43 protein-coding genes and 2 pseudogenes (1 of these 45 only partly in view) are annotated in these 57,671 nt (G+C 70.9%); 29 read left to right on the top strand and 16 right to left on the bottom strand.

The window, feature by feature from the left end:
- On the top strand, window positions 1-409 hold the 3' portion of the coding sequence (locus QSK30_RS36955) for an ANTAR domain-containing protein (RefSeq protein WP_352231600.1). It extends 176 nt beyond the left edge of the window; 409 of the gene's 585 nt are visible here — the last part of the coding sequence; its start codon lies off the left edge, out of view; the stop codon is at window positions 407-409.
- A 96-nt stretch (window positions 410-505) separates the two neighbouring features.
- Window positions 506-694, top strand: a complete 189-nt coding sequence (locus QSK30_RS20695) for a hypothetical protein (protein ID WP_285505010.1) — start codon at window positions 506-508, stop codon at window positions 692-694.
- A 282-nt stretch (window positions 695-976) separates the two neighbouring features.
- Here the strand turns inward: QSK30_RS20695 and QSK30_RS20700 are convergent, their stop codons facing one another.
- Window positions 977-1,126, bottom strand: coding sequence for a hypothetical protein (locus QSK30_RS20700; protein ID WP_502871857.1), 150 nt, complete (start codon window positions 1,124-1,126; stop codon window positions 977-979).
- A gap of 350 nt (window positions 1,127-1,476) precedes the next feature.
- On the opposite strand from QSK30_RS20700, the gene QSK30_RS20705 reads away from it, so the two are divergent.
- From QSK30_RS20705 to QSK30_RS20785, 17 genes are all read left to right on the top strand, one after another.
- The gene (locus QSK30_RS20705; RefSeq protein WP_285505011.1) at window positions 1,477-1,686 is read left to right on the top strand and encodes an Hsp20 family protein; all 210 of its coding nucleotides are present in this window, start codon (window positions 1,477-1,479) and stop codon (window positions 1,684-1,686) included.
- Window positions 1,687-1,757: 71 nt separating this feature from the next.
- Window positions 1,758-2,288 (top strand): YflT domain-containing protein, encoded by a 531-nt coding sequence (locus QSK30_RS20710; RefSeq protein ID WP_285505012.1) that lies wholly within the window; start codon window positions 1,758-1,760, stop codon window positions 2,286-2,288.
- The gene (gene dnaK, locus QSK30_RS20715; protein ID WP_285505013.1) at window positions 2,288-4,168 is read left to right on the top strand and encodes a molecular chaperone DnaK; all 1,881 of its coding nucleotides are present in this window, start codon (window positions 2,288-2,290) and stop codon (window positions 4,166-4,168) included. Before QSK30_RS20710 ends, dnaK begins: the two co-directional genes overlap by 1 nt.
- A 5-nt stretch (window positions 4,169-4,173) precedes the next feature.
- The gene (locus tag QSK30_RS20720) at window positions 4,174-4,662 is read left to right on the top strand and encodes a nucleotide exchange factor GrpE (RefSeq protein WP_285505014.1); all 489 of its coding nucleotides are present in this window, start codon (window positions 4,174-4,176) and stop codon (window positions 4,660-4,662) included.
- A gap of 6 nt (window positions 4,663-4,668) precedes the next feature.
- Window positions 4,669-5,550 carry a DnaJ C-terminal domain-containing protein gene (locus QSK30_RS20725; RefSeq protein WP_285505016.1) on the top strand — a complete coding sequence of 294 codons (882 nt, stop codon included), beginning with the start codon at window positions 4,669-4,671 and terminating at the stop codon, window positions 5,548-5,550.
- Window positions 5,550-5,843, top strand: coding sequence for a chaperone modulator CbpM (locus tag QSK30_RS20730; RefSeq protein WP_285505017.1), 294 nt, complete (start codon window positions 5,550-5,552; stop codon window positions 5,841-5,843). Before QSK30_RS20725 ends, QSK30_RS20730 begins: the two co-directional genes overlap by 1 nt.
- A gap of 7 nt (window positions 5,844-5,850) precedes the next feature.
- On the top strand, window positions 5,851-8,478 hold the full coding sequence (gene clpB / locus QSK30_RS20735; protein WP_285505018.1) for an ATP-dependent chaperone ClpB: 2,628 nt from the start codon (window positions 5,851-5,853) through the stop codon (window positions 8,476-8,478).
- The gene (trxA, locus tag QSK30_RS20740) at window positions 8,475-8,915 is read left to right on the top strand and encodes a thioredoxin (RefSeq protein ID WP_285505020.1); all 441 of its coding nucleotides are present in this window, start codon (window positions 8,475-8,477) and stop codon (window positions 8,913-8,915) included. The genes clpB and trxA overlap by 4 nt, the downstream gene beginning before the upstream one ends.
- Window positions 8,912-9,337 carry a hypothetical protein gene (locus QSK30_RS20745; RefSeq protein WP_285505021.1) on the top strand — a complete coding sequence of 142 codons (426 nt, stop codon included), beginning with the start codon at window positions 8,912-8,914 and terminating at the stop codon, window positions 9,335-9,337. The genes trxA and QSK30_RS20745 overlap by 4 nt, the downstream gene beginning before the upstream one ends.
- On the top strand, window positions 9,334-9,597 hold the full coding sequence (locus QSK30_RS20750; protein ID WP_285505023.1) for a ubiquitin carboxyl-terminal hydrolase 14: 264 nt from the start codon (window positions 9,334-9,336) through the stop codon (window positions 9,595-9,597). The genes QSK30_RS20745 and QSK30_RS20750 overlap by 4 nt, the downstream gene beginning before the upstream one ends.
- A complete protein-coding gene (locus tag QSK30_RS20755; RefSeq protein ID WP_285505024.1) occupies window positions 9,575-11,254 on the top strand; it encodes an FAD-dependent oxidoreductase in 1,680 nt (559 codons plus the stop codon). The genes QSK30_RS20750 and QSK30_RS20755 overlap by 23 nt, the downstream gene beginning before the upstream one ends.
- A 190-nt stretch (window positions 11,255-11,444) precedes the next feature.
- Window positions 11,445-12,092, top strand: a complete 648-nt coding sequence (locus QSK30_RS20760) for an IS3 family transposase (RefSeq protein ID WP_285505025.1) — start codon at window positions 11,445-11,447, stop codon at window positions 12,090-12,092.
- Entirely contained in the window at window positions 12,061-13,350 is a 1,290-nt protein-coding gene (locus QSK30_RS20765) for a cutinase family protein (protein WP_285505026.1), read from the top strand. The genes QSK30_RS20760 and QSK30_RS20765 overlap by 32 nt, the downstream gene beginning before the upstream one ends.
- Window positions 13,351-14,084: 734 nt before the next feature.
- Window positions 14,085-16,718, top strand: a complete 2,634-nt coding sequence (locus QSK30_RS20770) for a fibronectin type III domain-containing protein (RefSeq protein ID WP_285505027.1) — start codon at window positions 14,085-14,087, stop codon at window positions 16,716-16,718.
- A gap of 9 nt (window positions 16,719-16,727) precedes the next feature.
- Window positions 16,728-17,735, top strand: a complete 1,008-nt coding sequence (locus QSK30_RS20775; protein ID WP_285505028.1) for an AAA family ATPase — start codon at window positions 16,728-16,730, stop codon at window positions 17,733-17,735.
- Window positions 17,732-18,904 carry a DUF58 domain-containing protein gene (locus QSK30_RS20780; protein ID WP_285505030.1) on the top strand — a complete coding sequence of 391 codons (1,173 nt, stop codon included), beginning with the start codon at window positions 17,732-17,734 and terminating at the stop codon, window positions 18,902-18,904. The genes QSK30_RS20775 and QSK30_RS20780 overlap by 4 nt, the downstream gene beginning before the upstream one ends.
- Window positions 18,901-21,006: a transglutaminase TgpA family protein gene (locus QSK30_RS20785; RefSeq protein WP_285505031.1), complete on the top strand. Its 2,106-nt coding sequence runs from the start codon at window positions 18,901-18,903 to the stop codon at window positions 21,004-21,006. The genes QSK30_RS20780 and QSK30_RS20785 overlap by 4 nt, the downstream gene beginning before the upstream one ends.
- A gap of 20 nt (window positions 21,007-21,026) precedes the next feature.
- Here QSK30_RS20785 and QSK30_RS20790 read toward each other — a convergent pair whose 3' ends face one another.
- Window positions 21,027-22,421 carry a serine/threonine-protein kinase gene (locus QSK30_RS20790; protein WP_285505033.1) on the bottom strand — a complete coding sequence of 465 codons (1,395 nt, stop codon included), beginning with the start codon at window positions 22,419-22,421 and terminating at the stop codon, window positions 21,027-21,029.
- A gap of 68 nt (window positions 22,422-22,489) precedes the next feature.
- Between QSK30_RS20790 and QSK30_RS20795 the strand changes: the two genes are divergently transcribed.
- Complete coding sequence (locus tag QSK30_RS20795; RefSeq protein ID WP_285505034.1) at window positions 22,490-26,686, top strand: type VII secretion EssC family protein; 4,197 nt, start codon at window positions 22,490-22,492, stop codon at window positions 26,684-26,686.
- On the opposite strand, the gene QSK30_RS20800 is transcribed toward QSK30_RS20795, so the two are convergent.
- From QSK30_RS20800 to QSK30_RS20815, 4 genes and pseudogenes are all read right to left on the bottom strand, one after another.
- Window positions 26,665-27,285 carry a hypothetical protein gene (locus QSK30_RS20800; protein WP_285505035.1) on the bottom strand — a complete coding sequence of 207 codons (621 nt, stop codon included), beginning with the start codon at window positions 27,283-27,285 and terminating at the stop codon, window positions 26,665-26,667. The genes QSK30_RS20795 and QSK30_RS20800 overlap by 22 nt on opposite strands.
- A complete protein-coding gene (locus tag QSK30_RS20805; RefSeq protein WP_285505036.1) occupies window positions 27,282-28,736 on the bottom strand; it encodes a hypothetical protein in 1,455 nt (484 codons plus the stop codon). Before QSK30_RS20805 ends, QSK30_RS20800 begins: the two co-directional genes overlap by 4 nt.
- Window positions 28,733-29,029 carry a hypothetical protein gene (locus tag QSK30_RS20810; protein WP_285505037.1) on the bottom strand — a complete coding sequence of 99 codons (297 nt, stop codon included), beginning with the start codon at window positions 29,027-29,029 and terminating at the stop codon, window positions 28,733-28,735. Before QSK30_RS20810 ends, QSK30_RS20805 begins: the two co-directional genes overlap by 4 nt.
- 190 nt (window positions 29,030-29,219) lie before the next feature.
- Window positions 29,220-29,839 (bottom strand): annotated as a pseudogene (locus QSK30_RS20815) (IS30 family transposase); the annotation flags it as partial.
- 73 nt (window positions 29,840-29,912) lie between these two features.
- Here QSK30_RS20815 and QSK30_RS20820 point away from each other — a divergent pair.
- Together QSK30_RS20820 and QSK30_RS20825 are read left to right on the top strand one after the other, a co-directional pair.
- Window positions 29,913-31,190: pseudogene (locus QSK30_RS20820) on the top strand (IS256 family transposase).
- 30 nt (window positions 31,191-31,220) lie between these two features.
- The gene (locus QSK30_RS20825) at window positions 31,221-31,364 is read left to right on the top strand and encodes a hypothetical protein (protein ID WP_285505039.1); all 144 of its coding nucleotides are present in this window, start codon (window positions 31,221-31,223) and stop codon (window positions 31,362-31,364) included.
- A gap of 985 nt (window positions 31,365-32,349) precedes the next feature.
- On the opposite strand, the gene QSK30_RS20830 is transcribed toward QSK30_RS20825, so the two are convergent.
- From QSK30_RS20830 to QSK30_RS20860, 7 genes are all read right to left on the bottom strand, one after another.
- Window positions 32,350-34,476, bottom strand: coding sequence for a transglutaminase TgpA family protein (locus QSK30_RS20830; RefSeq protein WP_285505040.1), 2,127 nt, complete (start codon window positions 34,474-34,476; stop codon window positions 32,350-32,352).
- On the bottom strand, window positions 34,473-35,609 hold the full coding sequence (locus QSK30_RS20835; protein ID WP_285505042.1) for a DUF58 domain-containing protein: 1,137 nt from the start codon (window positions 35,607-35,609) through the stop codon (window positions 34,473-34,475). The genes QSK30_RS20830 and QSK30_RS20835 overlap by 4 nt, the downstream gene beginning before the upstream one ends.
- Window positions 35,606-36,595, bottom strand: a complete 990-nt coding sequence (locus QSK30_RS20840) for an AAA family ATPase (RefSeq protein ID WP_285505043.1) — start codon at window positions 36,593-36,595, stop codon at window positions 35,606-35,608. Before QSK30_RS20840 ends, QSK30_RS20835 begins: the two co-directional genes overlap by 4 nt.
- Before the next feature lie 25 nt (window positions 36,596-36,620).
- Window positions 36,621-38,819 carry a serine/threonine-protein kinase gene (locus QSK30_RS20845; protein ID WP_285505044.1) on the bottom strand — a complete coding sequence of 733 codons (2,199 nt, stop codon included), beginning with the start codon at window positions 38,817-38,819 and terminating at the stop codon, window positions 36,621-36,623.
- Between the two features lie 101 nt (window positions 38,820-38,920).
- On the bottom strand, window positions 38,921-43,276 hold the full coding sequence (locus tag QSK30_RS20850) for a type VII secretion EssC family protein (protein ID WP_285505047.1): 4,356 nt from the start codon (window positions 43,274-43,276) through the stop codon (window positions 38,921-38,923).
- A gap of 29 nt (window positions 43,277-43,305) precedes the next feature.
- Window positions 43,306-43,563, bottom strand: coding sequence for a WXG100 family type VII secretion target (locus tag QSK30_RS20855; RefSeq protein WP_285505048.1), 258 nt, complete (start codon window positions 43,561-43,563; stop codon window positions 43,306-43,308).
- A 93-nt stretch (window positions 43,564-43,656) separates the two neighbouring features.
- Window positions 43,657-44,340, bottom strand: a complete 684-nt coding sequence (locus QSK30_RS20860; protein WP_285505049.1) for an FHA domain-containing protein — start codon at window positions 44,338-44,340, stop codon at window positions 43,657-43,659.
- A 125-nt stretch (window positions 44,341-44,465) separates the two neighbouring features.
- Between QSK30_RS20860 and QSK30_RS20865 the strand changes: the two genes are divergently transcribed.
- A complete protein-coding gene (locus QSK30_RS20865; protein WP_285505051.1) occupies window positions 44,466-47,183 on the top strand; it encodes a PASTA domain-containing protein in 2,718 nt (905 codons plus the stop codon).
- Between the two features lie 83 nt (window positions 47,184-47,266).
- On the opposite strand, the gene QSK30_RS20870 is transcribed toward QSK30_RS20865, so the two are convergent.
- From QSK30_RS20870 to QSK30_RS20880, 3 genes are read right to left on the bottom strand one after another with little or no spacing between them, the layout of a single operon-like run.
- A complete protein-coding gene (locus QSK30_RS20870; protein ID WP_285505052.1) occupies window positions 47,267-48,178 on the bottom strand; it encodes a hypothetical protein in 912 nt (303 codons plus the stop codon).
- Complete coding sequence (locus QSK30_RS20875; protein ID WP_285505053.1) at window positions 48,175-48,912, bottom strand: hypothetical protein; 738 nt, start codon at window positions 48,910-48,912, stop codon at window positions 48,175-48,177. The genes QSK30_RS20870 and QSK30_RS20875 overlap by 4 nt, the downstream gene beginning before the upstream one ends.
- Window positions 48,909-49,217, bottom strand: coding sequence for a hypothetical protein (locus tag QSK30_RS20880; protein ID WP_285505054.1), 309 nt, complete (start codon window positions 49,215-49,217; stop codon window positions 48,909-48,911). Before QSK30_RS20880 ends, QSK30_RS20875 begins: the two co-directional genes overlap by 4 nt.
- A 394-nt stretch (window positions 49,218-49,611) precedes the next feature.
- On the opposite strand from QSK30_RS20880, the gene QSK30_RS20885 reads away from it, so the two are divergent.
- The 6 genes from QSK30_RS20885 to QSK30_RS20910 all read left to right on the top strand — a co-directional run bounded on the left by QSK30_RS20885 (window position 49,612) and on the right by QSK30_RS20910 (window position 55,835).
- Complete coding sequence (locus tag QSK30_RS20885; RefSeq protein ID WP_285505055.1) at window positions 49,612-49,872, top strand: DEAD/DEAH box helicase family protein; 261 nt, start codon at window positions 49,612-49,614, stop codon at window positions 49,870-49,872.
- 240 nt (window positions 49,873-50,112) lie between these two features.
- Window positions 50,113-50,241 carry a hypothetical protein gene (locus QSK30_RS20890; RefSeq protein ID WP_285505056.1) on the top strand — a complete coding sequence of 43 codons (129 nt, stop codon included), beginning with the start codon at window positions 50,113-50,115 and terminating at the stop codon, window positions 50,239-50,241.
- A gap of 553 nt (window positions 50,242-50,794) precedes the next feature.
- A complete protein-coding gene (locus tag QSK30_RS20895) occupies window positions 50,795-51,673 on the top strand; it encodes a hypothetical protein (RefSeq protein WP_285505058.1) in 879 nt (292 codons plus the stop codon).
- The gene (locus QSK30_RS20900) at window positions 51,670-53,814 is read left to right on the top strand and encodes a type VII secretion system-associated protein (RefSeq protein ID WP_285505059.1); all 2,145 of its coding nucleotides are present in this window, start codon (window positions 51,670-51,672) and stop codon (window positions 53,812-53,814) included. The genes QSK30_RS20895 and QSK30_RS20900 overlap by 4 nt, the downstream gene beginning before the upstream one ends.
- 202 nt (window positions 53,815-54,016) lie before the next feature.
- A complete protein-coding gene (locus tag QSK30_RS20905; protein ID WP_285505061.1) occupies window positions 54,017-55,015 on the top strand; it encodes a phosphotransferase family protein in 999 nt (332 codons plus the stop codon).
- Between the two features lie 514 nt (window positions 55,016-55,529).
- On the top strand, window positions 55,530-55,835 hold the full coding sequence (locus tag QSK30_RS20910; protein WP_285505062.1) for a hypothetical protein: 306 nt from the start codon (window positions 55,530-55,532) through the stop codon (window positions 55,833-55,835).
- The last annotated feature ends 1,836 nt before the right edge of the window (window positions 55,836-57,671 follow it).

The raw sequence follows: 57,671 nt of genomic DNA on the forward strand, positions 1-57,671 counted from the left end.
GGTGCGACCAACGCTGGCCCGAGCTGTCCCTGGCCCGGGCTCGAGCACCCGACCGGGCCACGGCCCTGGGCCAGGTGACGGGGGCGGCCGCCCTGCCCGGCCTGCGGGACAACGGGAGCAGGGTGGTGCTCACGGTGTACCTGGGGCAACCACCCCCGCCGACGTCGCGGTCGTGCTGCGCGGGCACGAGCGACTCGCCGCGCCCGGTGTCGCGGCGCTGGCCACGACTTCCGGCCAGCCGCACCGGCTCAACCGGACGCTGGATGTACTGCACGGGCGCGATCTGGTCGAACAGGCGAAGGGCCTGCTGATGGCTCGGCACGGCACCGATAGTTCTACGGCGTGGACGAGCTGGCCGAGATCAACACGGCCGCAGGTACGACGGTGGAAGCACTCGCGGCCCGGCTGACCGATGGCACCGGCCGCTGATCACCTGCTCCGAATGAGGTCAGGTTCGCCAGGGCGCGACAGACTGGACCGGGAGTCCACAGTGGAGGAGGAGCTCATGAGCTCATCTCGGCGCAAGACCCTCGTCTCAGTGCTGTTCGTCGTGGTCATGCTGGCCTCGGCCAAGCGCACGGCCAACCCGGCCGACCCGCCGGACCCGACGGCCGAGGCCGTCATCGGCGTACTCGACGCTCCATTGCTGTGGCGCGTCGCGGCCGAGGCGCTGCGTCTGCGATCAGGTCGATAGGTTCACGGCAGGACCGTGTCGGTCCGTTCGGCACCGGCATCGGGACAGCCGCGCCCGCGGCCTGGACCTCCTCGCCGGACACACCTGGCCCTCGGGCGACCGAGGGCGCCACGGTGCGGCTGGGGTCAGTGGACGGCCGAACCGGTCGGCGAGCGTGGTGGCCCCGTGGTCGGAGTGGCCAGCACACCGAGGTCGATGCGCCCGCGGTCTTCGACGTTGGGGCCCGATCTCGGGCGTCGCCCGCCACGCGCCTGGGCACGGCTCGGGCGAGCGGACCGTTGGTCAGAGCCATTCGTTGATCGCGGCGAGGTGGACGGTGGTCTCCCGGCGGATGGCGAGCTGGTCACATCGGGTAGCCGCGGCGCGGTGGCGTTTGAGCCGGTTGATGCCGCACTCCACCGCATGACGCTGCTGGTAGATCTCGGGGTCCAAGGCCGGTGGCCGCCCCCGGCCGCGACGGTTCAGGCAGCAACGGCCCCAGCGCCGCCCACTGCTCGTCGGTCAGGTCGGAACCGACTTCGATACCGGCCCCGAGGCGGAGGGCGGGTTTCGTCCTCACCGGGTGAGGCGCCGCACACGTGCCTTCGTCAGGCTGGGAGGAGGTGCATGTCCCCCGGAACACAAGATCCAGGAGGGGAAGGGCCCAGATGACAGTGAGGCGTTTCGACCCGATCCGAGTACTCGACCGACTTCCCGAGCTGACAGGCCGCACACCACGCGCACCGCGGGTGGAGGCGTTCCGCCGCTGTGATCGCTGCATCGTCGCACTCGAGTTGCCGGGCGTGGACCGCAAGGACGTCGACGTGACCGTGGAACGCAACGTTGTCAGGGTCAAGGCAAGGCGAGACCCGCTGCGGCACGAGAACGACGAGGTGCTGATCGATCAACGGCCACATGGAGAGTTCAGCCGTCAGCTCTTCCTCGGCGACCTGCCGGCCGCCGGTGACCTGACCGCGAGTTCGACCGCGGCGTGCTCGTGCCGGCCATGCTGATCGCCGAGTCGAGCAAGCCTCGCAAGATCGAGGTTTCCGAGCAGACGACCGTCAATGCCTGAGAGGTAGCCATGACCACTCATCACCCGAATTCGCATACCCGCGCTGACACCAGCTGGGACATCGCGCCGAGCGCGCCGCAGCGGCGCGCGATCGCGTCGTTCACCAACTACCGCGACGCCGAAAGTGCCGTGGACCACCTCGCGGACAACAAGTTCCCGGTCGACCGCACCGCGATCATCGGCGTTGACGTCCACTTGGTCGAGCAGGTCGTCGGCCGGATGAACTGGGGCCGCGCGCTGCTGAACGGCGCCACCGCGGGCGCGGTTCCCGGCCTGCTGCTCGGCTGGATCTTCGGCCTGTTCGACCTTGTCAACCCGCTCGTCGCCGCGTTCACGCTCGCCTTGTACGGCCTGGTGTTCGGCGCGGTCATCGGCGCCGTCATGGGCGTGGTCTGCTACGCGTCGCAGCGTGGCAGGCGCGACTTCAGCTCCGTGACCATGATGGTGCCGAGCCGGTACGACCTCGTGGTCGACGCGGAGATCGCGGACGGGGCACAGCGGCTGCTCTCCGGCATGCCCCCCGCGGGGGGTGCGTCGTAGTGGCCACGGCAGTGGGAATCGACCTGGGCACGACGAACTCCGCGATCGCGGTCGTGGAGGGCGGCCGGCCCACGGTGATCGCGAGCGCCGAGGGATCCAGGACCACCCCGTCCGTCGTGGCGTTCACCGAGAGCGGCGAACGGCTGGTGGGCCAGCTGGCGAAGCGCCAGGCCGTGCTGAACCCCCGGGGAACGATCTACTCGGCCAAGCGCTTCATCGGCCGCCGCTTCGAGGAGGTCGACGAGGAGGTGAGGACGGTCACGTTCGACGTCGTCGACGGACCGAACGGATCGGTGCGCTTCAAGGTGCACGACAAGCTCTACGCGCCGGAGGAGATCAGCGCGCAGGTGTTGCGCAAGCTCGTCGACGACGCGGGCAAGTACCTCGGCGAGAAGGTGCGCGAGGCGGTGATCACCGTACCCGCGTACTTCAACGACTCGCAGCGCCAGGCGACCAAGGACGCCGGCAAGATCGCGGGTCTCGAGGTCCTGCGGATCGTCAACGAGCCGACGGCGGCCGCGCTGGCGTACGGGTTGGACAGGAAGGGACACGAGACGGTGCTCGTGTTCGACCTGGGCGGTGGCACGTTCGACGTGTCCTTGCTCGACGTCGGCGACGGCGTGGTCGAGGTGCGGTCCACCTCCGGCGACACCCACCTCGGCGGCGACGACTTCGACCGCAGGCTCGTCGACCACTTGGCCGACAAGTTCAAGAACGACACGGGGATCGACCTGCGCAACGACGCCCAGGCGCTGCAGCGGCTGTCCGAGGCGGCGGAGAAGACGAAGGTCGAGCTCAGCTCGGTCACCCAGACCCAGGTGAGCCTGCCGTTCATCACCGCCGACTCCAGCGGCCCGAAGCACCTGACCGAGACCGTCACGCGGTCGACGTTCGAGCAGATCACGGCCGATCTGGTGGAGCGCTGCCTGGGCCCGGTCGAGCAGGCCATGGCCGACGGCAAGGTGTCCGCGAACGACATCGACGAGGTCATCCTCGTCGGTGGCTCGACCAGGATCCCGGCCGTGCAGAAGCTCGTCCGCCGTCTGACCGGCGGCAAGGACCCGAACATGAGCGTCAACCCGGACGAGGTCGTGGCACTCGGTGCCGCCGTCCAGGCGGGTGTGCTCAAGGGCGAGGTCAAGGACGTGCTGCTGCTGGACGTGACCCCGCTGTCGCTGGGCGTGGAGACCCGCGGCGGCGTGATGACCAGGATCATCGAGCGCAACACGACGATCCCGGCCCGCCGCTCCGAGGTGTTCTCCACCGCCGAGGACGACCAGCCCGCGGTGGACGTCGTGGTGCTGCAGGGCGAACGGGAACGCGCGGCCGACAACCGGGTGCTGGGCCGGTTCCAGCTAACCGGGATCAGGCCCGCACCGCGTGGTGAACCGCAGGTCGAGGTCATCTTCGACATCGACGCCAACGGCATCCTCAACGTGACCGCCCGTGACAAGGACACGGGCGCGGAGCAGGGCATCACCATCAGCGAGAGCTCGAACCTGGACACCTCCGAGGTCGAGCGGATGGTGACCGACGCCGAGGCGAACCAGGCGCAGGACAGGCGGCTGCGCGAGGCCGTGGACGCCCGCAACACCCTCGACTCGATCGCCCACCAGGTCGAGAAGACCCTGTCCGACCTCGGCGACAACGCTCCGGCGCACGAGAGGGCCCGCGCCGAGATGCTGGTCTCCGAGACGCGCGAGGCGGTGTCGGACGAGGCGCCGGTGGAGCGTGTGCGGGAGCTGACCGACGAGCTCACCCAGGTGCTGAACGGCCTGATGGCGGCACAGTCGTCCGCGCCTGCGCCGCCTCCCGGCGGGAGCTCGGCCACAGCCTCGGACGACGACGACGTCGTCGACGCCGACTTCGACCGGGTTTGATCACGATGACCGCCCAGGGGGACGCCGCGAACCCCGCGGCCGGGACCGGGGCAGGCGCGACCCCTCCCGCGTCGGCCCCGGACCGGGACATCGCCGAGTTGGAAGACCGCTGGCTGCGCGCCATGGCGGAGCTCGACAACGTGCGCAAACGCCACAGCCGCGAGCTGGAACGCCAGCGCGCCGCCGAACGCGCGCGGGTGGCGTCGGTCTGGCTGCCGGTGCTCGACAACCTGGAGCTCGCGCTCGGGCACGCCTCCGACGACCCGTTCGCCGAAGGCGTGCGGGCGACCCTCGACCAGGCCGTCGAGGTGCTCGCCCGGCTCGGCTACCCGCGCCACGACGCCACCGGCGTGCCGTTCGACCCAGCCGTGCACGAGGTCGTGACGGTGCAGGACGACCCGGACGCGCCACCGAACGCGGTCGTGCGCGTGCTGCGGCCGGGCTACGGCGATCTGCGTCCCGCCGCCGTCGCGGTGTCGCGCCAGCGGGAGTGAGCTGACGTGGCCACGGACTTCTACGACGCGCTCGGCGTGCCACGCGGGGCGGGCGACGACGAGATCGGGCGGGCGTACCGCGAGCTCGCGCGGCAGTACCACCCGGACGTCAACCGCGACCCCGGTGCTGAGGACCGGTTCAAGGAGGTCAGCGAGGCCTACGAGGTCCTCTCCGACCCGGCGCGACGCAAGCGGTACGACCAGTTCGGCGCGGACTTCCGCCGCGTCCCGGAGGACTACGGCGAACGCGCTCCTCGGGGACGCACGGTGTACACGAGCGGGCCGGGCCACGGCGGGTTCGAGGACTTCGACTTCGAGGACCTGTTCGGCGGGGTCTTCCGCCGCGGTGGTCGCGGCGGCCCGATCCCGGGCGCCGACCAGGAGGCCGAGCTGACGCTCTCGGTCGAGGACGCCTACGGGGGCGGCCACCGCAGGCTCACGATCGGCGACCGCGAGCTGGATGTGACGATCCCACCCGGCGTGGTGGACGGCTGGCGCATCCGCCTGTCGGGCCAGGGTGGACACGGATCGGGCGGCGGCGCGTCCGGGGACCTCTTCCTGGTGGTCCGGATCGCGCCGCACCCCCGGTACCGGCTGGAAGGCCACGACATCGTCGTGGATCTGCCGGTCGCGCCGTGGGAAGCGGCGCTCGGCGCCACTGTGCCGATCATGACGCCGGGCGGCGAGGCGAAGGTCCGCGTGGTGGCGGGCTCGTCGAGCGGACGACGGCTGCGGCTGCGCGGTGAGGGCATGCCTAATCCGCGCGGCAAGGCCGGTGACCTCCACGCCGTCGTGAAAGTCATGGTGCCGAAGTCGCTCGGCAAGCGGGAACGGGGGCTTTTCGAAGAGCTCGCCGCGATCTCCGACTTCAACCCGAGAGGCCCGTGATGTACGTCCTGACGAAACCAGCCAGGCTCAGCGCCGACCGCGTGTCCATCCACACAGGACTCCACCCGGAACTGGTGCGCCGGTTCGCGGCGCTCGGGCTGATCGAGTGCGCGGTGGACGACAGCGGACGGTTCTGGTTCCCGCCGGGCACCGTGGCCCGCCTCGCGCGGATCCAGCGGCTGCGTGGCGGGCTCTCGCTCAACTACAACGCGGTCGGGCTCGTGCTGGACCTGCTCGACCGGATCCGAGTCCTGGAAGCACAAGCGCGCGGGAGTGAACCACCATGGAGGTGAACCGGCTGTGGACGTGAACCGGCTGACGCGGAAGTCGCAGGAGGCGCTGCGGTCCGCTCAGGAGGTCGCCCAGCGGCTCGGGCACACCGAGACCGACGGCGAACACCTCCTGCTGGCCCTGGTCGAGCAGCCCGATGGCCTGGTGCCGCGCCTGCTCACCCAGGCGGACGTGGACGTGCGGGCGGTGGCCGGAGATGTGCGGACCGCACTCTCCGGCCGCCCCCGGGTGACCGGACCGGGTGTCCAACCCGGACAGGTCAACCTCACCCGCCGGCTGCTCGGCCTGCTCGACACCGCGGCACGAGAAGCCAAGCGGCTCAGGGACGAGTACGTCAGCGTCGAGCACCTGCTGCTCGCGCTGGCGGAGGAGGGCGACACCACCAAGGCGGGCCAGGTCCTGGCGCGGCACGGCATCACGCGAGACCGGTTCCTGGAGAGCCTGACCAGGATCCGCGGCAACCAGCGCGTGCGCAGTGCCACGCCGGAGGGGACCTACGAGGCCCTCGAGAAGTACGGCCGCGACCTCGTGAACGACGCCCGGACCGGCGACCTCGACCCGGTGATCGGCCGGGACGCGGAGATCCGCCGGGTGGTCCAGATCCTGTCCCGCAAGACGAAGAACAACCCGGTGCTGATCGGCGAGCCCGGCGTCGGCAAGACCGCGATCGTCGAAGGGCTCGCGCAGCGGATCGTGCGCGGCGACGTGCCGGAAGGCCTCAGGGACAAGACGGTCTTCTCCCTCGACATGGGCTCTCTGGTGGCAGGCGCCAAGTACCGCGGCGAGTTCGAGGAGCGGCTCAAGGCCGTGCTCGCCGAGGTGCGGGCCGCCGAGGGCCGGATCCTGCTGTTCGTCGACGAGCTGCACACCGTCGTGGGCGCGGGCGCCGCCGAGGGATCGGTGGACGCGGGCAACATGCTCAAGCCCATGCTCGCGCGCGGTGAGCTGCACATGATCGGCGCCACCACGCTCGACGAGTACCGCGAGCACATCGAGTCCGACGCCGCGCTGGAACGACGGTTCCAGACCGTGGTCGTGGCCGAGCCGTCGCCCCAGGACGCGATCTCGATCCTGCGCGGGCTGCGGGAACGCCTCGAGGTCTACCACGGTGTCAAGATCCAGGACGCCGCGCTCGTCTCGGCCGTCGTGCTGTCCCAGCGCTACATCACCGACAGGTTCCTGCCGGACAAGGCGATCGACCTGGTGGACGAGGCGTGCGCGCGGCTGCGCACCGAGATCGACTCGATGCCCGCCGAACTGGACGAGATCTCGCGGCGCGTGACCCGGCTGGAGATCGAGGAAGCCGCACTGGCCGAGGAAACCGATCAGGCCAGCGAACAACGACTGGCCGCGCTGCGCAGGGAGCTCGCCGACCTCCGCGCCGAGCTCGATGCCACGACCGCGCAGTGGGAGGCGGAGCGGCAGGCCATCCGGCGCGTGCAGGACCTGCGCGGCGAGCTGGAACGCGTGCGCCGCGAAGCGGAAGAGGCGGAACGCGCCTACGACCTCAACCGAGCCGCGGAACTGCGCTACGGCAGGCTCGCCGAGCTGGGGAGCCAGCTCGCGTCCGAGGAGGACCGCCTCGCTGGCAAACAGGGTGCGCACCGACTTCTCAAGGAAGTGGTGACCGAGGACGAGATCGCCGAGATCGTCGCGGCCTGGACCGGCATCCCGGTGTCGAGACTCCAGGAGGGCGAGCGGGAGAAGCTGCTGAAGCTGGACCAGATCCTGCACGAGCGGGTGATCGGCCAGGACGAGGCCGTGCGGTTGGTCGCCGACGCGATCATCCGTGCGCGGGCGGGCGTGAAGGACCCGCGCAAGCCGATCGGGTCGTTCATCTTCATGGGCCCCACCGGGGTCGGCAAGACCGAGCTGGCGAAGACACTGGCGGCGGCCCTGTTCGACAGCGAGGACAACATGGTGCGCCTCGACATGAGCGAGTACCAGGAGAAGCACACGGTCTCGCGGCTCGTCGGCGCGCCGCCCGGCTACGTCGGCTACGACGAGGGCGGCCAGCTCACGGAAGCGGTGCGGCGCAAGCCCTACTCCGTCGTGCTGCTCGACGAGATGGAGAAGGCGCACCCGGACGTGTTCAACACGTTCCTGCAGGTGCTCGACGACGGCCGGATCACCGACGCGCAGGGCCGCACGGTCGACTTCCGCAACACCGTGATCATCATGACGTCCAACATCGGCTCTGAGTACCTGCTGGACGGCGTCACCTCCGACGGAGAGATCAAACCGGACGCGCGCGGGGCCGTGCTGGCGTCGCTGCGCGACCACTTCCGGCCCGAGTTCCTCAACCGCGTCGACGACATCGTGCTGTTCACACCGCTGCGGCTGGCGCAGATCGAACGCATCGTGGACCTGCAGTTCGCCGAGCTGCGCGCCCGGCTCGCCGAACGCCGGGTCAACGTCGAGCTCACTCCACCGGCCCGCGAGTTCATCGCCAAGCGTGGCTTCGACCCCGTCTACGGCGCGCGGCCGCTGCGCCGCTACGTCGCGCACGAGGTCGAGACGCGCGTGGCACGGGCGCTGATCGCGGGTGAGGTGCCGCAGGGCGCGACGATCCGCGTGGACGTGGCGGAGGGCGAGCTGTCGGTCATCACGTCCGGGGAGAGCGGGGTTGTCGCATGAGGACGACGAACATCGACTGCCCGAACTGCGGCAAGAACAACCGCATACCCGTGGCCGCACAGGGCAAGCCGAGGTGCGGCAACTGCGGCAGGCCACTGCCGTGGATCGTCGACGCGCTGGACGAGGATTTCGCCGAGGTGGCCGAGCAGGCGGGTGTTCCCGTGCTGGTGGACATGTGGGCGACGTGGTGCGGGCCGTGCCGGATGGTCAGCCCCGTGCTGGACCGGCTCGCACACGAGCGGGCCGGCGACATCAAGCTCGTGCGGGTGGACGTGGACCGCGCATCCCATCTGTCACAACGGTTCGACGTGCGTTCGATACCCACGCTGATGATCCTGCGCGATGGTGAGGTGATCGCGCGGCAACCCGGCGCGGTGCCCGCGCCCCAGCTGCGCGCCTGGCTCGACGACGCTCTCTTTCCCGAGGTGAGGACATGATCAGCCGATCCCTGCTGCGACAACTGCCCGCGCGCGTCACCACCGGCGCGTACGTGCTCAACTCCGGACTCGGCAAGCCGCACGCCGACCAGCAGACCGCCGAGTCGTTGCGGGGCTTCGCCTCGACCACGTATCCGGTGCTGGGCGAGCTCGACGCCCAGCGGTTCACGACACTGCTCGCGGCCGGGGAAATCGCGACCGGCGTGGCGCTGCTGGTGCCACTGGTGCCTGCGGTCATCGCCGGTGCCGCGCTCACGGGGTTCGCCTGCGCGTTGCTCGGTCTCTACCTGAGGACGCCCGGGACGCCGCAGCGGGGCGGCCTGCGTCCCACCGAGCAGGGCAGCTCGCTGGCGAAGGACGTGTGGTTGCCGGGGGTCGGCCGCTCACTGGTGCTCGACGACGTGTCGCGGGAGGGGCGATGACCGCGTTCGTGGACGAACACCTCGCACTCGTGCGCGACGTCGTGGCGCAGACCCCACAGGGATGCCGGGAGTGCCTCATCGCGGGCACCCCGTGGGTCCATCTGCGACTGTGCCTCACCTGTGGACACGTCGGCTGCTGCGACTCCTCACCGATGAAGCACGCGCGCGGCCACGCTTTCGGCACCGGCCACCCGATCGTGCGGTCCTTCGAACCCGGCGAGAACTGGCGGTGGTGCTATGTCGACCAAGCGCTCGTCTGACCGGCTTTCGTCAGGGCCGCAGGAGACACCGGACGAGCACGGTGCTTTCCCCCGTCTCGACGGCGACCAGATCGACCAGGTCGCGCTGTACGGCACACGGCGTCCGACACGGGAGGCGGAGGTGCTGTACGCCGAGGGCGACCGCGGCCACGACTTCTTCGTGATCGTCAGCGGCGTCGTGCGGGCCCTGGAGCACGGCGAGGTCGTGCGGGTGCACGGGCCCGGCCGGTTCCTCGGCGAACTCGGTCTGCTGGAAGGGCAACCGTCGTTCGTGACGACCGTCGTCGCACAGCCGGGCGAGGTCGTCCAGCTGACCGCGGACCGGCTGAGCGAGCTGGTGCGCGACGACCCGGTGCTGGGCGACCTCGTCCTGCGCGCGTACCTGATGCGCCGGGCGGTGCTGATCGGCAGGGGCAACGGGCTGCAGATCGTCGGCTCGTGCTTCTCACCGGACACCAAACGGCTGCTGGAGTTCACCGCGCGCAACCGGATCCCGCACCGGCTGGTCGACACGGACAAGGACACCGACGCCGAGGAACTGCTGCGCCGGTTCGGCGTCGGCGTCGACGAGAGCCCCGTGGTGGTGGTGCCCGGCGGTGAGACGCTGCGCGACCCGAGCAACCGGAGACTGGCTCAGGTGCTGGGTCTGCACGCGTCGTCTCCGCCGAGCGAGATGACCGACCTGCTCGTGGTCGGTGCGGGCCCCGGCGGCCTCGCGGCCGTCGTGTACGGCGCGGCGGACGGGCTCGACGTGGTGGCCGTCGACTCGATGGCGGCCGGTGGCCAGGCAGGCACGACGTCGCGGATCGAGAACTACCTGGGTTTCCCGGCCGGCATCTCCGGCCCGGAGCTGGCCGAACGCGCGGTGCTGCAGGCGGAGAAGTTCGGCGTGCCGGTGAACGTGTCGCTGGAGGCGGTCACGTTCTCCCCTCGCGACGGGCACTACGTGGTGGGCTTCGACGACTCGTCACAGGTCCGGACGCGATCGCTGGTGATCGCGACGGGCGCGCGCTACCGCAAGCTCGACCTGCCCCGGCTCGCCGACTTCGAGGCGACCGGCGTGCACTACGCCGCCACGATCCACGAGGCCCTCGCGTGCCAGGCGAACCCGGTCGCGATCGTGGGCGGTGGCAACTCGGGGGGCCAGGCGGCTGTGTTCCTCGCCGACCGGGTACCCAGCGTCCACCTGGTGGTGCGCGCCGCCGACCTGAACACGAACATGTCCCGCTACCTGGTCGACCGCGTGATGTGCCATCCACGGATCGAGGTGCTGCTGCACCACCAGGTCGTGGAGCTGCTGGGCGACAACCAGATCGAGGGCGTGGTTGTAGCGGACGACCAGACCCGCCACCGGCGCACGCTGTCGGCGCGGGCGTTGTTCGTGTTCATCGGCGCGACCCCGCGCACGGCCTGGCTCTCCTCACTGGTCGCACTCGACGAGGACGGCTTCGTCCGCACCGGCGAGCACGTCACGACCGACGACACCTGGTGGCACAAAGGCAGAAGACCGTTCCCGCTGGAGACGAACCGACCCGGCGTGTTCGCGATCGGCGACGCACGCAGCGGTTCGATCAAACGAGTCGGCTCCGCGGTCGGCGAGGGCGCGATGGTGGTCCGGCTCGTCCACGAACACCTCTCGTTCGGAGCGAGGACCTGACTCGGCGGCGGGTGTTCCTGGCAGGCCTGGTGCCGTGGTTGCCCACCGTGGGCGTCACCCACTCGACCGGCAACCCCATCCTTGGTTCGGATCTCGATAGTTGGCTCAGTTGCCCTGCGGAGCCAGCGATCTGTGGGCTGCCTCGGCGTACTCCGCCTCTCCTGGAACAGCTTGTCCCGCAGGCCTGGGCTTGACCCGGTTTGACGGACATCCGAGATCAGGGGACGCGTGTCCCTGGAGGGAGGCGGAGCGAGCGGGCGGCGGCAACGTCCAGCGGGCGTGCACGCTGCTAAAGGTCTCCCGGTCCGCCTACTACGCCCACCGCACCGCCACGCCCACCGACCACGCACGACAGGACGCCGACCTGGCCGCGCGGGTCGTCGCGATCCACGACGAATCCAAGGGCACCTACGGCGCGCCCAGAGTGCACGCCGAGCTGCGAGCCCGGGGGCATCGGCATTCCCGCAAACGCGTCGCCCGGCTCCTACGGCAGGCCGGACGTGCGGGGCGCGCACCGAGGCGGTGGCGCACCACCACCGTCCCCGACCCCGCCGCGACCGTCCCACCGGACCTGATCCGCCGCGACTTCACCTGCGCCGCAACAGATACAGACACACGGTCGTGCGGGGACATCACCTACATCCACACCTGGGAAGGGTGGCTCTACCTGGCCACCGTGATCGACATCGCCTCACGGCGTGTGGTCGGCTGGGCCACCGCCGACCACCTGCGCACCGACCTCGTCGCCCAAGCCCTCGACAACGCCGTACGCCGACGGCGCGCCCTTCGGCGCCCCGTGCGCGCCGGTGATCGTGCTCGCGATCCCCGGCAGCAATGAGAGCTGGGTCGGGCGCGACACCACCGAGGCCTGCGGCATGCTGGCCAACATCACCCCCGCCGTGCGCGGCCAACTCGGACACGACACGGTCCGCGCGCACTGCCTCGACAACCCCGCCTGGCTCGACGCCTGTTACTTCCAGAGCAAGGACGCCGGTTACCGGGCCGCCTGGTCCGCCCTCGACACCTACGCCCGCGACTGCCCCACCAGCAAGCTGGTCCTGCTCGGCTACTCCCAGGGCGCCCACATCGCCGGTGACCTGGTTGCCACGATCGCCACCGAGGCCAGCCCGGTCTCGCCCGCGCGGATCTCCACGTTCGTGCTGCTGGCCGACCCGGCGCGCAGCCCTACCCACCACACCCTGGGCGCCGCGTTCCCTGGCATCGGCGCCGCAGGGGCTCGCGGCGGATTCGGTGACCTCACCGACCGGGTCGTCGAGCTGTGCGTCGACATCGACCCCGGCTGCAACGCCTGGAGCATCGACCACGGCCTGCTCATCGCGGGGCTCGGCACCGCCGCACACCAGAACTGCAACAACCTCCCCCTCGACGGCCGCCGCACCTTCACCACCTGGATCACCGACCACGTGGTCAAGACTCTCGCCTTATCCCGGCGAAGAACGCCCGCCCAGGCGAGCCTCCGACTGGTAGGCGGCTACGACCGGAGGGGGAGGAGAACGTGCTCCTCCTCCGGTCTACTGGAGATTGTTCTACCCCTGCCGTGTCGTCGCAGGTATAGAGCCACCGGCTTCGCCACCCGCTTGGCGAGGTTGCTGCGGATCTCAGCCTCGCTCGGTGGACGGCAGGAGCTCGCCGGCCCGGTCGGGTCTCAGCGGTTTGTGGACTTGGTCCAGGCTTCGCCTCCGGTGCGGCTTCCAGCACGATTCCCGGTACGACCTCCGGTGGTTTCTCGGGAGAGGGATCTGGCGCGGGCTGCGGCGGTATCTCGGGCCACGTCTGCGGTGGCGAGCCGAACGCGCGTCGGGCGGCCCCGGTGGCCAAGGTGGCTGGCCAGTGTGCTCGGCGACCTTGTTGATGGTCGTGGAGCCGGACCGGCCCAGGGGGATCCCCATGACGAGCGCCCGGCGGCGTTCGACCTCGTCGAGTCGGACCCCGTGGACCTCGGCCACCGAAAGCACGAACAGGGTGCTCAGCTCGAGAGAGGAGATCGCCTCGCCCGCCGAGAGCGCCAGCGCGATGCCGGTGCCGACGGCGGGCGCGGGCGCGGCGCCTCCGACCGCGGCTCCCGTACCCGCTAGGGCGTCGATGTACATTCGTTCCAGGGTGCGGACAAGCTGCGCCGGTGTCGCCTCAGGGTCGCGCTGGCGGGCCCGGGCAACGTTTCTTGCTGACCAGCGGTGCCCGCGCGCCGATGGCCTTGTCCAGCAGGTCCGGTATCGGCTGGCCCCGCTCGCTCGACACCGGAACTGGACCTTCAAAGGCGTCAACGGCCACACCGACCTCCCACGAGTCGTCACGTCCTCGACCAGTCTCCCGCCCGACATCACCGACAACACTGTCGACGACCGCGTCGAACTCAGCCGAGCCAACGCCTCAGCCCGCTGTCGCCGTGCCGGATGTCGAGCCGGGCAGGAGGTGCAGCAGTGTCAGTAGCCCCACCGAGTGGATACGCCCCGCGGCGCGGACCACGCGTGATCAACATTTGCGGCCACGCCACGACCTGAGCCGGAGAGCGGTAGGACGTGCCGCTACAGCGAAGCCGCCCTCCCGACTGCGCGCAGCGTGTGGAGGGGCCATCGGGTTTGGGCATGAGGATGCCGCACCCAAGCCCGTTGGGATTCCACAGTAGTTCTTCGATCCATCTTCATGTCTCGCGCGCTTCGCGACGAGGTGAGGCTTTTGTTGGGGAACCATTCACGGCCGGTGTTCCGGCTCGGACAGTAAAGAGACAAGTGCTGCGAATCCGGTAACAAGATCGGCGCTACGGCCATATACACGGCGACGACAGTTCCCGGCGACCTGGAGTTCGGCAGTGGATGATCGGTGGCGCAAGCGGCTCGCCGTCGGCGCGTGGACCGCGGTGTTCGCGGTCGCGGCGGGGGTGGTCACGGTGGCGGCCACCGGGGACAAGCAGCCCGAACTGGATTTTCAGCAGCCGGGGCACTGGGTCTACGGCGCCGACGGCAAGGCCGTCTACCACGTCGACGGGGGGACCAAGAAGGTCGACTCGCGCACCGGGGAGATAGAGCTCGGTCCCGATCACACGATCGTGCAGAGCGAGAACCAGGTGCTGGTGGCGGAGAACGGGAAGGTCACCGAGTTCGGGAAGTCCACGTTGGCCGTGCAGGACCACGTGGACGTCGGCATCAACGAGGTGCCGGTGGGGCTTGAGGTGGTCGGTGGTCCGTACCTGGTCTACCGGCAGGCGGGCACAATCGTCCGCTTCGGCCAGGGGAAGCCCACGATCGTGTCGGTCAAGGGCCCGCTGGGTGACCCGGCGGTCACCGACGATGGCACGGTGTGGGTGCAGCGACAGGACAGCGCGGCGCTGTGCAGCATCGATCGGGTGGCCACTGAGGCGCAGTGTCCGGCGACCGCCCCGGGCAACCGGCGCGGGACGATGGCGGCGATCGGCACCCAGGCCCTCTTCGTCGACGCCGCGGCCGGGACGGTCTCCGCCGTGGGCAGCGGCGGACTGGGGCTCACCACGTCGCTCGGGGAGCGTGTCGCTGACGCCAGGGTGGCGTCGTCGACCACCGGCGGCAGGCTCGCGATCGTGGACCAGCAGGCGCAGCGCCTGGTGCTCGCCGACGTCAGCACGGTTGCCGGCGGTGCTACAGCCGCCCGGCCGGTGAGCGTCCCACTGGGTGACGGCGACTACGCCACCCCGGTGCCGACCGACGGTGCGGTAGTGGTGCTCGACCGCAAGGCCAACCGCGTCCTCACCTTCGACAGCTCCGGGGGCAGGCGCTCGACGACACCGCTGCCGGAGGGCTTGGGGAAGCCGAGGATCTCCCGCGGTGAGGACGGCCGGGTCTACGTGGACGGTCAGTCCGGGAAGCACACGCTGGTGGTCGACAAGGACGGCTCGGTCGCCTCCGTCCTACTCGGGAAGCCCGACCTGCCCGCGCCGAGCACCCGCAAGCCCGCTCCGCCGTCCCCGCAGCCGGCACCGCCGGTGAAACCGCCCGCCACGACACAACCGAAGCCGCCGCCGCCCGCGAAGGCGACCCCGCCCGGCCCGCCGACGTCCATCAGCGCCCAGCCCGGCAACGCCCTGGTGACGTTGTCCTGGGCCGCGGCGGACCCGCACGGAGCCGCGGTGTCGGCGTACCAGATCACCTGGCGCGTCACCGATGGCGACGGGTCCGGCGGGTCGAGCACGGTCGGCGGGTCGCAGTTGTCCACCGCGATCCCCGACCTGCGCAACGGGACCACGTACGTCTTCAGCATCGCCGCGGCCAACGCCGCCGGCCCCGGCCCGTCAGCGGACTCCCCGCCCGCCAGACCGAGTTCCCAGGTCCCCGGGACACCGGGCAAACCCACCGCTACCGCCCCCTCCGGCGGGACGGTCGAGCTGACCTGGCGGGCGGCATCCGGCGAGGGCAGGCAGGTTACCGCCTACACGGTCACGGCCACGGGTGACGACGGCAGCTCGGTCAACGCGGCTCGGGCCTCCGGCACCACCGCGACCCTGGACAAGGACATCCTCGTCCTGGGGACCACTTACACGTTCACCGTCACGGCCACCAACGACGCGAACATCACCGGTAGCCCCTCCGAGGCGAGCAACCCGGTGACGCCGTACCAGCCCGCCTCGGCACCGGGGGGTGCCCAGGCCGCGGGTGGCGACCGCACAGTGACCCTCACCTGGCAGCCGTCCGAACTCAACGGCGGTGAACTGGTGGGCTACCGGGTCACCGCACCCGGGGTGGCGGCCCAGACCGTGACCGACACCCGGGCGGCGTTCTCCGGTCTCACCAACGGGAAGCAGTACGACTTCGCGATCGCCGCGCAGACCCGCCAGAAGGGACAGTCCGGGACTCCCGTCACCGGCGAGCCCGCCCAGGCCATCGGCACACCGGGGCGCACACCCGAGGTCGGTGTTGTCGCCGCGAGGCAGAACGGTGACCGGCAGATCGTGGTGACGGTGTCCGTGGACGACCACTCCAGCGGTCCGGTCACCTGTCACATCTCTTTGGACGGCCTGGGGGAGCGCTGGACCGGCGGCTGCGGCAACGGCCAGGAGATCAACCTCGGCGGCCTCGACTACTCGACCACCTACACCGCCCGCGCCTCGGGCAGCAACTCCTTCGGTGGCGGCCCCCAAGGCGGCTCAACCGCTCAGGCCAGGACCAACGACCCACCCCCGCCGCCGCGCACGGTGATCGTGAGCAAGGGGCCCTACAAGACCACGACTGTCGGGTCGTGCAAGACCGCGCCACCCTGCGCCTTGATCAATGTCTCGATGCGCAACTTCGCGCCCAACACCAACTTCACCGTCGAGTGCCATGACGACAACCCCGATGGCGGCCGCTCCTACTACGAGTACGGGGTGAAGACCAATGGTGCTGGCAGCAACGACAGTGCCACCTGCATCTACGGCTTCAACGGCAACGTCTGGGCTGTGGTCGCAGGTGTCGAATCCAACCATGTTCATTGGTAGAGGAAAAGGATGATGAACTCCGCCACCCCGCACGTCTCCGCTCCCAGCCCTGGTGCGGCGTTCGACATGATCGCGGCGAACGTCCAGCAGGTCGTCAAGGGCAAGCCCGAGGTGGTCCGGCTCGCCGTGGCCGCATTGCTGGCCCAGGGACACCTGTTGATCGAAGATGTCCCCGGGCTGGGCAAGACCACCCTCGCCCGGTCGATCGCCGCGAGCGTCAACGGCCGCTTCAGCAGGATCCAGTTCACCCCGGACCTGCTGCCCGGTGAGATCACCGGTGGCCAGATCCTGCACCGCGACCCGCAAACCGGCAGCGAGGGGTTCACCTTCCACCCCGGCCCGATTTTCGGCAACATCGTGATGGCCGACGAGATCAACCGGGGCACTCCCAAGACCCAGTCGGCCCTGCTCGAGGTCATGGCAGAGGGCAGCGTCACCGTCGACTCGGAGCGGTACCTCGTGCCGCAGCCCTTCATGGTGTTCGCCACCCAGAACCCGATCGAGCTGGAGGGCACCTACCGGCTCCCCGAGGCCCAGCTCGACCGCTTCCTCATGCGGATCGCGGTCGGCTACCCCGACCGCGACGCCGAGGTCAACGTGGTCCTCCACGACTCGGTCGGTGTCCGGCCGGAGGGATTGCGCCCCGTCCTCGACATCCAGCAGCTGGACGCGATCATCTCGGTAGTGCGGACGATCCGCGTCGACCCAGTGTTGGCTGGCTACGCGGTCGATCTCGCGGCGGCCACCCGCCGCGACGAGCGCGTGTCCGTCGGGGCCAGCCCGCGCGGGAGCATCGCCCTGGTGCGCGCTGCCCGCGGTTGGGCGGCGACGTGGGGGCGGGACTTCGTGACGGCAGACGACATCCGCGACGTCACCCACGCGGTGCTCGACCACCGGGTCATCCTGACGCCCGAGGCCGAGTTCGCGAAGGTCACCGGCGCATCCGTGGTCGACAAGCTCCTCAACGACTCCGCCGAGTACGCCAGGACGCTCGCCGCCGCCGTCGGGGCCCGATGATCAACCGTCCGGTCGTCAGGCTGACGCCCCGGGGGATCGGGTTGCTGGCCGCCTCGGCGGTGTGCTTCGCCGCGGGTGAGGCGCTCGGTCACGAGGTGCCCCGGATCCTCGCGGGTGCTGCGCTGGCCGCCGTCGTGGCGGGTGTGCTCCTCTGCGTGCGCCCCCTGAGCGTCGACGTCGAGCGCACCGTCTGGCCCGACCGCGTGGAACGCGGCAAGCCCGCCGTGGCCACGCTGGTCGCCACCAACCCCACCGGCCGGGCCACCGCTGCGTTCTCCGCGCTCGACCCGCCCGCCCAGCACCCGGTCGGCATCGACAGACTACGGCCTCAGGCGCGGGGGAACGCGACGTACGCCCTGCCGAGCGAACGGCGCGGCCGGATCGCCGTGGGCCCGCTCACCCTGCACCGGCGTGACCTCCTCGGTCTCGTCACCGGCAGGGTCACCACCGGGTCCGTGTCGACGCTGTGGGTGTACCCGAGGACACACGACGTGCTGGTCGTGGCAGGTGCACACCTGCGGCACCACCACGACGGCGTCTACGGCGATCCGCCGGTGCGCGGCTCGATTGATCTGCGGGCGGTCCGCGAGTACATGCCCGGCGACGAGCCCCGGCACATCCACTGGTGGGCCACCGCCCGGACCGGGACGGTGATGGTCCGCGACTACGTCGATCCCGCGCGCCCCCGGTTCACCGTCCTACTGGACACCCGTGACGCGACTCTGCGACCCGCCGAGTTCGAGAACGCGGTGGAGATCGCCGCATCGCTGGTCAAGGCGGCCTGTGCCCAGGGCTGTCGGACCCGCCTGGGCACCACCGGCGGGCTCGACCTCGACGTCGAACCCGGTCTGGTCGGGCAGCACGCGCTGCTCGACGCGCTGTGCGAGGTGGCGCAGCACGCCGCCGGACCAGCCGAACCGGTGCGCCTGCCCGCCGGCCGCGACCCCGGTGCCCGCAGCGCCTTCATCACCGGGGGAGTGGGCGCCACCGATCCCGCGACCCTGGCCGCCGTCGTGCGCCACGCGCGGCGGGTGACGGTGTTCGACGTCTCGGCGTCTCCCCCGGTCGGGCCGGTGGCCTCGTCGGTGGTGACGATCCGCGAAACGGACCCCGCCACCGCGCTCACCGTCTGGGCGGGCGGTCTCGCCGCGATGGGGAGGGTGTCGTGAACCGGGTACTCGCCGGTGTCGGGGTCGTGGTCGCCGCCGCGATCGCCGGGTTCTCCTTCAGCCCCGTGTTCGGCTACGCGGGCCTGCTCGTCCCGGTGGCGGTGGTCGCCGCCGCCACCTTCGCCGCCGACCTGGTGACCCGCACCCGGGGCGGTGCGGTGCGGGCACCACTCGCGCTGCTCTTGGCCGTGCTCGCCCTGGTGCCCACCGTGCTGCGCGCGACCACCCAGTCCGGGGTGCTGCCCACCGCCGCGACCTGGTCGACCCTCTACGAGGGCACGGTCCACGGCTGGGTGCGGGTGCTGGACAGCACGTGGCCCGCCCGCCCGGACCCGGACACCGTGCTGTTCGTGCCCGTGTTGGTCCTCGCGGCGGCCGTGTTGGGTCTGGAGTTCCTGCGCCGTGAGGTCAGCGCGCTGGCGGCGTTGCTGCCCGCGACCCTGGTGCTCGGACTGGGCCAGTGTTTCCGCGTCGCCGAGGGTGGGGCCGCGATCGTCTTGGTCGCCGCCTTCAGCGTCGCGGCCGGGGTGGTGCTGGCGACCTCCCGACCGGAACGGACATCGACGACCGCGAGCCGGGTGCGGGTGCTGCCCGTGCTCGCCACCGTGGTCTCCCTCGTCGCGGGCCTGGCCGTGTTCGGCGCGGTCGACCCGGTGGGCAGGCCGCCGTACTCAGTGGCGAGTGATCACCAGACGCCGCAGGTGGTGTCGAGCGTGGTGAACCCGCTGACCGAGGTCGGGGCCCGACTGTCCACACCCGACACGGTGGCCTTCACCGCCCGCACCGGCGCGTCCGCCGACCGCTGGACACTGGCCGTGCTCGACCGCTTCGACGGCAGCACGTGGAGCACGTCCGCGCGCTTCCGCGACCTCGGCAGCGACCTCGCACCCGCGTCCGGGACCACCGTGCCCGTCCAACGACGGCACGCCGACATCGAGGTCGATTCCGTCCCCGGCGCCTGGCTGCCCACGCAGTCGCGGACCCGCGAGGTGCACGGCACCGCACCGGTCGTCGACCCCGACACCGGCACGCTGCTCTCGACCACCGCCACCCCCGGGCTGCGGTACGCGATGGACTGGGACGCCCCCGAGGTCCCGCCGGAAGCCCTGTCGAGGGCGACCATCGCGCCGATCGAGGCGAGCACGGGCGGTGTCCCGGCCGACCTGGTCGCGCTCGCGAAGGACGCCACCAAGGGCCTCGGTGCCTCCGTGCGGTCGGCACTGACCCTGGAGACCTGGTTCCGGCAGCAGTACAAGGTCGCCGACGGCACCGACATCCCCACCGGTCACGGGTACGCGCAGCTACAGTTCTTCCTGCTCGAGAGCAAGCGCGGCACCAGCGAGCAGTTCGCCTCGGCCTACGCGGTGCTCGCCCGCGCGGTGAACATCCCGAGCCGGGTCGCCGTCGGGTTCCGGCAACCCGAGGACGAGTCCGACGGAATCCACGTCGTGCGCAACGCCGACGTCTTCGCCTGGCCGGAGGTGCTCGTCTCCGGGATCGGGTGGATTCCCCTCGACCCCACCGGTGCCACCGCGGGTACCGGTGACGACAGCATCGCCAAGGCCATCGAGAAAGCCAGGTCCACCACAGTGGACCCGGCGACGGAGCCCAAGGCGCAGCTCACTGATCCGCTGCCCCCGCCACTGCCGCCACCGCCGCCCCCACTACCGGATCCCTTGGTTCAGTGGATTCTGGTCGGCGTGCTGGTCGTGCTCCTCGTCGCCATGGTGGTTCCCGTGGTCAAGTCGGTCCGCGCCCGCCGTCGCCGTCACCCATCGGCGATGCCGGAAGCCGTTGTGGGCGCGTGGTTGGAGGCGCGGGACCGCCTGCGCGACCAGGGTGTGCGGGTCCGACGAGGGATGACCGTGCGGGACGTCGCCCACCTGGTCTGGCCGCAGCACCCCGCCGCGGCCGAACCGCTCCTGGCGCTGACCAGGACGGTGGACGTCGCCGTCTGGTCGGGCCGGACGGTCACGTCGGCGACCGTGGCGGAGGCGTGGGCCGCGGCCGACGCCGTCCGGCGGACCGTGGCGGGGAAGTCCTTCGGCAGCAGGGTGCGCGACCTCTTCTCGGTCCGCGGACTGCGACCGCTCGACTCCTGAGCCCGGAAGGGGTCCGGCGCTCAGGGGTTCACACAACTCCCGCCCCGGATCCCCTTCGGGACGCTCTCACCGGTGGTCTTGCCGTCCGGTGAGCCCTGTACCAGGAAGCAGTACGTCTTCGTCGGGTCGACCGTCGCGGTGTAGGTGGTGTTGGCGTAGACGATCTTGGTCACGGCCGGACCTCCCGCGCCCTGCTCCGCGATCACCACCGCGTACTCCCACTCTGGCGGTCCTGTCCATGAAAGGTCCACAGTGGACTGATGGTCCACCGGGTCGGCGAGTGCGATGACCGGGGCCGGGATGTCCGGCGGTTTGGTCAGGGTGGTCGGGACCGCGCCTGCTCCCGTCGAGGGCGGCCGCAGTGCGAAGTAGGCGCCGCCCGCGACGACCACGGCCACCAGGGCGCCCGCGCCGACCAGGAGCGCAATCGGCTTCTTCCGCGCCGTCGCGGGCGGGGCAGTCTCCCGAAGAGTCGTGGCCGGAGCGCCTGGTGCGCTCGGTGGGGGCGGTGCCTGGGGCGCCCACGGTGGGGCACCGGGATCGCGATTCGTAGTGACGACGGGGGAGGCTGGTTGGCCGGGTGCCCGCACGACGGTGTCACCCGCCAGGGCGCTCAGCCTCTCGGCCGCCCTGGCAGCGCCCGGTCGATCGGCGTGGTCCGCGGCGAGCATGGACACCACCACCTCTGCCAGCGCACTCGGGACACCGGGCAGATCGGCGACCCGCACCGTGCGCATCAGGGCGCGCCGCCCGTAGGCGAGCTGGGGTTCGTCGAGGAACCTGGGCACCGGCGGGGCGCCGTTGAGCACGGTGAACAGGCTGGACCCCAACCCGTAGACATCGGACTTCTGATCGGCGTTGTTGCGCCAGACCTCCGGTGCCGCGTGCTCCCAGGTCGCCGCGTCCTGGGTGTTCTCGGCCGAGGTGAGCCCGAAGTCGGACAGCCTCGCCTCGCCGTCCTCGGTGAGCAGGATGTTGGACGGGCTGATGTCACCGTGCCGCTTGCCATACCGGTGGAAGGTCGCCAGCGCCGTCGCCACCTCGGCGCCGATCCGGGCCACCGCCTCCGGCGCAGGCCGCCGCCCGCCCTCGATCGTGCCGCCGAGTGAACCCGCGCACAGTTCCATCGCGAGGTAGGGCCGGTGGTCGGTGGTGAAGCCCTTGTCGAAGAAGGTGACAAAACCACGGATCTTCCCGGCCTCGGCGACGGTCTTGCACTCGGCCTGGAAGTCCTTGCGCGTGCCGGGATCGGTCAGCGGTGCGGAGAACACCTTGACCGCGACCTCCCGCATGTCGCCTTGCCAGGCCCGGTAGACGGTCGCGCTGCCGCCCTGACCGATCTCGGTGAGGTTCTCGTAGCCGGGGATCTGCGGGACCTCTTGGCGCCGCTGGTCTCCCGTTTGGGGCGAGTCCACCCGGGCAGCGTATCGAGGAGCCGGTGCGCGGCGATAGTCACAGCAACCACCACGGAAGAGGGGGACGCGTGCGCGTTCGAGTATCGGTCCGCGATCCACGGATCGATCGTCCGCAGGACGTCGCGATCGAGTGCGACCCCGACCACCGGGTGGGGGAGGTGCTCGACCTGGTGGCTGGATCCCTCGGTCTGTCAGGGAATCCGGCCGTGGACGGTGCCGTGGCGGACCGGTCGACCACCATGGGCGACTCCGCGGTGCGCGACGGGTGCCTGCTCGACTACTCGGGTTTGTCCCGCGCACCGGCCGCGTCCCGGCGGGGGCCCCTCCTGCGCGTGCTGTCCGGCGCGGACACGGGCCAGGTCCTGCCCTTGGAACGGGGTCGGGCGGTTGTCGTCGGACGCGGACCGGGGGTCGACCTCGACCTGGCCGACACCGACGTCTCACGCATGCACGCGTCTGTGCGCTGGCTGGGGGACCGCACGGAGGTCGTCGACCTGGGATCGGTGAACAAGACCAGGATCAGCCACGCCGGGCGGTTCGCCGACGTGCCCTTCCTCGACAAACACCGCCCGGTCGACCTGCCGCCGGGGGAACGGTTCCAGGTGGGCGGTGTGCGGCTGGCCGTGGAGGTCTCCGGCGACCCCGCCGTCACCCGACCGGACGGCCAGGGCCGCCTCATGCTCAACCGCGCACCCAGGCACCGCGTCCCCGCGCCGACCGGGAGCATCGCGCTACCGAGCACGCCCTCGGCGCTGGAACCGATGCGCGTCCCGATCCTGTTGCCCGCCTTGGCCGCATTGGTCCCCGGCGTCGTCCTCGCCCTCGTCTTCGGACACATGATCTACCTGTTGTTCGCCATCCTGTCACCGCTGACCGCACTCGGCATGTGGTGGCAGGGAAAGCGGACCGAGCGGACGCGGAAGGTCCGCGTCGAGGGTGAGTACGCGGAGAAGGTCGGCGCCGCCCGCCGCCTCGCCCTGGCGCACACCGACGACGAGGACGCCCACCTCCGGGGCGAGTGGCCGGAACCGCGGGGCCTGCTGCGGGCGGCCATGGACCGCACGTCCGCGCTGTGGCAGCGGCTCCCCGCGGACGACGACTGGCTCCGGATCCGGCTCGGCACCGCCTCCCGGCCGCCGTCGGTGCCGATGACCGGCCCGATCCCCGTGAAGGACTGGCCCGCGCTGTCGCTTGTCGACGCACCGCACGGCGTCGACCTCGGTTCGGCGGGGGCGCTGGGGATCGCGGGCGCGCCGGGGGAGATCGCTGGTGTGCTCGACTGGGTCCTGCTCCAGACCGCTGTGCTGCACGGCCCGGACCTGCGGATCGCGGTCATCGCCCCGAACGCGCCCGGACTGGCCTGGGCGCGGTGGCTCCCGCACGTCCGGCGCGCCGACGGTTCGGTCCGCGCGGCGTGGACCGACGACACCGTCGCCCCCCTGGTCGCCGAACTGACCGCCGCGATCACCCGGAACCAGGACGGCCGCACCGCAGTGCGACCGCACACCCTGGTTGTGCTGGTGGGGACGGCCCGGCTCGGTGCCCGCTCCGAGGTGGCGGCGCTGCTGCGCGACGGGGCGGCGGCAGGTCTGCGATTCGTCTGCGTCGACTCCGGTGTCGCGGGTCTGCCCGCCCAGTGCACAGCGGTGCTGTCGGTGGGCGCGCCGGCGCGCCTGTGGGTGTCCGGTCGCGACGAGGTCACCCTGGCCCCCGACCGCGTCGACCCGGTGTCCGCGGAGGACGCAGCGCGGTCCTTGGCCCCGTTGAGACTAGTGGGCTCAGGGGCGGACGCGGGCTTCCCCGACGTCGTCAGGCTCGGAGACCTGATGCCTGACACCACGCCCGCCGTGCTCGCTGCCCGGTGGGCGACCGCCGCGGACGAGACGTCGGTCCCAGTGGGTGTCGATCCGGCGGGCCCGGTCTCCATCGACATCTCCGACGGAGACCGCGCGCACGGCCCGCACGGCGTTGTCGTCGGGCGCCCGGGATCCGGCAAGAGCGAATTCCTGATCACGCTGCTCACCAGCCTCGCCGTCGCGAACCCGCCCTCGCGCCTGAACTTCCTCTTCGTCGACTACAAGGGTGGCGCCACCTTCCGCGATCTGCGCAGGCTCCCGCACGTCGTCGGCGAGGTCACCAACCTGAGCGGTTCGCCGACAAGGGTGCTCACCTCGCTCAGGACGGAGCTCGACCGCAGGGAGGTCCTCTTCGATCGCGCGGGCGTCGGCAACTTCACCGACTACGGCCTGGCTGCAGAGGCCGACACCACGCTGCCACCACTGGCCAGGCTGGTCATCGTCATCGACGAGTTCGCCGAATTGAACGCGCGCGTGCCCAAGGTGGTCGAGGAGTTGGTCAGCGTCACCCGCAAGGGCAGGTCCGTCGGTGTGCACCTGATCCTGGCCACGCAGGTCGCGGGTGACGTAGGCGGCTCGATGATCGCGAACATGCGGATGCGCGTATGCCTGCGCGTGTTCAGCACCTCCGACAGCAGCAAAATCCTCAACGGCCGGGACGACGCCGCGCTGATGCCTGCCGGGCAGGCGGGACGGGCCTTCGTCCTGCGCGAGGACGAACTCCGCGAGGTCCAGCCCGCGTGGTCCGCGGCACCGGCTGGTGATGCCACGGCGCTGCCTGCCAGGGCTGTGCCGCTGCACTGGGATGACACAGCCCTCCCGGCGCGGGGCAAGAGCGAGTCGAACGCGCTGCACACCGATCTGCACGACCTCCTCGACCGCATCGCCGTTGCCGCCGAGCAGACCGGTCTGGTGCCGCCGCACCGGCCGTGGGTGGACCCGCTGCCGAGGGTCTTGACCCTCGATGAGCTGATGCCCGTGCCGGACGGCATGCTGCTCGGCTGCCGCGACGAGCCGCTGCACCAGCGGCAGGACCAGTTCTCCCTCCCGCTCGGCACGGGCAACCTGCTGGTCATCGGCGGGGCCGGGACCGGCAGGTCCACTGCGCTGCGCGGCATCGCGGCGGGGCTGGTGGCCGCAGGGCCGGTGGCGATCTACGCCGTCGACGGTGCCCGCGGTCTCGCCGACCTCGCCGGGTTGCCGCAGTGCGGCGCGGTCATCCCCGCGGACGAGACCTGGCGGATCGACCGGCTGTTCGACCGGTTGGAGGCCACGACCCGCGAACGGCTGGACCTGTTGTCGGAGAGCGGTTTCGCGTCACTGGCGGAATGGCGCGCCGTCGACCCCGTCCTGGCGCCTGTCCACATCGTCGTGTTCGTCGACGACGCCGACACGCTCCACCCCGACCGCTCGGGCCGGTTCGACCGGCTCACCGCGCTCTCCGTCGGTGCCCAACGGGCGGGGATCACGTTCTGCCTGTCCACTCGCGACACCACGTTCTCCCGCCCCTACCTGCGGCCCTTCGCGCACCAGCTCTGCCTGCGGGTGGCGGACGGTTCGAGGGTGGGTGTGATCGAGCTGCCCAGGGGAGTGGACGTCACCGCCCTGCCCGCACCCGGCCGGGCGGTCTGGTGTGCGGACGGCACCGAGGTCCAGTTCCCGGTGCTCACCGGTGATCTCACCGGACCCGCCCAGCGCCAGGCCTTCCTGGCGCACGTCGAGCGGGCGGTCGTCGGCCCGGACGCCCGGCCCGCGCCGTTCCGGGTCGACGGCCTGCCGAAGAAGACCACTCTCGCCGAGGTCCTGCGCGCCCCGGGCAAGGCCCCGGCCGGGTTCCCGGTCCTCTTCGGCCTCTCGGGTGACGAGGTAGGCCAGCACTGGGTCGACGCCGCCGAGGCGGGTGGGGTCATCACGGTGGCGGGGCCGCCCAAGTCCGGTCGGAGCACGGCGGTCAGCACCATGGCCGTGTCGCTTGCCCGCACCGGGGTGAAGGTCGTGCTGGTGCGCGATCGCGCGTGCCCGGAACACGGGTGGGCGGCCGCCGACGGCGTGGACATCGTTTCCCCAGACCGCCTGGCCGACCTGGTCGGTTCGGGGATCGGGGCGGTCGTCGTCGATGACGCCGACCGGGTGGTCATCCCGGATGAGGTGGTGGCCCGCCTCGGCGGCGCCGACGGGCCACTGCTGATCGGCTCCGCCCAGCTCGACCGGCTGCCTGCCTTGTTCGGGGCGACGGCGCTGGTCAAGAAGCTGGCGGCCACCGAGACGGGTGTGCTGCTCGCGCCGACGCGGGGGACGTTCCTCGGAGTGACCTTCGGTGCCGAGGCTCTCTTCGCCTGCCCACCCGGGCGAGGTCACTTCGTCGGCAGGGCGGGCAGGGTCGTCGGTCAGGTCCCGCTGCCCGGCTGACCGGCCGCGGGTCGGCCTGCGGTCATCGCCAGGGTGTCGGCGATCGTGCGGAAGATCGTCGCGAACTCGTCCGCCAGGTCCACGTTGGGGGTGAGGAAAGACAAGACGGCGGCGCGGTCGGCGCCGGGGAAAGGGATGAAGTACCGGTGGAACAGCGCAGGCACCGGCTCGGTCCACTCCGGACGGTTCAGTTCGATCCGCCCGGTGGCCAGCACCGCGGTCCCCGCCGCGAGTTCGACCCCGGTGACCTCCAAGTCGTCCTTCGCCGACAGCGCCCGGCGGATGCCCGCGATCCCGTCTACCGGCGGGGAGATCGCCAGCAGGACGTTGGCGGTGAGGACCAGCGGTTCTCCACCGGCCGCCGCCTCGACCACGTCGGTGTAGCACCCGGCCAGCACGATGTCGGCCATCGCGGACAACCTGCGCAGTTCGGCCGTCACCGGTGCCGCGATCCGGTCGAGCACGGCCAGGTCGACCCGGTCGCCCCACTGCTCGACCGCCGTCCGGCGCAGGTCCGCGGCGATGTCCTCCACCCGGGGGTCGAGTTCCAGCCACTCCTTCGGCAGCCGCAGTGCCACCGATCCCGTCACCGCGGTCATCTCCTACCTCCCAGGACGTCCTCGCCGACGCCGACCACCACGTCGGTGATGAGGTCGACGCCGTTCTCGGCGACGTTCGCCTCGACCGAAGTCGGGTCGGACGGATCTCCGCCCTGCAACATCTCCACCGTCTTGCTGATCCCCTTCCCGGTGTCGGCGCCGAAGGCACCCAGTTCGAGCAACGCCTTGGCGTCTTGGGCGATCGCGGCGTTCTCCCTGAGGAGTCTGAAGTGGGGGGTCACCTTCGGCGCGACTTCCACCGTCTCCCAGAGGACCTTCCGCGCCACCCCATCGAGGTGGGTGTTGTTGTCGAAGCTCAGCGTCCGCTTGACGTCGCGCAGACCTTCTATCAGTTCGCTGCCGGAGACCAGCGGCTTGCCCTTGGGGGAGCCCGCGAACAGCTTGGTCGTCACGCCGGTGACCACCATGTCGACACCCGCGTCGATCATGTCCCCCTGCTTTCCCGGATCCGCTGCGGCCTGTGCCATCCGCCCGCCGAGCGCGGCGGCCTTGAATGCCAGCCCGGTCCCGGTCATGACCCGGTTGACCGTCGCGCCGAGCGCGAGCCCGGCCGCCAGGCCCGCGGGCCCACCGATCAGGAAGCCCCCCGCCGCGCAGGCTATGACGGCCACCGGAGCGAGCGAGAGCAGCACGTCACCCGCGGCGGAAAGGAAGTCGACGAACTCGTCGAACCCCTTGGAGGTCACCAGTTCGATGACACCGTCGTGCGCCCGCTCGAGGAAGTTCCTGGGCTGGATCCCCTCGTCACTGGCTTCGTCCAACGCCCGCACGGCCCGGTGCGCGGCGCTGTCGCGCTGTTCGGCGGCGCTCTCGGCGAGTCGCCGCGCGGCGGTGAAGCGGTCGTCCGCCGACTCCGCGTCGGTGCCTGCCCGCTCGGCCCGCCGGTCGGCGTCCTGCCTGGCCGCCTCGGCCTCCGACGCGGTCCGCCCCTGTCGCTCGGCCTCGCCGAGGTGCAGGTTGGCAGTGGCCAGGTCACCGGTCATCTCGGCGGCGCCGCGGGCTGTGTTCGCGAGCATCTGCCGCGCCCTGGCCTTCGTGGCGGCGTCCGCGAGGGCTCGCGCCGCCGTCCGCTCGGTGTGTTCACGACCGCGCGCCCCGTCCCTGTCGGCGACGGCACTGTCCGCGTCGCGACCCGCCCGCCGCGCGATGTCCTGGGCCTCGCCGAGCGCGGTGGCGTAGGACAACAGCGCCGCGCGCGCGTCATCGTGGGAGTGCTGCAGCTTCGTCAGGTCGTCGCACGCCTGTTCCAACGTGGTCCGGAACGCGAGTGCGGCCTGCCCCGTCCAGATGTCGTCCACCTCGCTGCCCGCTATCCGGTGCAGGGCCTTGTTCGCCAGCTCCGCCGTGGTGGACACAGTCCCGAACAACGCCGCAACCCGCCGAACCCCGTCCGGCTCACCTGGCGTGGGGTCGTACCCGAGGGCGCTCACCTGGTGAACCCGACGAACGCGTTCGTGCCTGCCTGCTCGACCTCGGCGTACATCCGCAGAGCCGCCTCCAACGAGTCGATGGTGCTGCCCAGGTTGTCCCTGATCCGCTCCCGCCCATCATCCCACCGGTCGACAAACCGGGCCACGGCCCTGCTCACCGGCACCGACCCGCTGACCGCCTCGTCGAGGCGCTGCCCCCGCTGCCCTCCCAGATCGTCGCGCAGCGACCGCAGCTCGCCGAGCAACCGCGCCACCGCACCGACATCGACCGCGAAACCAGCACCATCGGCCACTGGGCAACCCCTCCCTCGTCTCACCGGAGATCGTGCCCGCCTCGGGTGCCGTTACGACGTGGCCTCCGACGGAGGCCCGCCGTTGTGGTGCACCTTTCTGCCGTGTGATCCGAAGAAGCTCGGCTCGAGGAAAAGGAGAGGCGATGGAAGGTGAAAGTCCTCCGGCGAGGCCTGTGTCAGTTTGGCAGGTTCAGGCGGTGGAAGCATCTGCTTGGAGGAGTTCGGTGAATACCTCGCTTGGTTTCTTCCAGTGGTGGAGTTTACGGGTCGGTCGTTGATCTCCGCGGCGATGGCGGCGAGGTAGGTGGGGTCGCTGGTGATCTCGACGCCTGTGGGCAGGTACTCGCGGACGATGCGGTTGAGGTTCTCGTTGCTGCCGCGTTCCCAGGGTGAGTGCGGGTGGGCGAAGAACACCGGCAAACCTGTCGCTGTGACATCGGAGTGCAGAGCCATTTCCGACCCGCAGTCCCACGTCAACGACCGCTTCACCGTTGCGGGGAGGTCGCCGACGGCGGCGATGATCGCCTGGGTCACGGTCAGCGAGTGCCGCCCGGTCAGCGGGATGAGGATGAGGAACCGGCTGGTGCGCTCGACCAGGGTCGTCACCGCGGTTGTGCCGCCCTTGCCGATCACCAGGTCCCCTTCCCGGTGACCAGGCACAGCACGGCCTTCGACCTCGTCGGGGCGTTCGTCGATGTAGTGGGGCTCCCGGATCCGCGGTGCCGGTGCGGGGCGCGGACCGGTCCGTTTCGTGCGGCTGGTGCGCAACGCGATCAACTCCCGGCGCAGCGTCGCGACCGGTTGGGCGTAACTCCTGCTCAACCGGGACTGCAAAACGTTCGGTGTAACTCCCGATCATGGAAGGCACCTGATGACCGACATGATGTCCGGCGGGAGAACGCCGAGAACTCGAAGCCCGCAACCGGACTGGACGGCCTGGACGAGCAGCTCGTGGCGCAGTTGGTGAGCCACGCCCAGGCCAGTGGGCTGCAGCTGACCTGCGAGGGCGGGGTGCTGGCGCAGCTGACCAAGCGGCTGCTGGAGTCCGCGCTCGAGGGTGAGATCACCGACCACCTCGGCTATGACAAGCACGACCCAGTCGGCCGTGGGACCGGTAACTCGCGCAACGGCACCGGTCCAAGACCGTGCTCACCGACGTTGGCCCGGTCGAGATCGACGTGCCGCGTGACCGGGACGCTAGCTTCGAGCCGAAGATCGTGGCCAAGCGTCAGAAACGCCTGGGCGGGGTCGACGAGATGGTGATCTCCCTGGCCGCGAAGGGTCTCACGACCGGTGAGATCTCCGCGCACTTGGCCGAGGTCTACGGGGCCGAGGTGTCCCGGCAGACGATCTCCACGATCACCGACAAGGTCATCGAGGGCATGGTCGAGTGGCAGAACCGGCCCCTGGACCCGGTCTATCCGGTGATCTTCATCGACGCCATCCACGTCAAGATCCGCGACGGGCAGGTCGCCAACCGGCCCATCTATGTCGCGCTCGCGGTCACCTCCGAGGGCCGCCGCGACATCCTCGGACTGTGGGCCGGCGACGGCGGCGAGGGCGCCAAGTACTGGCTGCACGTGCTCACCGAACTCGAGAACCAGGGCGTGGCTGACGTGCTCATGGTCGTCTGCGACGGCGTGACCGGCCTGCCGGATGCGATCACCACGGTCTGGCCGCAGACGATCACTCAGACTTGCGTGGTTCACTTGTTGCGCAACATTTTCGCTACGCCGGCCGTCAGCATTGGGACGCCATCGCCAAGGCGCTCAAGCCGGTCTATACCGCAGCCACCGAGGCCGCCGCGCGGGAGCGGTTCGCCGAGTTCGCGCAGGAGTGGGGCGGCAGGTGTCCGGCGATCGTGCGGTTGTGGGACAACGCCTGGGCGGAGTTCGTGCCGTTCCTGGTGTTCGATCCGGAGATCCGGCGGGTGATCTGCTCGACCAACGCGATCGAGAGCGTTAACGCCCGCATCCGCCGCGCGGTCAAGGCCCGCGGGCACTTCCCGAACGAGCAAGCCGCGCTCAAGTGCGTCTACATGGCGAGCATGAGCCTCGACCCGACCGGCGCAGGCCGTAAACGCTGGACCATGCGGTGGAAACCCGCACTGAACGCGTTCGAGATCGCCTTCGACGGTCGCCTGGCCGCCGGACGCAAGTAGTTCCCCTTCAACCCGAGTTACACCGTTCGTTTGATAGACCCGTCCTTCGACGTCGACGCCGACCTGCTGGTCTCCGACCTTGCACCCATCGACCTGCTGCTGCAGCGGATCGGCCGACTGCACCGACACGACCGCGGCCAGCGGCCACTGTCGCTGCGAACCCGACCGCCGTGATCACCGGGTTCACCGTCGCGGACGGAGCGGCCCCAGAGTTCCTCGGCAGCAGTGAGTTCATCTACGGTCGCCACCTGCTGCTGCGCACCGCGGACCTCGTCCTGCGCGCCGAGGTCGACGGCTGGTCGGTGCCCGCCGACGTCCCGAAGCTGGTCGACGAGGTGTACAGCGGAACCGACGAAACCCGCACCCCGTGGCCGACGGACGAACTGGCCGCCAGGATGATCTGGGAAGACCGCGAAACCACTCGCGCCGAGGCCGCCGCGAACTACTTGCTCTCCGCACCCGGACAGTGGAGTGTCCCCACACTGGCCGGACTGCACTACGCCCCCGGGCGCGGAACCCAGGAACGGACCGAACTTGATGCCCTCGTGCGCGACGGCGAGGAGTCGATCGAGGTCGTCCTTCGACGCCCTCACCGCCGACCGCCTCACCCCGCGCGGCCTCCTCGGGCTCGTAGGACATGTGCTCAACCCTTGAGGTCAAGGTGGCACCGAGCGCTGTGCTCGGTGTGGGAGCACGCCCCGAGACAGCGAAAGTTGAGCCTCCGCAGGCTTTCACCTGCGAAGACTCCTCTGTCGGTCGGGCTGACAGGATTCGAACCTGCGACCCCTTGCCCCCCAGACGCGCCCCGATCATGGCCTGACCTGCGGAAACGCAGAAGGTGGTCTCCAATTCGGATGGCTTGCGGCATGTTCAGCGCACTTGACGGTCGGTCATGTAGGTACGAATCGCCGGTTTCGCTCCTGCTCCCGTGTGCGTTCGACTCCTCGGCGAGGCTCGTACTGCGTCCGCACGAAAGTCGTACACCTCTTGAGCTGCGGGTTTCCGGAGCCGTCCAGTTCGCGAGGCCTCGTCGTCTTGAGACCGAGCGGAGGGCGGGTCGACATGGTCCTGTCGTACGAGCACTGGGCCACGGTGGCGGTGACGTGGTCGTCGTCGACAGTTTCGGGTCACTCAGTCAAATGCGCGTTCATCACCTCGATCACCATGGGCTATTCCTGGTGAACAGGACCACGGGGTTCATATGCGCGGCGACACGGCGGATTGGGTGGGCCGCGCGGCTGATCTGGTGGCGGGTGTGCCGGGTGGTGGTCCAAGCGGCGGTCTTGTCGGCTGGGGTCGGTGGGTCTGGGGCGTAGATCGTCGTGTCGGCGGTGTGTGCGAGGTGGGTGAGGAGGATGGCGGTCTCGGGTGAGACCAGAGGTGTGCGCGAGGTCAGGGTGACGACCTCCGACCTGGTCAGGGACGCGGGGATGCGCACACCCAGTTCGCGGAAGCGATCCAGGGTCTCCTGCCACGCGAAGGCGATGGCCAGGGTGGTGGGTTGGTTCCGGCGGCGTGCGCGGCGGAGTTGTTTCGCGATCGGGATGGCGAGTACTGCCAGGGCCAGGACGGCCGCGGTCATCAGGGCCACGAGTGCGGCTGACACCGAGGATGGCTGGGGTGTGGGGGGAATCGTCGCGGTCGCTTCGGGTTCGTGCGGTAGGGCTTGGTCCTGGGCCGCTTGTCGGGCCGCGTCCTGGGAACCGCCACGCGGTGTTTCCGGTGCGGTTTGGCTGGTCGCGCCGATGGGCTTGTCCCGGGGGGTCGGGTCGATGGGGACCCAGCCCAGGTCCGAGTAGTGGACCTCTACCCAGGCGTCGACGTCGTGTTCGGTGACGGTGAAGGGTTTCGAGTCCGGTCCGCCCGGGTATTGGGGGCGGAAGCCGATCACCACCCTGGCGTCGTAGCCGAGTCGGCGTGCCAGGACGGCGTAGGCGCTGGCGTACTGTTCCGCGGTCCCGCGGTGGTCTTCGAGCAGGCGGGCGATCTGGAAGAGGCCGTGGCCGCTGGGGGCGTCGGGGGACTCGTCGAGGCGGAACTCGGTGGCCGGGCCGGTGAAGCGGGTCAGCAGGGCCAACAGCGCCGATGAGCCCGACGGCGTGCCGTGCACGGCGTCCTCGGCGAAGGAGCGCAGAGCGGCCGGTACGTCCATTTCGGATGTCGTGCGGTCCGGTGTGCCCGCGCGGATGCGTTCCGGGGTCAGGTCGGGCAGTACCGAGCTCGCGTTGTAGCCGTCCGGGATCGGTCGGTCCGCGGGGAGGACGAGGTCGCCACTGTCCTCGTCGACGCCGAGGTCTCCGACGTCGACGGTGCGTGGGCGGCCCGCGGTGGGCAGCCAGGCCAGCGGGCCCGGAATGACGATCCGCACCTGCTGGGTGACGGTCGTCAGCGGGACCCCGTTGTCCGGCGGGATGGGGAGCACGGTCCCCGCACGCCGGTAGTCGGCTCGCACCGTCCAATATGTACCGTCGAACTGGCTCAGTGTGGCCATGCGCAACAGGTCCACGTGCCGCGACACGGTTCCGGACAATCGCACGGGCTGGATCCCCGCGCGCAGTGCGGGGAACTGTTGGAGTGGGCTGACACCGGTCCGCGGGGTTACCGGTGCCTCGACGAGCTCGCGGGCATCGGCGGGCAGACGTGTCCCCACACCGGGGGCGACGGGCCCGAGAACTGTCGTCGCCACCGCCGCGATCACGGCGACCAGGGCAGCGGCCACTACCGAGCCGGGTGAACGGGTCGCCCGCTGGGACAAGGCAAGCACGGCCACCGCGGCGATGACAAACGCGGGCGCGTGCCAGGCGGGCAGCGCGGGGCCTGATGCCCCCACACCTAGCCCGGCGACCAGGCAGCCGAGTGGGGGCGCTAAGGCCCACAACGCGCTTCGAGTGCCGTCGCTGAGCAGACCCGCGGTCAGCGCGGCCCAGCCCGTCACCGCGGCTACCGCGCTCAGCCCGGCGCCGTTGACGTCAGCGGGCAATGCCCCGGTGAGCAGCAGCCACGGTCCATTGAGGACACCCGAGTCCGGTGCGGTCGTGACCACGACCGCACCCGCCACCACCGCGATCCCACCCAGCGCCACGACCACCTTGGGTAGCCGGGGAACCAGCACGCCGATCACGGCGGCCACCGTGCCCGCGGCCGCGGCAGACAGCACGGCGATGACGAACGCCGCCGGATAGGGCGCCGCGCCGAACACCGGTCCGAACCCCAGACCCGCCAAGCCCGCGGTGGCACCTGCCGACGCGACCGCGAGAACCCCGGCGGCACGCCCCTGGCGGATCACCTGGTACCACCGCCCACCATCTGGTTCCACGCCCCGGCCGCGTCGGTCGCGGTCCCGGCACTGAGCACGACCATCCCCGGACGGCGTCGACCGCCGGTGTGGCCGTGACCGCCGAACAGCGTCACCGCGACGACCGCGCCGAAGCGGCGCCGTTGGTCGGCGAGCTTGGTCACCGCCGCCGGGTCGGCGGTGCCGGTCACCACAACGAGGTTGCCCCCGGGGTCGACGCGGTCCACCACCTCCAGCAGCCGCGCCGGATCCTGGTCGGGTGTCTGCGCGACCGCGGCCAACCGGTCGAGCCGTGGGTGCGCGCTTGCCGCGATCTCCTCGCCCACTATGTGCAGGGCCACTGGTCGGCCCACCGCGGCGACCGCCTCGGCGACCGAGGCGGCGACCTCGACGGCGTGTTCGAACACCGCCTCGTCCATGACACCGGCACGGGTGTCGAGCACGACGGCGGTGCGGGGCTCGGTCGTGTCGACGTGTTCGCGGACCATCATTGAGCCGGTGCGCGCCGTCGACCGCCAGTGGATCTGCCGGGGGTCGTCCCCCGCCACGTACTCGCGCAGCGACGAGAAGGTGACCGTGCCCGCTCGGGAGTTCTCGTTGACCGTCCCCTCGTAGTCCAGCACCAGACCGATGGGCAGCGGCCGCATCGGGTGCACGCGGGGGTGGACCCACAGCACCTCGTCGCTCGCCTGCGCTCGGGCTCGTCTCAGCAGTCCGAGTGGGTCTCGGCGGACGACGGTCAGCGGTCCCATCCGGAGTCTGCCGCGCCGGGTCGTCGGTACCGGGTAGTGCGCCGCCCGTCTGCCGCCGCCAGCGAGCGCGGCGACCGCGACCTCGACCCGCTCAGCACCGACGCGGTCCTCGGCGACGAACGCCGGTGATGGCCACCGTGACTGGTTGTGCGCTTCGATCCGCCCCATCGCGGACTCGCCGACGCTGACCCGTTCCGGTTCCACTCGACGTCGCAGCACCACTCGCGGCCGTACCGCGACGGCGGCCGCCGCGCACACCAACGCCGCAGCACCGCCGATCGCCAGCGCCACCAGGACCCCGTACCCCAGCAGCACCCCGGCCGCGTACGACAGGATCGACGCGACGAGCAGCCCGACGCCGGTCCGGGTCACGCCGTCCCCGCCATCGCCGAGGACGGCAGGGCGACCGAGGAGAGCACCTCACCCAGCACGGCCCCGGCCGTCGCCCCGCGGATGTCGGCCTGCGCGGCCAACACCAGCCGGTGGCAGATCACCGGCGTGGCCACGGCTTTGACGTCGTCCGGGAGCACGAAGTGCCTACCGGCACAAGCGGCGTGCGCTTGGGCGGCGCGGACGACCGCGAGACTGCCCCGGGTGCTCACCCCGAGGCGCAGCGCGCTGTGCTCGCGCGTCGCCCTGGCGAGCAAGGCTATGTAGCGGGCCAACTCCGGGGCGACGTACACCCGCGACACGACCTCCTGCAGCGCCGCGAACCGGTCCGGGTCCACCACCGGGCGCACCGCGGGCGGGGCCGCGGCCGCGCGGCCGGACAGGATCGCCTGCTCCGCGTCGAGGTCCGGGTGCCCCAGCGCGATCCGCATCAGGAACCGGTCCAACTGCGCTTCCGGCAGCCGGTAAGTGCCCTCCAGGTCGATCGGGTTCTGCGTGGCCACGACCAGGAACGGCAGCGGCACCGCGTGCCCGACGCCGTCGACGGTCACCTGGGCCTCCTCCATCACCTCCAGCAGCGCGGACTGGGTCTTGGGCGAGGCGCGGTTGATCTCGTCGGCGACCACCACGTTGGCGAACACCGGGCCGGGCCGGAACTCGAACACGGCTCGCCCCTGGTCCCACACCGACACCCCGGTGATGTCGCCGGGAAGCAGGTCCGGGGTGAACTGCACGCGGTGGGAGGTGCCGCCGACGCTGGCGGCGAGCGCCTTGGCCAGGGACGTCTTGCCGGTGCCCGGCACGTCCTCGATCAGCAGGTGCCCCTTGGCGAGCATGCACGCCAGGGCCAGCCGGACCGCACCGGTCTTGCCGCGCAGCACGGTCTCGACGTTCGCGATCACGGCGTCGGCGACCGACCGCACGGCCGTGACGTCCTCGACCGTGGCGGTGGTGGGAGCAGGTGTCACTGGGTTTCCTTGGTGGGGAGGCGGGCTAGGGCGCGCCCGCGCAGGTCGGCGGGGGTGAGGGGGTGGAAGGCGGTGTGGTGACGCCGTAGGCGAACACTCGAAAGCACGCCTGCTGGCCGTCGCGGATTCCCGCGATCACCTGGGAGGTGGTCGTCGGCGGCAGGTTCTGCCCCTCCTGCTGGATGAAGTCGCCGTCGTCGCCGACCCGGTAGACCAGGTATGCGCGCAGACCGGGCAGGTGCTCGGGATCGGCCGACCACCGGACTGTCGCCGTGCCGGACGCGTCGAGGCTGACGCTCGCCGACACCGGGTAGAGCTGGGTGCCCGGTGTCTGGCTGGTGGTCGGGACCACCTGGGTGGTGGGTGCGGCCGTGCGTGTCCCCTGAGACGTGGCCAGACCCACCCCGACGCCGCCGCCGATGACCGCCGTGAGGGCGACGGCGAGCAGCACGGCCCGGCCTCGTCTGGGCCGCGGCTGTTTCCCCGGCGCGGGCGGGCGCACCGGGAGTGGGCGCTCGGGCAGGATCGTCGACTGCTGCACCGAGGACTGGACGTTCCCGCCCGGCGGACGTGGCACGGGGATCGCGCTCAGCGCGCGTGGCGTGGAGAACGCCGCCCACGCCCGCGCCGCGTCCGCCGCCGTCGGCCGGTGCTCCGGCCGCTTGTCGAGGCACGCGGCGATCAGGTTCCACACCGGCGGCGCCATACCCGGTGCGGGCGCGGGCTGCTCGTCGCGGTGCGCCCGCAGCAGGTCGTCACGTCCCTGCCCGCGGAACGGCCGTTCGCCGGTGAGCAACTCGTACGCGGTGACACCGAGGGAGTACACGTCGGCCGCGGGCAGGGGCACACGACCGTCGAGCAGCTCCGGTGCCACGTAGGCCGGTGTGCACACCAACTCGGTGACCTGGGTCGCACCGTCGACCGCGCGGGCGATCCCGAAGTCGGTCAGCAACGCCTTGCGCGCGCCGGGTGGGCCGGTCAGCAGGACGTTCTCCGGCTTGAGATCGCGGTGCACGATCCCAGCCGCGTGCACCGCGGACAGCGCGCCCGCCGTCTGCGCCAGCAGGTCGGCCGCCTCGGGCAGCGCCACCGCGCCGCGGTCGACCAGTCGGCGCAGGTCCTCGCCGACTACGAGGTCCATCACGATCCCGAGCCTGCCCTCGTCGAAGAGGACGTCGTGCACCCGGACGAGGTTCGGGTGCACGACGCCGCGGACGATCTCGCGCTCCTGGAAGAACCTGGTCACCACGCGCGGGTTGTCGGCCAGTTCGGGCCGCAGCAGCTTGACCGCGACCGGTGTGCCGTCGACACGGCGGCCGGACATCACGATCCCGCTGGCGCCCTGGCCGATCGGCTCCGGGTCGAGCAGGTACCCGCTCCCGAACGGCTTCCCGGTCACCCGGGGTCGTGCGGTGATCACCGTCTGCGTGCCGGTCCGCCCGCCGCGGGACAGTTCGGCGATGAACTCCTCGACCAGTGCGGACGCCGTCGCCTGCCGGTCGGACTCGACCTTGGACAGACCACTCGACAGAACCGCGACCGAGCCGGAGGGGATGTCCGCGCGGGGGAAACGCGGTAGGTCGCCGGTCAGCCGGGCCAGTCTGCCCGCCTGCGTGGCCTCGAACGGCGGCCGTCCCGCGAGCAGCGTCCACAACCGTGACGCGCACGCGTGGGTCTGCCCGCGCGCGGTCCACGGCCCACCCGCGAGCACCTCCGCCGGTGTGTGGACGTCCGACCCGGCGACGGCCGCCAACTCGGCCAGCGCGGGTGGCAGCGGTGTGCCCAACACCAGCCCGCCGGACGCGGTCCGGTACACCGGCGGCACCGGACCGGTGATCCCGTGCTCGGCCAGGGCCGCCAAGCCCGAACCCAGCGCCGCGGCCGCCTCGGCGACCGCGGCGGGCGGCAACGGGCCGTCCGGGACGAGTTCGGTCCCGCCCGCCAGCACTAGGAACGGCCGGTCCTCGGCGTCGGTCCCGTGGTCCAGCAACGGCGACACCAGCCGTGGGTCCACCGCGGCGAGCACGGCCTCCAGGGATGAGCACTCGCCGCGCAGCCGCCGCCGGGTGGCGCCCTCAAGCGGGGCCGTGACCACGAGCACGATCACCGGCGAGCCGTCGGCCACCCGGGTTCCCGCCACCTCGGCGAACGGCTCGCGGTCGGGGACCGGCTCGTGCAGTGCGATCCCGGTGTCGGCGCCCGAGCGGGTCCGCAGCGTGTCCATCCAGCTCCCCCTGGTTGGCCCGATGGGGAGTCCGATGATCGTCGGCACCGGCGAACCCCGGCTGCTGAGCGTACCCGAGGCACCGCGCGCGGTGAGCGTCGTCATCGCCGCACCGCACACGCGGCCCGGTCCGGCACCGGGACCTGCACGGGCACCGGATTTCCGCCACGCACCAGCAATCCACGCCCTGCGGGCCAGCCGCCGGAGAGGGAGCGGGGCAGCCGCAGGTCGAACAGTTCGCCGTCGGCGGCACTGCCCGGGTTGATCAGCAGCCCGCACCTGGAGCGGCGGACGGCGCTCAGCCAACCCCGGTACCGGCTGCCCAGCGCGTCCTCGGTCGTCGCCGCGGCGACGAGCACCGCGCCGCGATCCTGGGCGCCCAGGGCGAACTGGTGGAGCGCGTCGGTCAAGCGCAGGTCCTCGAGCCGCTCGCCGTCGTCGACGACGAGCGCACACGGACCGGCGTCGAGGATGTCGGCGGCGATCTCGGCGGGGTCGCCGGTGAGCACGCCGAGGATCCCCGGCGCACCTGCGAGGTCTCGCAGTGGTGAAGGCCGCGGTGCCACGACGAGCACACCCAGGGTCCCGTCGAGCCTGCCCGCCAGGCTGTCCACGATCGTGGCGAGTGCCGTGGACCGGCCGGAACGCGGGGGACCGGCGACCAGGAACGTGCCGCCCTCCGCCGCCAGGTCGAGGTCTATCGGCCCCAGGTGATCACCGCCCGCCGCGGGTGTGCACACCGCCGGGCCGTCGGGTCGCGGTGTGTGGCGCAGTGCGCGCAGACGGGCGGAGGTCAGCTCGGTCGGCAGGGCGTCGACCCGCCGAGGCAGCCGCGCCGCGGGTACGCCGTCCCAGGTGCGAGTCAGTCCCGCGCCGAGCCCGCGCAGGGCGGCTGCCTGGGCTGTTCCCGACGGGTCCGCGTCGAGCAGCGCGATCTGCACCTCCTCGCCGGTCGCCGACCAGACCGCCCGTCCGGCGGGCATCGTCCGGGGAAACCGCCGCGGGTCCAGGCCGAACGCGGCGACCTCGTCCGGATCGGCCAGCCGCATGACCAGCCGCGACCCCACGGCGGTGCCGATCCGGTGGCCGAACCCGGTCCGGTCGGTGCTCAGCACCGCGGTGACGCCCATGGCTGGTCCTACCCGCAGCAGTTCCTCCAACCGGTCGACCAGTCTGCCGCCGTCCCGGTCGGCGTAGGTGGCCGTGAAGGCCTCCAACCGGTCGAGCAGCAGCACGATCAGCGGCAGCGCGCTGTCCGGTCCGGCGGCCGCGCGCTGCTCGGCGAGGCTGCCGTGGCCCGCCTCGGTCAGCAGGCGCTCGCGCGCGGCCACCTCCCGCAGCAGCAGCCCGAGGAGCCGGTCGGCGCGCTGCTGGTCCGAACCGGCCACCACGGCACCGCAGTGCGGCAAAGCGGTCAGCACGTCCAACGCGCCGTTTCCGCAGTCGAGCCCGTAGAGGTGGACCTCGGCGGGGGAGTGCCCGCTGATCAGCGTGGCCGCTAGTGTCCGCAGCGTCGTGGACCGGCCCGCCCGCAGCGCACCCGCGATCGCCAGCGGTCCAGTCGCGGCCAGGTCGACGGCGAACGCGTCCTGGCTCTGCGCGGACGGCCGGTCGACGAGCCCGATCACCGCGCCCGCGCCAGACGCGGGCGGCAGGTCGTCGAGCACGACCTGCTCCGGCAACGGCGGGAGCCACGGGCTGCGGGGAAGATCCATTCCTTCTTCGCTTGCGGCACAACGTATCGCGGCCACCAGTACGGACAAATCGGTGCGGGCTCCCGCGTCCGCGGTACCGCGCTGCTCACGCGGGTTGCCCAGAGTCTCGACCAGGCGAGGCGACACCACGATCGCGGGCTCGTCCGCCCCGTCCGCCCTGGGCCAGCCGATCCGCGCGGCCTGGAACGCCGAGAGTTCGCCGTGACCCGTGCGCAGGAACCCGCGGCCGGGCAGGCGCGCCGAGATCCGGGCCGCGTCGGGCGCGTCGACCACGTCGAGCGACTCGCCCTGCGCCGTCACCCGCAGGCTGACGCGCAGGTTCAGGTTCGCCCGCAGATCCGCGGTGACCACGCCCGCCGGCCGCTGCGTGGCCAGCAGGACGTGCACGCCCAGGCTCCGACCGCGCATGCCGATCCCGACCACCCCCGGCACGAAACCCGGCACCTCCTCGACCAGGGAGGCGAACTCGTCGACCACGATCACCAACCGCGGCAGCCGGGCACCGGTCCGCGCCCAGTAGTCCTCGATGTCCTTCGCGCCCGCCGCCGCCAGCCGCTCCTCCCGCGAACGCAGCTCGGCCGACAGCGAGGCCAGCGCCCGCTCGACGAGGTGGCCGTCGAGGTCGGTGACCATCCCGACGCAGTGCGGCAGCTCCGCGCAGGCGGCGAAGGCACTGCCGCCCTTGTAGTCCACCAGCACGAAAGTCAGCGCGTCCGGTGTGTTCGCCGCGGCCAGCGAGGCGACGAGAGTCTGCAACAGCTCGGACTTGCCCGCCCCGGACGTGCCCGCCACCAGTGCGTGCGGACCGTCGCGGCGTAGGTCGACGGTGACAGGCCCGTGCGCGCCGACGCCCAGCAGCGCCGTCGTGGACCGCCCGTCGGGCGAGCGGCGCCAGCCCGCCAGCACGGTGCGGGCGCCGACGACCGGGTCACCGCAGAGCCGCAGCTGGGCTACCTCGGTGAAGCGGACCCGATCGGGCAGGGTCGTGTCGCCGCCGCGTTCACCGAGCGGTCGGATCGGGGCCATGGCGATCGCCGCGGCCCGGGTGGGCCCGGTCGCCAGGCCGTCGAGCAGGACGTCGGCGACCGGGGCCAGTCCGGGCCGGTCGACCCGGGCCCGGGTGCCACGCGCGTTGGTGGCCACCACGGTCGCGCGGCATTCGTCGGGCAGCGCGGTCTCCTCCGCGTCCAGGCAGACCGCGTACACGCCGTCGGCGGGCCCGCACGCCAGCAACTCGGCCAGTCCCGGCACGCCGCGCAGCCTGCGCGCACCGTCGAGCACGAGCACGACGGCTCGACCCGCGAGCGGACCGTCGGCCAGCGCACCGCGCCGCTCGGCGGCGCGCTCGTCGACCAGCTTGCGCAACTCGGCTACGCGGGCCTGTGCCTGTACGGCATCGGTGCCGACCATGCGGTGGCAGTCGAACGCCGCGGACGCGGGGCGGGTGTGGGGCAGCCACGTCGCCCACTCCCACTCGGTCGCGCTGTCCCGACCGGTGATGACCACCACGCCGAGGTCGGTCGGTGCGTGCAGCACCGTCGCCTGGATGAGCAGGGCCCTGACCACCGCGAGCATCGCGGCGCGCGGCCCGGCCAGACCGAGTACGCCCGCCGCTGCCAGGTCCACCGACAACGGAACGTCGTGCGCCGTCGGCGGTTCGGTCGGGGCCGTCCCGGAGGCCGAGCGCAGCACGACACGCGCGCGTCGGTGCACCAAGCCGACCCGCAGGTCGAGGAAGTCGGCATCGGCGCGGCGGCGGAGCCACAGCGCCGACGCGGGCCCGGACGCCCCGACGCCCGCTACCCGCAGCAGCCACGCCGGGTCGGGCTGCTGCGCCCGCGAAGTCCGCTCGTCCTCGGCGACCGCGGCGGCCACGGCGACGTCGAAGTCCGCTTTCGCCCGGTGGTAGGCCGCCAGCTGCCCGCGGTAGGCGCGGCGCCCGGATCGTTTGTCCGACAACAGGTTCGCCACGGCCATCATCGGCGACAACAGCGACATCGCCACCAGGTAGCCCATACCGCCCGCAGGGAGCACCAGGTACAGCGCGCCGCACAGCACCACCGGCAGCGCGACCGCGGCCCAGGGGAACCGGAAACCCTCGGGGCGAGCGGGTTCCCGGGGTTCGACCAGCTCGGGCAGCCGGGTCGGGCCGGTGATCCGAGGCGGCCGGTTGAACAGCCTGCCGCCCGCCGGGTCGTCACTCAGGTCGGCGTCAGCGTGCGTGGCGGTGCGCACGACCAGCACCGACTCGCCCGCGGCGAAGGCCGTGCCCGAGGACAGCGCCGCGGTGTCCTCGACGCGCCAGGCGCCCACCCGGATCCCGTTGCGCGATCCGGAGTCCCGCACCCGCGCGGTGCGGTCGGGCTCGGCGTGGACCTCGAGGTGGACTCGGCTGACCTCGTCATCGGCCAGCCGCAGCCCACACCGCGATCCCCGCCCCACCAGCACCGGCGCGCCCGGAACCAGCGCGGCCACCGATCCCGCGTGCAGGCCGCCCACCACGGCGACCTCAGGTGCGTCCCCGGCAGCGGGGACCGCGTCGGATCGGCCGCCCAGCGTGCCTCCCGCCCCCAGCCCCGCACTGGCCAAGGGCAGGTCGTCGGGCAACCGGACGCCCCCGGCCGCCAGCTGTTCCCCCGAACCGACGGCGCGGCGCAGCTGGCCGACTGTGGCCCGCGCGCCCGCCCGGACCAGTACCGGACGGGCGACGCCGTCGACGACCACCTCCAGGTCCAGCTCCACGCCAGTGCCTCCCGCGTCCGCTGGGGCCGTCAGTTGCCCGCGTGGTCCAGTGCGACCTTGCGCCGGTCGACCTCGTGCGAGGCGTTGACCAGCTCCGTCGCCAGCCCGTCCAGCGCGGGCCGGAACTGGGTCTCCCACGCCTGCCGGAACCGCTCGGCCGCGCCACCGGACCACGTGGTCGTGCCGATCAGCGTGGTCAGCGCGCGCTTGAGGTCGTCGACCTCGCCGCTGCAGGTGCCCAGCTTGCGGGACAGGTTCTCCAGCTCGGAGAGCTCGGCCTGGATCACGGTGTTCCTCCTCCACTGCGCGGGGTCTCGCCCCCGGTCGCCTCCGACACTAGGAAGCTCCGCGAACCCGCGGAATCGGAAACCCTCCCCAGCTCACCGTTCCAGCAGCCGCAGGTCCGCCCGGCTGATCACGCCCGCGGCCAGCACGTGTTCGGCCAACGCCGTCATCGCGTTCCAGCCCTGCATGTTCGGCACGCCCGCCTTCTCCAGCCGGTTGCGCAGGTACTCGATCCGCTTGACCAGCTTCGTGCGCGGCCACCCCAACCGCGCGGCGGCCGCGGCGTAGGACTTGGGGTACGGGTCGTAGCGGTCGCCCTCCTCCAGGTATCCGGCGAGCAGCGCCACCAGCGCGGCCCGGTCCTCGGCGCGCAGCACCACTTCAGCGCCGATCGAGGTGGACACCTCGCCGCCCGCCGCCGGGGCGAGCCCGCTGTCGCGCGGCCGCGGCCGCGGTGCGGTAAGGGTCAACTCGTGGCTACCGTTCGCGCCCTCGACCAGGACCCGGAGCCTGCCCTCCACGGCGATCCGTCGTCCGGGTGCCAGCACGCTGCGGAAGCCAAACTCGTCCACCACGCCCAGTTGCCTCGTCTCACTGGAGTTGGTCAGCCACCACGCCTCGCCTGCCAGCTCGATCGTGCCCGCGATCCGCGAGATCGCCACGTCCTGCGGGTCCAGCCGCAGCGCGCAGCGCGCCGACCGCCCGAAGGTGAACGGGTGCCCAGGTGCCGGCCGGTGGACGACACCCCCCACGCTCAACACCAGTCCTTGCTCGATCATCGGCTCCCCATCCGCGCTTCGGACCCTTCCGCGATGACGTCGCCTGGGAACCCCTTCCCATTACCACGCTCCGTCGCCGCGCCTATCCTCTACGCAGGCATACCCGTGGACGCGAGGGGCGTGGTGTGAGCACCGATCGGTCGGCAGGCAGTCCGGAATCCGCTATAGGACAGGGTTTGCGCAAGTTGCGGTCGTGGCCGCGCGGCCGCGCCGGGCACCTCGCCCTGATGGGTGTGCTCGTGCTCTGCGTGCTGGCCGCCTCGATCGGCGTCGGATACTCGGTGGCCCGGCCCGAACTCTCCGACGGATCCGAGTACCTCGCCAAGGGACACGGCGTCGCCCACGTCAACGGCGAGACTGGCCGCACCGACGCGGAGGTGGCTCGTGCGCTCGCCACCGGCTCGCAGCAGCTGGAATCGGTGCGGATGCCGGACGGGCGCGTGGCGGTGGTCAACAACGACACCGGGGAGGTCAGCTTCATCGACCCGGCGACCATGGCGCCGACCGGCGAGCCGGTCAGCAGGCCCGCGTCGAAGGCCCAGATCGAGACGCTGCCCGGGCAGACCCGCGGCTACCTCGTCGACCGCGAGCGCGACACCGTGGAGGTGATCGACTCGACCGGTCAGCCGGGCAAGCCGGTCGCGGTAACGGAGGGCATCGAGGGCGCGGTGCCGGTCGGCGACTCCATCTGGGTGGTCACCGGCAAGGGCGAGGTCGCGCAGATCACCGGCGGTGTCCGCACCAGGTCGGTGCCGTTGGGTGTCGGCGCCCGGATCACCGTCGCCGACGGGCACCCGGTCGCGGTCACCGCGGACGGCCTCGCCTACGCCCTCGACGGCGAACAGCCGCGCGCGCTCGGGGATACCGGGCTGCCCAAGGGAACCGGCGCCGTGCTGGGTTCCTGGCGGGGGAGCGGCCGCTACGTCGTCGGCGTCGACCGGGCCAAGGCGCGGGTCGTCGCGCTCGACCCGCGCACCGGCACCCGCGTGGACATCGGCCTGCCGCTGCCGTCGAACACCCACCCACAGTTCGACGCACCGGTCCTGCTCGACGAGCGCGTCTACGTCCCCGACTACGCGGGGCCGACCCTGTGGCAGGTCGACTTGGTGGCGCACACGGCCAAGCCGCTGCCGGTGCCCGCGCGCGGCCCCGGCCGCTTCGAGCTGAAGGTCAGCGGCGGCCGGGTGTGGGCCAACAGCCAGTACGCGCAGCGCGCGCTCATCGTCGACGGGGCGGGTGCCACCCGCACCGCCGACAAGGGCACCGGCGTCGACGTGCTGGACACCGAGAAGAAGCTGGACCCCAAGCCGCCCGACCAGAGCACACCGACAGAGTCGCCGAAGCCCACCAAACCCGCCGCACGACCGTCCAGCGCGTCGCCGACCAAACCGGCGACAGTGGCGGGCGCACCGACGGCGCAGCCGCCACCGGAGCAGACCACCGTCGTAGTCCCGTCCTTCGCCCGCGGCACGAAGTACACCGACGCCTGTGCGCAGTTGAGCCGACTCGGCCTCCGCTGCGAGTCGGTGGCCGCGGGCGACGCCCCGGGACTCGGTGCCGACGAGGTCATCGGATCCACGCCCGCCGCAGGTACCCGGATACCGGCCAAGACCGTGGTCTTGGTCCGCTACGTCGGTCCGGTCGAGGTCCCGGACCTGGTCGGTCTGGACGCGGAAAGCGCCTGCACGCGGGTCACCGCCGCGGGAATGGACTGCGCCAAGCAGCCCGACTCCACGCCCGCGACGACGCAGGAGTCGTTGCTGAAGGTCACTTCCCAGCAACCCGGCGCCCGGCAGAAGGCTGACAAGGGCAGCACCGTGACGGTGCGCTTCCCCGACTCGATCGCCCTACCCGCGTTGACCGGTCGGAGCCAGGGCGAGGCTTGCCAGGTCGTGCAGGCGCTGCACATGACCTGCACGGCTCAACCTGGCACACCGCCCGCGGGCCAGTGCCCCGCGGCGGGCGCGGTGTTCGACCAGACCCCGGCGGCGGGCGCGGTGGGCAGAGCGAGCTCTGCCGTGGTGCTGCGCGTCTGCGGAGGCCAGGTGACCGTCCCGGACTGGATCGACCCGAAACCGCAGCAGGCCACCGATGTCTGCGTCGCGGTGCGCACCCAGGGCCTCCAGTGCCAGGTCAAGGAAGGCACGTCCGCCGCGGGTACCGGCTTCCAGCCGGGTGTCGCGTACGACCAAGCCCCCAAGCCGGGGACCCAGATGGCCATCACGGCCGTGGTCACGATCACCCACTACAGCGACAAGAGCACGATCCCGGACTTCACCGGCACCCCCGACATCGACACCGCCTGCGCGCGCATCCAGGACGCCAACCTCACCTGCGTGGCGCTGCGCGGCCCGGCACCTGTCGCGGAGCGGCAGGTCTTCGCCCAGGACCAGCCCGCGGGAACCTACAAGTTCGGGACGCCGATCACCGTGCACTACTCCGGGTGGAAGCCGGTGGTGTACAGCCTCTACAGCGCCGACGGCAAGAAGACCTGGCAGTTGACGACGGACGACCCGGCCACCAAACCCGCCCCGGTCTACCGGGTGGGCATCGCGTTCCCGGGCTGGGCGACTGACGTCCCGGGAGCGCAGCGGATCAACAGGTTCACCTGCAACAAGGCGTCCTGCACGGGTGTGCCGGGCAACCTCTTCTACTCGCGGATCGGCGCCTGGGACAACTACAACTTCTCCAATGACGAGGCGGTCTTCATGCCTTGCCCCACTTCCGGCACCAAGCCGATCTACCGGTTGTGGAAGGATGCCGGTGCTGTCCGGTCCTATTCGGTCAGCAGTGAGGTCGGTGGCGCCACCGGCTCCGAGCAACTCGGCTGTGTCTGGCCCTGATGACTGACGACGAGGATGCCGCCGGTGCGCTGAGCACCGGCGGCATCCTCGTGTTCCGAACTGTTCCCGCCTCGATCAGCTGATCACCGCGCCACCAAGCGCGCCAGGGTGTGGAACAGCTCCGCCGAGCTCGTCCGCCGCAGTGCCACGGCGTTCCCGCCGAGCTCGGCCGCCAGGTCCTCGGGAACACCGGAGGACACCTGCCACACCCCGTTCTCGCCCGCGTCGACGACGGTCAACTGGCCCGCCCAAGCGGTGGTGGCCCATTCCAGCGACCACCGGGCCACACAACCACCGGCAACCGCTGCCAGCTCGGCGCAGGTCTCGTCGGACAGATCTTCCGCCGCGAGGGCGAGCCGCGTCTCCGCCGGTGTCGTGGGTTTCCCTGTCCACAGTCGATCGAGCGCTTCGGTGGTGGTCACGAACACCCGGTCGTCGGGGGAGTGCGGCCGCGGGCCGAGGCCGGTGGCGGCCAGCAGCCACGCGGGCAGGGTGGACGTGGGCAGCCACAACGGTTCACCGATGCCGGGCAGATCGGCCCAGGTGGTGTCGCCGTCGCGGGTGATCAGTCCGCTGCCGGTGTGCGGGCCGACTTCGACGTCGAGTCTTGCCCGCATCCCCTGGCTCGCTTCAGAGACGTTGGTCCGCCGCAGCGGTGGGCGCCCGACCAGCAGTCGGCGCGCCAAGGCGCGATCGGCCGCGTAGCTCCCCACCGGACTCAGCCAGCAGGCCACCTCGGAACCGTCCCCGTCAGGCCGCAGCAACGACTCCACCGCGACACCCTGACCGCGGCGATCGGTCCCCACGTGCAGGGTCCGCACCGCTCCCGCTCCCGCGGGTCCGGCATCCACGGCCCGGACATCGAGGAACGTGCTCGCCAGCCCACCCGAGATGTCTGCGGCCAGCGTCGACGGATCCGCGGTCCAGCCAGGGTGCCTGCCGCGCGTGATGACCGCCCCGTCGGTGTGCAGAGTCCAGCCCGCGGGCATGCTCACCACGGTTTCACCAGCTTCCCGATGACCTGGTGGGCGCCGCCGATCACGTCGTCCGCGACGTCCTTGGCCTTGTCGAGCACCGGGGCCGCGGCGTCCCCGACGGCGTCACTCACGTGGAACTGGCTGTCGAAGACGCTCCAGCCCACGGACGCGACCCCACCCGCGATTATCCCGGGCGGTCCGAACTCGGCCCCTAGCATCGCGCCGGTCGCGGCGCGTGCGCCCACCGTGACGAGCAGGCCGCCACCGACCGACGCCGCGGTGCGGGCGATCTTCTGGCTCCCACTCAGGTCGGGGTTGGCGAGGTTGTCCAATGCGGTGACCAGCGCACTGACACCCGTCGACCCGTGGTCGATGCCGCGGGCGAGCTGCCCGAGGAATTTGGGCGGTGCACTGGGGAAGCGTGGATGTGCCCCTGCTTTGAACGAGGCGCCGAAAAGCCCCGCCGCGCCAGCGAAGAGGTCGACCGCCGTCGTCCACGGCGTGTCCGCCCGCTGGGCCTGCTGAATCCGACGCCGCAGTTCGGCGGGCAGGTGCCCCACGGACCGCACCACCCCACCCAGTGTCGACATCGCGTCGTCCAGCGCAGCCTCCACCATCGTCCGCACGTCCGGCGGCAACCCCGCGGGCAGCGCCACCGCAGCTACCGAACCATGCCCCCGCTGCGCGGCGTCCAGATACCGCTCGAGGACCGGTACCGCCGCGGACATCCCTGCCGGGTCGATCACGATCACCCCGCCACCCCCTGCGCCCGCTCGGCCGCCTGGGCCCGCCACACCCGCTGGTCCACCGCCAACTCCCGAGCGGCCCCGTCCACCGCGGAAGCGCACTCCCGCAACGAGTCCGCGACCCCCTGAACGGCCCGATCCGCCGCGGACAACCCGTCCCGCGCCCGACACGCCGCCTCGGACTGCCACCCGCCAAGCCCGGGAACCGGCCCACCCAGCACCGCGGCCACCCGACGCAGCGTGGTGGCCACCTCCGCGATCGCCGCGGGGTCACCCATCGGGAACGGCCCCATCCCACCTGTCGGCACCACGTCGACACCTCCGGTCAAAGTCCAGTCGTCACACCCGGACGCTAGGGCCCGTTTGCCGCCGAAGAAATGGGAAACCGTTGCCGCTCAACACCACTGTCAATCGGCAACCAGGTACGGCATTGTCGTGGGGAGTCGGAGGTAAACCGACGTTCGGTGCGCCGTTGTCATGACCGTCACCCCGCCCACGAGGCCCGGGTGAGCCCGAGCTCCATCGGGTTCGATCCGGTCGGTCGCACCACGATGAACAGGCTTGGCGTTCCTGCGCACCGGTTCGCCACGCCCAGGCACTCCGGGGCACTGACCTCGCCGGCCGCGACATCGCGCACGTCTGCTGGCCTGTGATCAACTTAGTGGTGATCTTGTGTGATCACCCGGTACGGGAGCGTCCACGGCAATGAACCCGACCGTCGAGCAGGAGGCCGCTCGGGAGGTGTTCGCGGCCGGGCACGACTTGGCACTGGTAGCGGGCGCCGGGACCGGGAAAACGTCAACCCTCGTCCAGATGGCTGCGACCACTCGCAAGCGGGGCCTCTACATCGCGTTCAACAAGGTCATCGCCGATGAGGCGGGCACGCGGTTCGGGCCGAACGTGGCTGCCGCACCGCGCATTCCCTGGCCTACGGCCCCCTCGGCAGGCAGTACAAGGGACGGCTGAAGGCGCAGGCGCGGATGCCGACTTCACAGACCGCCCGGATGCTTGGCATCACCCGGGACCTGTCGGTGGACTCGCACCGGATCAAGGTCAACCACCAGACTCGGCTGGTGATGGGCATGCTCCGCCGGTTCTGCTACTCCACCGACCGGCAGGTTACGGCCAGCCATCTTGAGGTGGTCAACGGGCTCGACAGGCCCCAGCACGACTACCTGGCCAAAGGTGCTGCTCCCCTACCCAGAGATGGCGTGGGAGGACATCCGCGTCGAGGACGGCAGGCTGCCGTTCAGCCACGACCACTACCTGAGGATGTGGGCGCTCACCGAACCGGTGCTTCGCGTCGACTTCGTCATGTTGGACCGGTCCACTTGACCTGACCGGTGGCGTGGTCGCGAGCCTCGAACGTCATACCCCGCCGATAGCTGAGCCCATCTTGAATGTACTTGTCGCGCTCCGCTCGCTGGGACGCTCATGTCCAGCGATGATGTCCCGGTTCAACCGGGCAGAAGGGTGGTCTGGCGGTCAGATGTAACTGCCCTTCGCGACGTACCAAGGCAAAAAGGTGACCCCATAATGGTTGGTCAAGTAGGCACAACTCTCCAGTTTCGCTCCTGCTCCAGTGTGCGTTCGACTCCCCGGCGGGAGTACCAAAGGACGGGAACAGGGCTTACCAGGGATCCGCACCGGCAGGGAGGCGCGATTCGCGCTGTGACACATCGCGGACGGGCGTGTCGTGGGGCGGCATGGTTAGGTTCTCGGGCTGCCAGACCGGGACCGGTCGTTGCCCGAGAAATGGTTCGTCGGTTCACGTACATCGCACGTGCCGAAGAGCGGATGCTGCGGTAGGGAGTTCGGTGCCCGTGCTGCGGTTTCCGGATCGGTCGACTGGCCGTCGGTGGTCCGGTTCGCCGGGTAACGTCGGGCTATGGGCGGTGACCAGGTGCACAACCAGGTGGGGAGTGTCGACGGCCTGGTGGTGCAGGTAGGCGATGTCGGGGGCGACCTGACGGTGTGCCAGGCATTCGAGGTGCCAGCCGTGCCGCTGATCGTCACCATCGGGAGCGACTTCACTCTCTGGATCGAGGGGCGGGGACAGCAGGCGGTGATCGTCTCAGCTCTGCGCACGGTCGTACAGGACGAGGTCTGTGTGGTCGACGAACGATGGGATGTGCCGATAGCCGTTTCTGCGGGCGCCCCGGTGCGGCTGACTGCGATGCCGGAGTTGCTGGACCAGGACGTCGGTTGGCACCTGGAGATCGACTGGATCTGCGGGGGCCGCCGAGGAACGCTCCGAGTCCCGGAGTCCGGGCACGTCATCCTGGCCACGCCCGTTGCTCAGGTTTCTGCCCCGCTTGTCACGGACGTACGGCTCAGGAACATCGATTACGTGGCGTTCGTCAACGATGGTGTGGTGGAGGAGGTCCCGGCCAGCGGGCACACGGTTCAACTGACCGTGACCGGCCTGTCCGGGACGCCGATACTACTGGCGGACCTACGGGTCGAAGTGATTACTCGCAGTGATCGGTCGGGTATCTTGGTTCGCCACGCCGCCGAGGTGCCCCGGCGCCGGTTCGAGGTCCTGCTCGACGTCGAGCCTCCTCGGTTACGTGCTCTGGGCGGGAGCGGCTTTCCCTACGTGGTCGGTCTGCACGAGTCCGAGTGCTTCGACCTCAAGGTCAGCACCCACCGGGGCGATGTCGCGTGGATACTCTGGCTTGACTGGCGCCGTGGTCGCGACACCGGATCGGTGCGCGTCGACCTGGGTGGGCATCCTTTCCGAACTGCTGGCCGGTGGCCCCGGTGACTGACGGCTTCTCGGTCTATCCGATGGTGCAGCCTGTCCGGGCTATACCGGCGACCGTGGGCGATGCGTCGTTCCCGGCCGCTCTGCAGGTCAGCACCCGCACTCACCTCGCGGTGGTCGTCGCGCCCGGCAGTGCGGTCGGACCGACGGCGGTGCACGTTCCGCTCTCCGGGCACAACCTCCTGCTGACCGTCGACGCTGACGACGATGTCGTTCTGGAGCACATTGGTATCGGGCAGGTCAGCCGGTCGGCGTTCGTGGTGGATGGGGTCAGCATCATCCACCCGCATTTCATGCCGCCGTTCAGCGCTGACTTCCTCGAACCGATGATGCGTTCCATGGCCGCCTACTCGCCTCTCGCCGCACCCGACTGCGAGATCGACCTGGATCGACGAGCGGTCACCGTCCTTGACGGGGCCGAGTCGACGCTCCCGTTGCGGATCGCTGCGGGTTCGACTGCCACCATCGTCGTCGCGCCGATCACCGAAGCCCGCGATCTGGTGAGCTGGACTCTGCACGCGGATCTGACCTGCGCGCGTCGCGCAAGACGCTTCAGCTGGGACATGGTGGTAACGGCGCAGGTGGGCTTGACGGTCATCGCCGGGCCGAAGGGGAACCGGGAGTCCGAGGTGCATCACCTCTTTCCCGACCACTGGCACCGCGGAGCATCTCGGCAGGACATCGCCTCCGGGGACGCCGCCAAGCGCAGTGCCGTCCTGACGCCAGCCGCGCACACCAGCGCCGATGGCTCTGCGTTCCTGCGCGTGCCCGCGTCCGACACCGTGCGCGAGCCCGATGAAGCCGCGGCGCTGCGGCACCGCGGCGATCAGCACGCCGTCCAAGGGAACATGGTCAGCGCGCGCACCGACTATGCATTGGCTGCCGATGCGGGCAGCGCCTTGGCCGCGTACTGGCTCGGTTTCCTGGTCGAGAGGGACGCGGATCTCAAGGCCGCGGTTCACTGGTACACGGTGGCTGCCGAACTCAACCATTTCCCGGCGTTGAACGACCTGGCCACCGTGCACTCGCGCCTGGGCAACCTCGACGAGGCCGAGCATTGGTACCGCCGCGGTATGGACGCAGGCGACTGGACCGCGGCGTCCGGGCTGGCTGCCCTGCTGCTCCAACGCGGCGACCCGGAAGCCGAAACCGTGCTGCGGATGGTCGCGGGCACCCCCGCTTCCGCGGCCGTGGACGTCATCGGCGACAACCTGGCCCGCTCGGACCAGAGTGCGGCGGTCACCGCGACCGAGAACCTGGCCTCGCTGCTGCACGAGCGGGGCCAGACCGACGAGGCCGCCGCGCTCTGGGAAGAAGCCGCCGGGAAAGGAAGCGCGCACGCCGCCTACTGGCTCGGCAAGCTTCGCCACGCCCAAGGCGACCGGGACGAAGCGGAGCGGTGGTGGAGAGCGGCAACCGCGGGCGACAAGCTAGGTGGCCGCCGTCTCGCGATCAACGGACCGGCGGACTCCGGCCAAGCACTGGCCGCCTACGCGCTCGGGATGAACCTCCTCAAGCGCGGCGAGTCCGAAGGCAAGGACTGGCTGGCACTGGCGGCACAGGCCGGGCACCGCGGCGCGCGATACGAACTCGACGAAACACCCGGCGACATCCGCGGATGGGCCGATACGGACCCGATCTCCTGTGCGGTCCGGCAGGACGACTGGCTCGTTCTCCCAGCACCCGGCTGGACGACCGGCGCACCAGTGCCCACCGAAGCGATCGTCGGCGGCTGGGCCCTCGATTCCCACGGCAAGCCCGGCCCGTTCCAGCCGAACCCGCACTACGTGCCTGACCGCAAAGTGACCCCGACCGACCCGCTGCACGACCTGCTGTTGATGATCGCCTCCGGCCGGGGCAGCCACCTCGCTTCCCGGCTACTCGCGACGCTGCGCGACACCGTTGTCGAAATCGCACGCGACGACCACAACGGCGTCCTGATCGGACGGGCACCGGACGGTGCCGAATGCGTGGCGGTCGTGACGGCGGAACTGCACAAACGACTGTTGGATGACATGCACTGGCTACCGGTGCTCGGCAACGATCTCCCCGAGGCCGTGCCGCAGGGCATCGACATCCTGCTCAACCCAGGCAACCGCGCACAGTTCCGGCTCCTGACCGAGGCCCTGCGCAGCCACTGAACCGTCACCGTCGTCGTGGTGCAGCCTGGCCACATGTGGGCTGCGGGAGTAACTAGTTCACCCAACGGCGAACGTCCGCTCGTGTCGCGGAACGAGCGTTCGAACCCTCGAGTGCTTGTGCAGTGAGAGCGGGCCTAGGCGAGTTCAGACGGTGGAAGCACGTGGCTTGCACGGTGTTCCCCTACCGCCAAGGAGTGCGTTGATGCGGTTTAGCGCGGCCACCCGGCCCGACGGTGCGTTCCAGGAGCCGGTGACGGCCGAGCAGGTCACCGCGATGTGCGTGCGGGCCTTCGGCGCGGCGCCGGTCGTCGTCGAGGAGTTGACCGGTGGGCTCTACAACAACACCTACCGGGTGGACACCGGCGCGGCGGCGCCGGTGATCCTGCGGGTCGCGCCGCGGGCGGGCGGGCAGTTCCGGGTGGAGCGGGCGCTGATGCGCAACGAGCACGCGGCGCTGCCGCACTTCGCGCCGATCGCCGCCATGATGCCGCGCACGCTGTTCGCAGACTGGACCCACGACCTGATCGACCGCGACTACACCTGGCAGACGGCGCTCGACGGCGTCCCCGCTGCCGAGGGCATCAAGCGGTACCCGCGCGGTGAGTGGACGCCCTTCTACCGCCAGCTCGGCGCCATCGCCCGGCGCGTCCACGACGTGCGCGGGCACCGCTTCGGCCCCGTGGCGGGTCCCACCTTCGACACGTGGTCGGCGGCGGTGCTCGCCGCTTTCGACGACATAGCCGCCGACCTGCACGACGTCGGCCTGGACAACCGCGACGTCGCCGAGGTCACCGCGACCGCGCGACGCGGTGCCGAGGTGCTCGACGAGGTCACCCGCCCGCACCTCCTGCACGGCGATCTGTGGACCCCCAACGTCATGCTCGCCGACGGCGCCCCGGAACCGACGATCACCGGTGTCCTCGACCACGACCGCGCGTCCTGGGGAGACCCCGCCGCCGACTGGCCGATATTCGTGCTCACCCAACGCCCGCCCGAGGCGCGGGTGGCGTTCCGGGAGACCTACGGCCCCGACACTTCGACGCCGGGCGGCCGTTGGCGGGCCCTGATCTACCGCGCCCGCCACATCGCCACGGCCAGGCTGGAACGCCACCGGATCGGTGCCACGGACCGCCTCCCGGCCAGTTACGCGGACATGGAAGCGGTCCTGCGGGACCTGGCGGTAGCCGAACAGTCCGATTAGGACGTTGCTGGACGACGACGCTGTCGGTGGGTCGCGATTGGGGTGAGGTCCCTGGCTGCCTGGGCGACCGCCCTCGTCCCGGAGAGCAATCCAACACGTCCCGGCCGGTGGTTTCGAGAGCGCGATCCTCGGTGAGCCAGGTGGCGCTGCCGCGGCAACAGCCCGCCACGAGGTGTCCATTTTTGGCCGTTGTGGTTCGGACTGTCCCTTTGTATGTCTTTAACCTTGCAGGCGTTGCCTAATATTTCGCTTGTGACCGGCTACGAGTACAACGTGTTCATCAGCTATAGCCGCAGGGGCTTCGCGCAGCGATGGCTGTTGAATAACTTCTACGAGCGCTTGACAGACTGTCTCACGTCGCCCGGGGACAGTTGGTGCCGGGCGATTACGCGCTGACGCTGCCGCGCACGGGCGGGGAGGCCGAGTTGGACCCGACCGCGTCCCTGCGCCACGCCGGTGTCGTGGCCTAGGACGTTCTTGTGCTGGTCAACCGCACGCCGCAGGTCGACGGCTGATGGCCCTGCACCCGGTGGTCCTCGCAGACCTGCTCGAGGTCGAGCAGGCGCGGGTCCAGCTCGGCGACCGGGCGCAGGACCTGCGCCGCGAGGGGAACTGTCTGCTCGTGACCTTGGGACGCCCGGACGGGACGTGGAATCTGCGCCTGGACGGGTCCCGCTACGACGCGGAGCCTTTCGATGTGGCCTTGGTCGACGACGAGGGCGAGATCCTCCAGGCCGAGGACTGGATCCCGGGCTTTGGCCTCGGGGTCCACCCGAGCCTCAACGGTGTGCCGGCCGACAACTCCATCCATGCAGGTTAAAGCCGTGGGTAGCGTGAGGGCCGAGATGCTCGTGGGTACGATTGCAGGTCCGGGGCGTCCTTGGCTGGTACGGCATGATGACCGGCCGTGCTACTCCGACTGGCCTACCTGAGCGTGACCAACGCGTTCGCGTTGCTGCGCCTGCTGCCCATGAGCGACCAGGACAAGGACACGGAGATCTTGGCGCTGCGCCACCAGATCACGATCCTGGAACGCCAACTCGGAGACGCCCGCCCACGGTTCTCCCCCGCCGACCGGGCCTTCCTCGCGGCACTGCTGCACCGACTCCCGAGGCAAGCGCTTCGTCGACTCCGACTACTGGTGCGCCCGGAGACGGTGCTCCGGTGGCACCGAAACTTCCTCGCCCACCGCCACGCAGCCAGATCCCGCCCCAAGAGTCCCGGCCGACCACGGACCACCCGCTCGATCCGCCTCCTGGTGCCGCGCCTGGCACGAGAGAATCCGACCTGGGGCTACCGCCGCATCCACGGCGAAACTCCTCGTACTCGGCATCAAGGTCGCCGCATCCACTGTCTGGCAGATCCTCCAGGACGCCGGGGTCGACCCGACACCCGAACGCACCACGACGACCTGGTCGGCCTTCCTCCGCTCCCAAGCCGACGCGCTCCCGGCCTGCCATTTCTTCGAGACCACCACCCTGAGCGGTACCCGCCTATACGTGCTCGCGGTGATCGAGCACGCCAGCCGCCGGATCCACGTGCTCGGCGCCACCGCGTACCCGACCGCCTCCTGGGTCACCCAAGCCGCCAGCAACCTTTGTCATGGACCTCGAGGACGCGGGTAGTTCCGCGCGGTTCCTGATCCGCGACCACGACGACAAGTACCCGCCCTGTTCGACGCCGTCCTCACCGACGCCGGCATCCAGATCGTCTTCAGCGGCGTCCGGATCCCGCGGATGAACTCGATCATGGAACGCTGGATCCGCAGCTGCCGACGCGAACTCCTCGACCGCACCTCATCTGGAACCAAAAGCACCTACTCCACGCCCTACGCGAGTACGAGCACTTCTACAACACCCACCGACCCCACCAAGGCATCACCAACGCCCGACCACTACGCGTTCTGCCGCAACCATCACGAACCAAGCAGCGCTCACCCGCCTCGACATCCGCCAACGACGACGGTTGGGCGGCATCCTCAACGAGTACCACCACGCCGCCTGACCCGCGCGGACGACATTCTCGGCAAGCACAGCGCGCGCATGGTCCGGTCCCAGGCGTTCATCTGCGTGGCCCACATCTTCGCGGCGGGGCGGGGGAGGACCTTGGAGGTCTTGGTGGAGGTGATGGTCGGCATGGTCGGCACCCTCTAGTCAAGGTGTCACCGAGCGGTGTGCTCAGCGCCGGGACCGTCCTCTGAGCACAAAAAAAGCCCCCGCAGGGCTTCTACCTGCGGGGACTTGCTGACCGACGGGCTGACAGGATTCGAACCTGCGACCCCTTGACCCCCAGGCGCGCCCCGATCATGGCCTGACCTGCGGAAACGCAGATTGTGGTCTTCAATTCGGGCCGGTCGTGGCATGTTCAGCGCACTTGACGGTCGGGTCATGTAGGTACGAATCTCCGGTTTTCGCTCTTGCTCCCGTGTGCGTTCGACTCCTCGGCGAGGCTCGTACTGCATCCGCACGAAGTCGTATTCGTCGCGAACTGCAGGTTTCCGCGATCGTTAGGGTTGTGCGGTCTCGTCGTCAGGCGGCCATTTCCTCATGACGGTGTCCGAACGGTGCAGGTGCCAGCAGTAGTGCCCAGCTCGTATTTGTTGATCTTCCCAAGTCATGTGAACCCGGCGACGAACGTCGCTGAGTCAGCTATCAAC

Source organism: Actinokineospora sp. NBRC 105648, assembly GCF_030269645.1.
Classification (GTDB): domain Bacteria; phylum Actinomycetota; class Actinomycetes; order Mycobacteriales; family Pseudonocardiaceae; genus Actinokineospora.

Coding starts and splice junctions, on each gene's coding strand:
- QSK30_RS20745 (WP_285505021.1), top strand. CDS start 8,912: ATGATCAGCCGATCCCTGCTGCGACAACTGCCCGCGCGCGTCACCACC.
- QSK30_RS20905 (WP_285505061.1), top strand. CDS start 54,017: ATGCGGTTTAGCGCGGCCACCCGGCCCGACGGTGCGTTCCAGGAGCCG.
- QSK30_RS20800 (WP_285505035.1), bottom strand. CDS start 27,285: ATGACCGCGGTGACGGGATCGGTGGCACTGCGGCTGCCGAAGGAGTGG.
- QSK30_RS20780 (WP_285505030.1), top strand. CDS start 17,732: ATGATCAACCGTCCGGTCGTCAGGCTGACGCCCCGGGGGATCGGGTTG.
- QSK30_RS20910 (WP_285505062.1), top strand. CDS start 55,530: ATGGCCCTGCACCCGGTGGTCCTCGCAGACCTGCTCGAGGTCGAGCAG.
- QSK30_RS20845 (WP_285505044.1), bottom strand. CDS start 38,819: ATGGACACGCTGCGGACCCGCTCGGGCGCCGACACCGGGATCGCACTG.
- QSK30_RS20730 (WP_285505017.1), top strand. CDS start 5,550: ATGTACGTCCTGACGAAACCAGCCAGGCTCAGCGCCGACCGCGTGTCC.
- QSK30_RS20755 (WP_285505024.1), top strand. CDS start 9,575: ATGTCGACCAAGCGCTCGTCTGACCGGCTTTCGTCAGGGCCGCAGGAG.
- QSK30_RS20750 (WP_285505023.1), top strand. CDS start 9,334: ATGACCGCGTTCGTGGACGAACACCTCGCACTCGTGCGCGACGTCGTG.
- QSK30_RS20720 (WP_285505014.1), top strand. CDS start 4,174: ATGACCGCCCAGGGGGACGCCGCGAACCCCGCGGCCGGGACCGGGGCA.
- QSK30_RS20775 (WP_285505028.1), top strand. CDS start 16,728: ATGATGAACTCCGCCACCCCGCACGTCTCCGCTCCCAGCCCTGGTGCG.
- QSK30_RS20895 (WP_285505058.1), top strand. CDS start 50,795: ATGGGCGGTGACCAGGTGCACAACCAGGTGGGGAGTGTCGACGGCCTG.
- QSK30_RS20710 (WP_285505012.1), top strand. CDS start 1,758: ATGACCACTCATCACCCGAATTCGCATACCCGCGCTGACACCAGCTGG.
- QSK30_RS20890 (WP_285505056.1), top strand. CDS start 50,113: ATGGCGTGGGAGGACATCCGCGTCGAGGACGGCAGGCTGCCGTTCAGC.
- trxA (WP_285505020.1), top strand. CDS start 8,475: ATGAGGACGACGAACATCGACTGCCCGAACTGCGGCAAGAACAACCGC.
- QSK30_RS20860 (WP_285505049.1), bottom strand. CDS start 44,340: ATGATCGAGCAAGGACTGGTGTTGAGCGTGGGGGGTGTCGTCCACCGG.
- QSK30_RS20695 (WP_285505010.1), top strand. CDS start 506: ATGAGCTCATCTCGGCGCAAGACCCTCGTCTCAGTGCTGTTCGTCGTG.
- QSK30_RS20885 (WP_285505055.1), top strand. CDS start 49,612: ATGAACCCGACCGTCGAGCAGGAGGCCGCTCGGGAGGTGTTCGCGGCC.